We start from the raw sequence: 57327 nt of genomic DNA, 5'->3' as shown, positions 1-57327 counted from the left end.
GCCGTCGATCACACCGGTCTTCGGTGAGTCACCGATGGCGCAGCCACCGAGGAAGTGCGCAGTCATCGGGATGTTGACGATCTCGGCGATCGACCCGCCCGGGTCGCCACCGATCTTGTCGGCGAGCAACCTGATGGCCGTGTGTCCCTGCGGAATCCACTGCGGCGGTGGGTCGCCCGCGCCGGGCCTGCTGGTGAGCCGACGACCGAACGGGCCCTTCTTGGAACCGAGTTCGAGAGAGTTGTCGTCGGTCTGCATCACCAACGCGATCACGGTGCGCTCCGACCATCGGTGAACCGACAGGCTCCGCACCGCAGCGCCGGGATGACGCAGCGCGACCCCGAGAGTCTTGAGCAAGCGGGGCATCTTGCCGCCGCCGTCGCTCAACACGGTCTGCAACAGCCCGATCGCGTTGCTGCCCTTGCCGTATCGCACCGGTTCGATGTGCGTGTGGTCATCGGGATGGAACGACGACGTGATGGCCACACCCTCGTGGTAATCGACCTCACGACCACGGGCGGTCGCGGCGAGGACGGCCTCGGAATTGGTGCGCACCAGGGAGCCGATCCTGTCCGACAACCGCGGCAGGGATCCCTTCTCCTTTGCTGCGAGCATCAACTTCTGCGTGCCGTACGTGCCGGCCGAGAAGATGACCTGATCGGCCGTGATCGTCTTTTCCTTGCGACGCAGCTTGCCCCCGGTCCGACGCGTCACCACGTCGTAGCCTGCGCCGTTCGGCCGCACGTCCACCACGGTGGTCAACGGAAGGACGTGCGCGCCTGCATGTTCGGCCAAGTACAGGTAATTCTTGACGAGCGTGTTCTTCGCGCCGACGCGGCAGCCCGTCATGCACGAACCACACTCGGTGCATCCGGTTCGCTCCGGACCGGCACCACCGAAGAAGGGGTCGGGTGCGGTCTTGCCACGGTCACCGAAGTAGACGCCGACCGGAGTCGAGGTGAACGTATCGCCCACACCCATGTCCTCGGCAACTTCCTTCATGACCTTGTCCGACGGAGTGATCGTCGGGTTGGTCTCGACACCGAGCATCCGACGCGCCTGGTCGTAGTACGGGTTCAACTCGCGCTGCCAGTCGGTGATCGAGCCCCACTGCGGGTCTTCGAAGAACTTCGCCGGCGGCTGGTACAGCGTGTTCGCGTAGTTCAGAGAACCGCCGCCCACGCCGGCTCCCGCCATCACCAGCACGTCGGGTAGTAGGTGGATGCGCTGCACGCCATAGCATCCCAACGCCGGGGCCCACAGGTACTTGCGCAACCGCCAGCTGGTCTTGGGTAGTTCGTGGTCCTCGAACCGCCGGCCGGATTCCAGTACGGCCACCCGATAGCCCTTCTCCACGGCCCGCAGCGCCGCGACGCTGCCGCCGAAACCGGAGCCGATGATCAGTACGTCGTAGTCGCTCATGCGGATACCGCCTTCTTGTCTGATTCGTTGGTGCCGGATACGAGTCGGTAGTTCGCGGCGTCGAACTCACGCGTCTTGTTGCGGAAGCGGAACGTGTACGTGGGCCACATCGTGGAGTTGCGCCCGTTGGCGTCGAGGTACCAGCTCGAGCAGCCACCCGCGTTCCACACGGTTCCATCGAGGGATGAGTCGACCCATGAATTGTGCTGCCGCTGAGCCGATTCGGTGACCTCGACGGCCGAGATGCTGCGATGCTTCATGTCGTTCAGCGCGGACACCACGTAGTTGGCCTGCGACTCGAGCATGTACACGATGGAGCTGTGCCCGAGATTGGTGTTGGGACCGTACATCAGGAAGAGATTCGGGAATCCGGCGACGGTCGTCCCGAGATGAGCCTGCGGACTCCCACCCCAACGCTCTGCCAGGGTCCGACCGTCGTTGCCGCGCAACAGATGCGACACCGGTGGTTCGGTGGGTGTGAACCCCGTCGCGAAGATGATGGTATCCACCTCGTGATTACGGCCGGAGGCGTCGACCACACCGTTCTCGGTCACCGACTCGAGTCCCGAGGTCACCAGATCCACATCGGATCGATCCAGCGTTCGCAGCCAATCATTGGACAGCAGAAGGCGTTTGCAGCCGGGAGCGTAGTCGGGAGTCAACGCCGCCCGGGTTGTGGGGTTCTTGACCTGACGCTTCAGGTTGGCCTTGGCGAAGGCCTTCACCGCGGGGAGCATCCACGGGTTGTCGGCCAACACGGTCACGTAGGCCTCGCGGTACCCGTAGATGACGCCGCGCACTGCCCGGTGGGCTGCAGGCACCTTCTCGTACAGCGTTCTCTCCAACCGGCCGATGGTGCGGTCCAGCCGAGGGATCACCCAGGCGGGGGTGCGCTGAAACACTGTGAGCCGCTGGGCTTTGTCGACGATCTCGGGCACGAACTGCACCGCCGACGCACCGGTACCGATCACGGCGACGCGCTCCCCGGTGAGATCGTGCTCGTGGTTCCACGTCGCGGAATGGAACACCGTTCCTCGGAACGTGTCTATGCCCGGCACGTTCGGGATCTTGGGCGTAGACAACGCACCGGTCGCGGCCACGAGGACTCTGACGCTGGTCGCACCCTGCGACGTCTGCACCGACCAGCGCTGATCCGTCTCGCTCCAGTCTGCAGACAGCAGTTCACAATCGGTGACGATGCGATTGCGGAGGTTCAAACGATCGACCACGGACCGGAGGTAGTCGAACAGCTCCGGTTGGCGCGCGAAGGTGTGGCTCCACTTCGGGCTCGGCGCGAACGAGAACGAGTACAGCGACGTCGGTACGTCGCACGCGCACCCGGGGTAGGTGTTGTCCCGCCACGTGCCGCCCACCTCCGATGCCCGCTCGATGACGGTCACGTCGGCACTGGGATCGTCGGCAAGGATCTTCGCCACCGCGGCGAGGCCGGCGAACCCGGCTCCGACTACCAGCACGTCGAGTTGTTGAGGCAGTGCAGAATTCACGAGTCCATCACCTTTTCGGACCAAACGGGAAGGAGCCGTCCGCGCAGCTGCGCGTCGGCTTCGGGGGTACGGAACAGCGCCGAAACAGCGAGCCCACGAGCGAGTTCGACGCTGAGCTCGATCGACTCGGCGGACATTCGACTACCCATGACGATCTGAGCGCCGCTCTGTATTGCCTCGGCGACGCGTCGCTCGAGAGGGATCATTGCCTCGTGCAGCGACGGATCGGTGCGGGCCGCGACCCACAGTTCGAGGGCGGCGTAGAAAAGCGGGCCCGAGAACGCATCGACCAGAATTTCGGGGCCGCGCTCCGGGTCGGGCTCGGCCTCGAGAATCTCCGAGAGCCGTCGGTCGACGAGATGCTCGACAGCCGCGATCACCAACGACTCCTTGGTCGGGAAGTGGTGCAGCTGCGCTCCACGAGACACTCCGGCGCGCCGCGCGATCTCCTGCGTGCTGGTCTTGGCGAAACCCAGCTCGACGAGGCACTCCACCGCAGCATCGAGCAATTTCGCGCGGGTCCCCGCGGTGCGTTCGGCCTGCGTGCGGCGCTGGGTCGGCGCGCCTTCGCTGAGCTCTGTGTCGGTAGTCACACTTCGCACAGTAGCGTCAAAACAACAAACAGTCCAGCCTGACTTTAAGTTCGATCGCTGCGTCGATCCGCTTGCAGAACAGCAGACAGACCCGCGCGAAGATCTCGGACGAAGAACTCGGCCTGCTCGAGGGAGGGAAAGTGCCCGCCGACGTCGGGTTCCCGCCACCGGACGATGTGCCGATATCTCTGCTCTGCCCACGGCCGCGGACACTTCGCGATGTCGCGCGGATACGTGGTGATCGCTGCCGGGACATCGACGCGGAGCTCTGGGTCGAGCGAGTGATGGCTTTCGAAGTAGATGCGGGCCGACGACGCCCCGCTACGTGTCAGCCAGTACAGGGTGACGTTGTCGAACAATGCGGTGCGGGAGATCGTCTCGAACGGACTGCCCTCGGTGTCGGTCCACTCCGCGAACTTGTCGAGGATCCAGGCCAGCAATCCGACAGGGGAATCGACGAGCGAATACCCGATCGTCTGCGGCTGCGTCGCCTGCAGTGTCGCGTAGGCGATGCGATCGCGGTCGAACTCTAGGGTTGTCACGCAGCGTTCTTCGACATCAGCCAGAGCCGAAGCCGAAAGTGGTGCGACATGAACACGTGCGGCAACCGGCAGAACAAGGCACGTATGGCGGCCAACCGTGGCACCACATCAGCGCGCTGACATCGGCCACACTGGCGTGCGCACGCTACTTCGACGAAAGGACGACACAATGACAAGCCACTCGGTACGCCCCGAAGACATACTTCCCGACGGAGCCGAACGAGCCACGTTCGACGGCCGCCCGATACGGAAGGGCACCGTGGCGGCGTTCGTCGCGAATGCGCAGGCACTCCGCGACGTGGAACCCGGAACCGAGGCCCACGACGAAGTGGTCGCGACTCTGAAAGACCTGGCACCACAGCTCGCAGCGATCGGGATATTCGAGGTGTTCGAGCCCCGAGACCCGCAGATCGCGCACCTGGTCCGTGCCGTCGTGCAGGAGAACTGACGCCAGTTTGCCCAGTCTCGCCGCGGGCAATACCCCGGCCATGCCCCTCCCCTCACACGGCCGCTTCGAGTACTCCCCCATCGTGGATCGACCGCAGTTCGAGTGGCCGGGCGGCGCGCGTCTCGCGGTGTATGTCGCGGTCAACTGCGAGCACTTCCCGTACGACGACGGGCAGCCCGGCCTCGGTTACACGCCGGCGATGGACCAACCCAACACGTACAACTGGGGCTGGCGCGAGTACGGCAACCGTGTCGGCGGCTTCCGTATCGCAGAGACATTGCAGCAGTGCGGGATTCGGCCGACGTTATTGATCAACACCGAAGTGTACGAGCACGCCCCGCAACTGGCCGCCACGTTCCGCGGTGTGGGTGCGGAAGTGGTCGCGCACGGCCGAACGAACGCGGTGCAACCGAACGATCAAGACGAGGACGCCGAACGCCGCTCGATCGACGAGGTGGCGACGGCTATCGAGCGCCACGAGGGCGCTCCGCCCCGAGGCTGGATGAGCCCCGGTGCCAACCCGAGCCGCGTCACCGAGGACCTCCTCGCGGAGCGCGGTTACCAGTACACGTTGGACTGGCCGGTCGACGACCAACCTGTGTGGCTCGGGACCCGCGGCGGTCCTCTGCTCAGCGTCCCGTATCCCCACGAGATCAACGACCTGCCGATGTTCGTCCATCATCATCAGACCGCAGAAGCGTTCGAGCGCAACATCATCGGCAGCTTCGACGAGCTGAAGGAGAATTCGGCGAGACAACCGGTGGTGCTCGCTATCTCCGTGCATACCTTCCTGACAGGACAGCCCTACCGATTGCGCCGGTTCCGAGCCGCACTGAGTCACATGACCGACAACAGCGACGGCGTCTGGTTCACCACCCCGGGCGACATCGCGGCCCACTACCGCACGGTTGTAGCTCCCAGCCGATAGGTCGGCAGCACCACAATTGCCGTGCAGTCAGGCAGCTCGCTGTTTTCGTCGGTGGTAGCTGGGGATGAGTTGTCTTGTGGGGTCGACGGTTTCGGGTGGGATGGCGTAGGGGTGGCCGTCGTCGCCCATGATCATCTGCCAGTCACCGTGGTGGACGAGTCGGTGGCATTCTCCGCAGACGAGCGCGAGGTTGTTCAGATCGGTGTGGCCGCCGTCTTCCCAGAACTTCACGTGGTGGGCCTGGCACCACTGTGCGGGGCGACCGCACATGACGCAGCAGGTGTCGCGGATGCTCAGGGCGATGCGTTGGTCGGCGCTGGCCAGTCTGGTGGTGCGTCCGAGGGCGAGTGGGACGCCGTTGTGGTCGACGATGACGGGGGTCAGGTCTGCGTCGCAGGTGAGTAGCTCGGCGAGGGAGCGACTGATCGGGCCGGTCCAGTCGAGGTGGAACGGCCAGTCGGGATCGCCCGGCTCAGGCGCAGACTTCTGCCCCCTACGGCCCATACCACCGGCGACTGCTTCTCCGCGAGCATCGGCGGCCAGCCGCTCGGAGGCAGACATCTGCACGGCATCACTACAACCGGCACCACCTTTACCGCCGCCGGCGGTTGCTTCGCCGTGAGCCGCGGTGGCCCCAGGCTCGGGCGCTGACTCCTGTCCGGCTTCGGTTGCAGCTTCGCGGCGAGCGTCAGCGGCGACCCGCTCGGCGGCAGACGTCTGCCCCGCACCCCTATCGCCGGCATCACTACTGCCGCCGCCCGGATCAGCGTCGCCCGACCCGGGCCCGGACTTATGCCCGGCACCGGTTGCTGTGCCGCCAGTATCGGCACCGCCTCGGGCGGCACCGTCAGGACGCGGACCGGTACTGACGGTGCCGCCACCGCCGTTCGCGGAGTTCCCGGTAGGCACACCCTTTCCGGTCGAATCCGTTGTCGCGCTGCCGGTTTCCTCCTTGCCGTGGGCGAGCAGGTCCCGCAATGGAACGATCAGGTGCACCGACGCCCGCGACCCACCCCCTGACCCACTGCTACCGCCGCGCAGGTGCCGGTCGAGGATCTGATCGAGGGCATCGGCCCGCCGCTTCGACGGGGTACGCGGATCACGTTCACCACCGGGACCGGGCCGCGGCGCAGTCAACCCCGACAAGGCCGTGAGCAACTTCTCCGCCAGCAACCGGTCGACGTCGCCGCCGACCTGATAGCGACCGTTGGCCAGCGGATGCAGATCGAATCGGTTCAGGTCCGGATTCTCCGACATCGGTCGCGGCGCCGGCCTCGGCGGAACAGGCTCGGGCGCAGGCGGTTCCGGATCAGGCAGCCGACCGCTAGAGGTCACTGCATCATCACTACGCCGTTCTTGTTCCTGCCGTTCGTGGTCGCGGCGTGCCTTCTCCGCCTTCTCGTGACGAGCACGAGCGTCTTCGGATGCGGAATAGGCCAAGGCCTGCGCGCGAGAGGTGACCTGGCCGGCGGTGCTGCGCAACGCAGTGTCGAGCAGTTCGGCTACCACCCCTGCGCGTCGATCCTCACCCAACGTCGGGTCCGCTACCAGGACGACGTCGTATCCCTCGGCGATCGCCACCGCATGCGCGGCGTGGATCTCACCGCAGGCGAGGGCGTCGAGCACAGTGTGGTGATCACCCAGCCAGTACCCCAGTGCGTTCTGGCGGACCGCTGATCCGTCGGCGATCCGAACCGATCGGGCGTACCAGCGAGCGACGGACGAATGCCCCAGCTTCATCGCCAACCCGCGTCGGTCGATCTCGGCGAGCAACGTCAACCTCGTTGCCGCCAAAGCGCTCTCATGCGAGGTCACGTCGACCAGCTCGGTGACCAATTCCTGGTCCCCGAGCCCGAACACATCCCCCCATGTCTTCACCCCACGAAAGCTATACCCACCCACCGACAAACTTTGTCGACGACTCCCTACAGGGCGCGCATGCTGTTGTTCCGGGCGTTATGGGTGAGTTCGGCCAGGCCGAGCCGTTCGAGTAGCGGCGGCAAGTACATCCCGAACCGGCCGCGGTAACCGTTCCTGAGCCCGTACCATCCGCCGACCGGGTTGTCGGGCGAGCGCCCCCACGCCTCGACCGTGTCCGGCGCAGCCGGCTTCTTCTCGTCCGCGGCACCGAGCAGCACCCAGTCGGCACGCGTCGTCAGCCAACCGTGGAGATCCTCGATTGCCTCAATGCGGTACCTCAGGGTCGTCGACCCCACCTGACACACCAGGGCAGGCGGCTCGTGGCCGAGATCTCGGTACATGGTGTACTCCGACGTGCCGGGGGCGGTCGCGAGTGCCCAGGGGTCGGATGTGGTTCCGCTGCCGGTCATTGGCCAAGTCCGTTCCGGGGTCGAGTGCGCCGCACTACAGGGTCGGCCGGCGATTACATCCAGCTCACGGAGCGACAGTGCGGTACCGCAGCATCATTTCGTGGTCCTCGTGGTCGAGCATGTGGCAGTGCCACATGTATCCCTGCAACTCGGTCGGCCCAGCAGCAGGCATGTCGTGACCACCCATGTCGTGACCACTCATGTCGTGACCGCCGTGGTGCGCGGCAGGTCCCGCGAAGGTGGCGTCGGGATCGAAGCCGAGTTCGTCGGCCGTCGGGAATCGGACGAGGATCTGGGTGACGGTGCCCGGGTACGTGTTGACGGTGTCCTTCCATCCGGCTTCCCAGGTCGCCGGCGGCACCGAGGGCCCGGTGAGGAACTTCTCCACCGGCGGTGCCCATTTGGCGCCGAACGTCGGCCGCGGGAAGTCGCGCTGGTAGGCGGCGAGGTCGATGGGGATGCGTCCCAGCGTCCGAAAGTGCGCCAGGTGCAGGTGAATCGGGTGCGGCTCCACCGTCGTGTTGACGATGTTCCACATCTCCACCGTGCCCTGCTTGGGCATTTCGATGTCCGGGTCGGAGTACCGCAGGTTGTTCAGGTTCATCAGCGTCATGTCCAGGTTCAACCCGCCGGACGGCTGATTGACGGTGACTGTGCGCGTGAAAGTGGGGGTGGGCAACGCGGGCAACAGATCCGGCTGGCCTTTTCCGCCGCGCAGCAACGACGGCATCCCGCCGCGGAACCCCGCCGCCGACGCCACGCGGAACTGGCAGAACATCGGCATCGGGACGGCCCCGAGGGACGCGGCCTGCGCCGGTGGCGGCTCGTCGTTGAGCAGTTCGACGAGGGCACCCGCTTCGACGGCTCCGAAGTCGACGAGGATGTCCGCGCGCTCGGCGGGCGCGAGTCGGATGCTGGTGGTTTCCACCGGCGCGTCGAGCAATCCGCCGTCGGTTCCGATGACCCAGAAGCGAAGTTTGTTGGTGAAGAACAGGTTCCACACACTGTACGAGCCGGCGTTGACCAGCCGCAGCCGGTACATGCCTCGGGCCACTTCCATCGTCGGCCAGATCTTGCCGTTGACGACGCCCACGTCTCCGGTGCCGCCGCCTTCCCACTTACCTTGCGGCACAGTGATATTGGAGCGGATGCTCATGCTGCCGTCGGGATTCATGATCTTTTCCTGCAGCACCAACGGCAACTCGAATTCACCCGAGGGCAGACCGAGGGCGTTGTCCGATGTGCCGGTGTCCCAACGGTCTCGGACGAGGTTCATACCGAGCAGGCCCGCGTAGACGTTGATGCGCGTCATCGACATGGCGTGGTCGTGGTACCACAACCCGGCAGCATCGTTGAGCCCGGAGAAGTTGTGCGTCATCGCCTCACCGGGGCGCACCAGCATCTCGGAGTGCCCGTCGCTGGCCGGCTCGGTGATACTGCCATGGAAATGCAGCGCTGTCGGCGTCATCGTGCGGTCCATCTCGCTCATGCCGTGCAGCGAGGTGTCGACGTCGGCGGCGAGAGGATTGCCGGCGGTCGTGTTGGAGTACTTCAACGTCCAGGGCTGACCGGTCTGCGATTCGATGGTCGGCCCGAGGTAGTCGCACTGCCCGTAGCCGAACGTCGGTGCGGGCCGGAGATCGGCGTGGAACGCGTGGGTGGCGCTGTGCGCGTCGAGCGAGATCTCGGTACCGCTGATGAGCGGCAACCGAGGCAGCTCGTCACGGAACGGCGTCAGCGGCGGCGAATGAAACAGCAGTGGGCTCTGACCACGGAGAAAGTCGTCGGCCAGTGCTCGACGCGTCGTCGACGCCACCGGGATTGCCGCCGCACCTACCGCCACTGCGGCGGCCGCCAGCCCACGTAGGGCGGTTCGTCTGGATACAGCGCCGCTCACCCGGCCACCTTCCTTCCTGGTTGTGATTGGGCCCATACTATGTGCTGGTCGGCACCAGCCGTCACCCCACACTCGGATCGTCCGGCACGTTCCTGCCGGTGGAGGGATCTATTTCGTCATGGCAACAATCTCGTTCGAGCGCACGACCAGGCTTTTTCCCGGCTCCGACACCCCCGCGGTGAATCAGCTCGACCTGCAGATCGAGGACGGTGAGTTCCTCGTTCTGGTCGGCCCCTCGGGCTGTGGCAAGTCGACGTCGCTCCGGATGCTCGCGGGCCTCGAGGAGGTCAACTCGGGACGCATCCTCATCGGCGGCAAGGACGTCACCAATTCCGAACCGAAGGATCGCGATATCGCGATGGTGTTCCAGAACTACGCGCTGTACCCACACATGACTGTCGCCGAGAACATGGGGTTCGCCCTCAAGTTGGCGAAGGCGAACAAGGAAGACATTCGCACCCGTGTCGAGGAGGCAGCCAAGCTGCTCGATCTCGAGCCGTACCTCGATCGCAAGCCGAAGGCCCTCTCCGGTGGGCAGCGCCAGCGAGTTGCCATGGGCCGCGCCATCGTTCGGCAGCCGCAGGTGTTCCTGATGGACGAGCCGTTGTCCAACCTGGACGCGAAACTCCGCGTCCAGACGAGGACGCAGATTGCGCAGTTGCAGCGCCGGCTCGGCACGACGACCGTCTACGTCACCCACGATCAGGTGGAGGCCATGACGATGGGTGACCGTGTCGCGGTGCTCAAAGGTGGTGTGCTGCAACAGTGCGCCACACCACGTGAGCTCTACCGCACCCCGGTCAACTCGTTTGTCGCCGGGTTCATGGGCTCACCGTCGATGAACCTGTTCCGTGCTCCGGTCACCGACGGCGGCGTCCAACTGGCCGATCAGGTCATTCCGGTTCCGCGTCAGACCCTCGGTTCGGCCACCGAGGTGATGTTCGGCATTCGGCCCGAGCACATCGAGATCGCAAGCAGCGGAATCGCACTGGAGATCGACGTCGTGGAAGAACTCGGTTCCGAGGCCTTCGTGTTCGGACGCGCGGACATCAACGGCAAGACCGAAACAATTGTCGCTCGGGCCGATTGGCGTAGCCCGCCCGAGAAGGGCGACCGCGTTCACGTCCGAATCGACGACGCGCACGCCCACATCTTCGACGCGTCCGCCGAGGGTCATCGGCTGAACTGACCCAACGTGCGCGTTGTGCACAGCACAACGCGCACGCAGGTCAGACCAGCAGCTCGGCTATTTGAATAGTGTTGAGTGCGGCACCCTTACGCAGGTTGTCGCCGGAGACGAACAGCGCCAATCCGCGGCCCTCGGGGACGCCCGGATCCTGGCGGATGCGTCCGACGAGGGACTCGTCCTTGCCTGCAGCGTCGAGCGGTGTCGGGACGTCGACCAACGAAACGCCCGGTGCCGAGGCCAGCAACTCGCGGGCTCGCTCGACCGACAACGGCGAAGCGAACTCGGCGTTGATCGACAACGAGTGACCGGTGAACACCGGCACGCGCACGCAGGTGCCGCTGACCAGCAGGTCCGGCAGTCCGAGGATCTTGCGCGATTCGTTGCGCAGCTTCTGGTCCTCGTCCGTCTCGCCGGATCCGTCGTCCACCAACGCGCCGGCCAGCGGCAGGACGTTGAAGGCGATGGGCGCGACGTACTTGTTCGGGGCCGGGAAATCCACCGACGAACCGTCGTGCACCAGTTTTTCGACGTCGTCGATGACGGCGCGGGCCTGGGTAGCGAGCTCGTCGACGCCGGCGAGACCGCTACCGGAGACGGCCTGGTAGCTCGAGACGATCAGCCGCTGCAGGCCTGCTTCGTCGTGCAGTACCTTGAGTACCGGCATCGCGGCCATGGTGGTGCAGTTGGGGTTGGCGATGATGCCGCGCGGCGGGTTCTTCGCCGCCTCGGGGTTCACTTCGCTGACGACCAGCGGCACGTCGGAGTCCTTGCGGAACGCCGACGAGTTGTCGATGACGACCGCGCCGGCTGCGGCGAATCGCGGTGCCTGCTCGCGGGAGAGCGTGGCCCCGGCCGAGAAGAGTGCGATGTCGATACCGGCGAGGTCCGCGGTGGAGGCGTCCTCGACGATGATCTCCTCGCCGCGGAACGGCAGCTTCTTGCCCGCCGAGCGCGCGGAGGCGAAAAAGCGAACGGTGTCGGCGGGGAAGTTGCGCTCCTCCAACAGGGTTCGCATGACGGCGCCGACCTGGCCGGTGGCTCCTACGACTGCAACTGTGGTCATGGCTATCGTCCTGTTCCTGCGTGTACAACTGCTTCTTCGTCGCCGCCGAGGTCGAAGGCTGCGTGCAGCGCGCGTACCGCGTCGTCGAGCTCGGTGTCGCTGCACAGCACGGAGATACGGATCTCCGAGGTGCTGATGAGGTCGATGTTGATTCCTGCGTCCGCGAGGGCCTCACAGAACGTCGCGGTGACGCCGGGGTGGCTCTTCATACCGGCACCGACGAGCGAGACCTTGCCGATGTGATCGTCGTAGAGCACCTGTGCGAAGCCGATCTCACCCTGCAACTTGGTGAGCTTCTCCACTGCCGTCGGGCCGTCGGCCTTGGGGCAGGTGAAGGTGATGTCGGTCTTGCCGGTGTCGATCTTGGAGACGTTCTGCAATACCATGTCGATGTTGATTTCCGAATCCGCCACTGCGCGAAAGACCTTGGCGGCGTAGCCGGGTGTGTCGGGCAGACCGACGACGGTGACCTTCGCCTCGCTGCGATCGTGTGCGACGCCGGTGAGAATTGCTTCTTCCACTGGAATGTCCTCCATAGATCCGGAGACGATCGTTCCGGGTTTGGTGGTGTACGACGAGCGCACGTGAACGGGAACGTTGTAGCGACGGGCATATTCGACGCAGCGCAGCATGAGCACCTTCGCGCCGCAGGCCGCCATTTCGAGCATCTCCTCGAACGAGACGGTGTCGAGCTTCTGGGCGTTGGGGACGATGCGCGGATCGGCGGTGAAGATGCCGTCGACGTCGGTGTAGATCTCGCAGACGTCGGCGTTCAATGCCGCGGCGAGCGCGACGGCAGTGGTGTCGGATCCACCGCGGCCGAGGGTGGTGACATCCTTGCTGTCCTGGCTGACGCCCTGGAAGCCGGCGACGAGGACGATCGAGCCTTCGTCGAGCGCGCTACGGACGCGGCCAGGCGTGACATCGATGATCTTGGCGTTGCCGTGCACGCTCGTGGTCACGACGCCTGCCTGCGAACCGGTGAACGAGCGCGCCTCGGCACCGAGCGAGTGGATCGCCATTGCGACGAGGGCGTTGGAGATACGTTCGCCGGAGGTGAGCAACATGTCCATCTCGCGAGCAGGCGGAGCCGGGCACACCTGCTGGGCCAGGTCGAGCAGTTCGTCGGTGGTGTCGCCCATCGCCGATACGACGACGACGACGTCGTTGCCCGCCTTCTTGGTCTCGACGATTCGTTCAGCGACGCGTCGGATACGTTCGGCGGTCCCCACCGACGATCCACCGTACTTCTGGACGATGAGAGCCACGCGTATTACCTCCGCTGGATAGCCGACAACCGTTCGATTGTCCGCGGTCACCTTACCGAGAGAGCGGCCCGAACAGTGGTCCGGGTAGCTCCGAGCTGGGACTTCAGGGTGGTCTGCCTGCGGCTTCGCCTGTCCTAACATGTTCGAGTGACCGTTCCCGAACATCGCCCACCACCGCCGGCCCGAGGTCTGCGGGTGCTCTTCGGGCTCCCCGCCGTCGGCCGTCGCTGGCCCGGTGGTCTGCGTTCGGCCCTGGCGTTCGGTGTTCCGGCGATCCTGGCGTGGCTGCTCGGGTTCCATACCGAGGCATTGCTGGTGGTCTCGGGCAGTTTCGCCGTCATCTACGGCGAAGGCCGTCCCTACCGTTCGCGCTGGTGGGTGGTCCTGACCGCAGGAGCCGCCCTGGTGGCGTCGGTGTGGCTCGGCGCGACGGCCGGTCGGCTCTCTCTCGACTTCGGCGAGACCGGCTGGGCGCGGATGATCCCGGTCTTGGTGCTGTCGGTTCTCGCCCTCATCGCGGTGTATGTCGTGGCTGCGCTGCGACTCGGCCCGCCGGGAGCCTTCTTCTTCGTCCTGGTGTGCGCGGTGGCGTCGTACCTCCCGGTTGCCGATATCAGCGCGACTCGCGGTGCCCTGTGCGCGGCGATCGGGGTGGCGTCTGCCCTGGTGATCGCGATGTCGGGGGTAGTTCGAGACTCGAGGGGGCCCGAACGGACTGCCGTCGGCGCGGCGGTGGCCGCCATCGAGAAATACACCACATCGCCGACGCCTTCCGTGGCCGATCGACATGCTGCGGCCTCGCGTCTGCACGCTGCCTGGGCCGCGCTGCACGAGGCCGGATCGGCTCGGTTGGCCTCGCGCCCGGCGCTCGTACAAACCCTGTTCGACGCGCATCGCGCGTTTGCGACGAGCACATCGGCGCGCGCCGGCACGCTGCCCGACCCGGACGCCGCTGTGGAAACGCCACAGGACCAGCTGCCGTTGGCGCGTCCCGGCGTCGGGTATCGGTTGGTTCGGTCGTTGCATCGCGACGCCCACGCTGCGTCGACGGCGATCCGCGTGTTCTGCGCCGCCGCCGCGGCAGGCGGAATCAGTGTGGCGCTGGATCTGAGCAGGCCGGATTGGGCGATCCTCGGCGCAGTACTCGTGCTGCAACAGGGCCCGGATCGCGTCCACGGGACGTACCGCGGCATGCAACGTCTCGGCGGAACTCTCGCCGGAGTGGTCCTGTTCGCCGCGATCTCCCTCTCGCCGCTGACCGGTCTTGCCGTGATCGTGGTGTTGATGGTGCTGCAGTTCGCGATCGAGATGAGTATTGCTCGCAATTACGGTCTCGCCGTCACCTTCATCACCCCGCTCGCGTTGTTGATGGGCACCATCTCGCATCCGGGAGCTCCGCTCGGCGGCATCGTCGTGGATCGGGTGGTCGAAACGGCGGTGGGTGTCGCCCTGGCGTTGGCGGCGCTGTGGCTGTTGATGCCCGGTGCCTTTCGGCGCGCGCTGCTGTGGTCCGATCGGCGGGTTCTGCACTTGACGGACCGCTTGCTGACGACCCTGCGGACCGAGAAGGCAACGGCAGCACTGAGTTTGGAACTTCGACGGGACGTGCAGTTCGAGCTGGTCGGTGCCGCGCTCGCGGGAGCCGAAGCGGCGCACAACGATCGCCGCTGGGCGCATCGAGTGTGGGATCGGCATGCGGAGGTCGATCACCTCGGATACGAACTCCTCGCGCGGTGTTGGACCGCCGCCGATGTCGGACGACTGAACGACATCGATCAGTGGCAGCGCAGGCACGACGCTGTGGCCGAAAAATTCGAGTCCCGAACCCTGGGGTGAGTGGTCGGTCTGCGGTAGTACACTCAGCCCATGCTGCGAGCTCTCCTTCTTAACAGCCGCGACGGGGTCTGAGACCAGACTGGCTTCCCGTCGCGGGGTTCGTTGCGCCGGTCGAACACATTGTTTTGATCTGTACGGAGAGACGAAGACCATGTCACCAGCCGACGCATTCACCTCGGGATCTCGCACCATCACCCCGCCCTCACGGCCCGCGCCCAGCGACCAGCCCGTGTGGAACACCCAGAAGAACTCCTCGATGCCCACGTTCCGTTATCGGCCGTTCGCCGAGGAAGTGGAGCCCGTCACCCTCCCGGACCGCACCTGGCCGGACAAGATCATCGACCGGACGCCGCAGTGGTGTGCCGTCGATCTGCGCGACGGCAATCAGGCGCTGATCGATCCGATGAGCCCCGCGCGCAAGCGCCGCATGTTCGATCTGCTTGTTCGGATGGGCTACAAGCAGATCGAGGTCGGCTTCCCGTCTGCCAGCCAGACCGACTTCGACTTCGTCCGCGAGATCATCGAGGACGGCGCGATTCCCGACGACGTCACCATCCAGGTTCTGACGCAGTGCCGTCCCGAACTGATCGAGCGCACGTTCGTCGCGTGCGAGGGCGCTCGCAGCGTCATCGTGCACTTCTACAACTCGACGTCGATCCTGCAGCGCAAGGTGGTGTTCCGGGCCGATCGTGAGGTCATCAAGAAGATCGCGACCGACGGTGCCCGTAAGGTTCTCGCAGAAGCAGCCAAGTTCCCCGATACCGACTGGCGTTACGAGTACTCCCCCGAGTCCTATACCGGTACCGAGCTCAGCTACGCCAAAGAGGTGTGCGACGCCGTCACCGCCGTCATCGATCCGACGCCCGAGAAGCCGCTGATCCTGAACCTGCCCGCCACCGTCGAGATGGCGACGCCGAACGTCTACGCCGACTCGATCGAGTGGATGAGCCGCAATCTCGACCGCCGCGACAGCATCGTGCTCTCACTGCACCCGCACAACGATCGCGGAACCGGCGTTGCCGCAGCAGAACTCGGCTACCAGGCCGGTGCCGACCGCATCGAGGGATGCCTGTTCGGCAACGGTGAGCGCACCGGCAACGTCTGCCTGGTCACGCTCGGCCTGAACATGTTCACTCGCGGTGTGGATCCGCAGATCGACTTCTCCAACATCGACGAGATCCGCCGAACGGTGGAGTACTGCAACCAACTTCCCGTCGCCGAGCGTCACCCCTACGGCGGCGATCTGGTGTACACCGCGTTCTCCGGCAGCCATCAGGACGCGATCAACAAGGGCCTCGACGCCATGAAAGTCACTGCGGACGAACAGGGTTCGGACATCGGCGACATCACGTGGCAGGTACCGTACCTGCCCATCGACCCCAAGGACGTCGGCCGCACCTACGAGGCCGTCATCCGCGTCAACTCGCAGTCCGGCAAGGGCGGCGTCGCGTACATCATGAAGTCCGATCACGGACTGAACCTGCCGCGTCGCCTGCAGATCGAATTCTCCCAGGCCGTCCAGCGCATCACCGACGGTGAGGGCGGCGAGGTCTCGCCCAAGGAAATGTGGGACGTCTTCGCCGAGGAGTACCTGACCCCGATCCGTCCGCTCGAGCGCATCAAGCAGTCGGTGGTCGCGGCCGAGCACGACGGCGGTACCGACACTATCACCGCGACGGTCAAGGTCGACGGCGTCGAGCAGGAAATCTCCGGCTCCGGCAACGGGCCGCTCGCCTCGTTCGTCGACGCGCTGTCCACCATCGGTTACGACGTGAGTGTCCTCGACTACTCCGAGCACGCACTGTCGGCAGGCGACGACGCTCAGGCCGCGGCCTACGTCGAGGCATCGGTCACCTCGCCGTCCGGCGTCGCCACCACCGTCTGGGGCGTGGGAATCGCGACCTCGATCACCACAGCGTCACTGCGTGCGGTGGTATCGGCTGTGAACCGCGCGATGAAGTAACTTTCCCTGCTCGACGAAAAAGCCGCCCATTCGATGCGAATGGGCGGCTTTTTCGATGCCGGACCGGGACAACCAGCTAGCGCATACAGGCTGCGCCCTGATACGCGACCAATTGCTTCTGCGTTTCGGTCGGCACCGGGATCCGCGCGTACACCGGCTTTTCGTCGCCGAAGGCAAGGTAGATCGGAAAGACGAATGGCTTCTTCGAGTCCGCGATCGCGTGCGCTTCACACGACGCTGTGGTGATGGTGAGCGGAACGGCCAGGGAATCACTGTCGGACTGCAGCGTTCGGGGGAGCACACCGGTCACGTCGTAGAGGACGCTGCCCCGCAGTTCGTCGACCCGAATCGGTCCGTCGAAAGACTCGCGAGACACCAGCAGACTGGCGGACCAAGGATCGGTCGAGACAGGCGGGGGCGACGAAAGCGACAGCGTCATCGACACTTTCGACAAAACTTGCTCGGCCGTGCACTCTTCCGAATGGATGCGGTCGATGATGTCGTACGGTTGCGCGAGCGGAACCTCGACGTCCTGCTCCCGTTCGCCTTCGCGGGTCACGGACAGGCGCGCGGCCAAGGGTCCTACAGTCGAGTCACATCGAGCCGCGCCGTATGGAGTCGGAATATCGATCCGGCCGCCCTTCTGCAGCTCGATCTCGCGCACCGTAGGAGCGACGGGTGCAAATCCAGGAGAGGCGAGTGCGATGGTGTGCACCGCAATCGGTCGGTTACCAGTGTTGGCGATTGTGATCTGGAACTGGCCACCGATCGCGTCGTCGACGCGCGACCGGTAGGCCGAGGCGGTCATGCCGGAAGGGGCGTCCTGCTCAGGGGGATTCGAGCACCCCGCCAGCGCCAGAACTATCAATGCCACGACACCGCAGGCACGGGAAGCGGCGACCGCAGATCCGAGCGACCGGAATCGAGCGTCCGAATCCGCCGCACGTGCTGGGGCCGCAGCGTCCGCGCTCCCGTATGACGGGTCGCCACGGAAACCACATCGCGGAAGGCAGCGGTCCCGTACGCCGGCAGCGATCCTGCCTCGGCTCAGGAACCGAAGGACCGACTCTGAACTCGCTGAGAGATGTCCCATTGCAGAACCTCCGGTTGTGCGGCCTGTGGTGCGAGCCAGATGTATGGATTCTGGCACCACATCGGGTTGCGATTGGATCTATGCGCCGCTACCAATTCAGACACCCGCGAACTCGGCGATCCCAACACCAGGGGCGTCGGAACCGGGCAATGAAGTAAGTTCCCCTGCTCGACGAAAAAGCCGCCCACTCGATGCGAATGGGCGGCTTTTCGTTTCAGGACCGCTGTCGGGCAGAGCTGCCGGTCGGGGCACGTCGTTCGTAGAGCCATGTCAGCAGCGTGAACAGCGCTCCCGCCACCAATGCCCCCAGCAGGGACTTCCATACAGCGCTGTCGTCGAAAAACACGAACGCGGCGAACATCAGAACGGTGTACACGCCGCCGGCCACGAGCAACTTCATCACGCCTCCCCTGGTTCGTCGATCAGGATCGTTACCGATGCTAACGCATCTGGCGGCGGTGCGGTCCCGCTAATTTCTGGTCGTTGCTTTCGCCTCCGCCTCGAAGGCGTCCGTCACCGCAGCAATTGCGGGCAGTCGACGCGCATCGGGCCGCGTTGCCAGTTCGTAGATGCGACCCGCCCTGACGCCGGAGAGCTCCCGGCGCACCAGATCGGGATGCACGACGGCATATCTGGGCATGAGCGCGACTCCGTGTCCGGCGGCGACGAGGGTCTCGGTCACTCGAAAGTCGTTGATACGTTGCATCACTCGCGGCTGTACGCCCGTCGCGGCGGCCACCGACAACAGCACGTCGTCGACGGGAAACCCACCACGAACGCTGATCCAGCGCTCGTCGACGAGGTCCCTCAGGTCAACCGAGCCGTGCTGCGCCAAGGGGTGATCGGGAGGCAGTACCAAGTCGATGGGTTCTCGCATCAACGCCGTCACCTCGATGCGGGGGCCTGCGGTCGACGGCGCCCGCTCGTCGCGATGAGTGAGCACCACGTCGTAATCGGCAAGTAGTTCGGGCACCGAGGAGGCGGGCAGATCTTCGTCGCGGGCGTCGATATCGACGTCCGAGTCTGCGAGCCGCGTCAGCACTCCAGGCAGCAGCAGTGCCGCGCCCGACGGGAACAGGGCCACACGCACGCGTCCCTGCGGGGAGGCTCGGTATCGGTTCATTTCCGCTCCGGCGCGGGCCAGAGCCGCGAGGACATCGTCGGTTCGCAGCACCAAGGCGCGTCCCGCGTCGGTGAGACGGAGGCGACGACCATCGGGCTCGAGAAGCGTCACGCCGGCTTCTCTGGCCAACAGCTTGAGTTGCTGGGATACGGCCGACGGAGTCATGGACATCGCGTCCGCGACGGCGGCGACGGTCCCGCGATCGGCCAGTTCTCGAAGAATCCGGAGACGCTCCACGTTCATGTAGAAAACCTTAACTGTTGCTGCGGATTTATTCGATTGTGCTCATCATTGGCACGGGTCACGATTGACGGCATGACCACCCGCGACCGCATCCTCGGTTTGACCGTCGCCGTGCTGTGGGGGTTGAACTTCCTCGCCATTCGCGTCGGGCTGGATCACCTCCCACCCTTTTTCTTCGCCGCGATCCGGTTCCTGGTCATCGCCATTCCCGTCATCGTGTTCGTGCCGCGACCGAAAGTGCCACTGAAGTGGTTGCTGCTGTACGGCTTCGGATTCGGCTTCCTTCAGTTCGCCTTCCTGTTCGCGGCGATGGCGACCGGCATGCCCACCGGGTTGGCGTCGCTCGTGCTGCAGTCGTCCGCGCCGTTCACCGTCGTTCTCGGCGCGATTCTGCTGCGCGAACACGTCACCCGCAGGCAGACCATCGGCATTGCGGTCGCCGTGTTCGGCATGGTGCTGATCGGATGGGACCGTGCTCAGAACGCCACCCTCCTGCCGGTCATCCTCACCCTGCTGGGAGGACTCGGCTGGGCCTTCGGCAATCTAGGAAACCGACTCGCCAAGTCCGATTCCCCGATGACGCTGATGCTGTGGATGACCGTCGTGCCCCCTGTGCCGATGCTGGCACTGTCGGCCGCCGTCGAGGGCCCGACCACGGGCTGGCACGCGCTGGCAGGTTCGTTCGGCCCGCAAGGTTGGCCTGCTCTGGTCGCGTTGGCGTACACCGTGATTCTCGCCACGATCCTGGGCAGCGGGCTGTGGACCATTCTGATGAGCCGCAACCCGGCGGGGCTCGTCGCGCCCTTCTCTCTCCTGGTTCCCGTCGTGGGCATTGCCGGTGCCTGGGCCTTTCTCGACGAAACTCCGTCACTGTTCGCCCTCGTCGGCGGAGTGATCGTCATCGGCGGCTGCCTGGGCGGTATGGCAGCGCGCAGACCTGTCGAAGTGTTGGAGAAAGCACCGGTGTGACCGGCCACTACCGACGTGAAACTGCGCGCTCTTCTGTGCCAGACTCGGCGGATGGTTGATGTGGGTGAGCGCAGGAAGATCGGCGCGCGGGGCCGCGTGGCATTGCGCGCGGCGGAGCTGGCGACCTGGGCGTCTCGCAAGGCAGGCCGGGGCAAGGGCTCGATGATCGGTGGACTCGTCGCGCTGAAGATCGACCCGAATATCCTCGGCGGGCTCGGACGTGGTCGACGCACCGTCATCGTCACCGGCACCAATGGCAAGTCCACCACCACACGGATGACGGCGGCGGCCCTGTCCACTCTCGGCGACGTCGCCACCCAGGCGGACGGCGCGAACATGGACGCCGGCATCGTCGCGGCATTGCACGCACATTTCGACGCGGAGTTGGCCGCTCTCGAGGTCGACGAACTGCACGTTCCTCATGTGTCCGACGCGGTGGACCCGGCAGCCATCGTGCTGCTCAACCTCAGCCGCGATCAGCTCGACCGTGTGGGCGAAATCAACATGATCGAACGCAAGCTTCGTGCAGGATTGGCCCGGCACCCCGAGACCGTCGTCATCGCCAACTGCGATGACGTACTGGTCACTTCAGCTGCATTCGATGCCCCCAACGTGGTCTGGGTCGCCGCCGGTGGCGGGTGGGCGGGCGACTCGGTCAGCTGCCCCCGCACGGGCGAGCCCATCCTGTGGGAGGGCGAGCACTGGTACAGCACCGGCAGTGATTTCAAGCGGCCGACGCCCGACTGGTGGCTCGACGACGAGAATCTCTACGGCCCCGACGGACTCGTTCTGCCGATGAAACTCGCGCTCCCCGGAAAAGCCAACCGCGGCAACGCAGCTCAGGCCGTCGCCGCTGCGGTGACCCTCGGTGCCAGTGCAGAAGATGCCGTCGCAGCCGCGTCGGGCGTCGACGAGGTGGCTGGACGCTACTCCACCGTCCAGTACGGATCCCATTCCGTCCGAATGCTTCTCGCCAAGAATCCCGCCGGCTGGCAAGAAGCGCTGTCGATGATCGACCCCACCTGCGACGGGCTCGTCATCGCCGTCAACGGTCAGGTGCCCGACGGCGAAGACCTGTCGTGGCTGTGGGACGTTCGCTTCGAGCACTTCGAGAACGTCGCCGTGGTCGCTGCCGGCGAGCGGGCAACCGACCTCGGGGTACGCCTGCTCTACGCGGGCTCGAAGCACACAACCGTCGCAGATCCGTTGCAGGCCATTGCTTCCTGCCCGCCTGGACGCGTCGAGGTACTCGCCAACTACACCGCGTTCCGCGATCTCGGTCGCGCGCTGGCACGTGAGGTGAAAGATGTCTGAGTCCACCGTTCGCATCGGCCTCGTTCTGCCCGACGTCATGGGCACATACGGCGACAACGGCAACGCACTGATTCTCCGACAGCGGCTGCGCATGCGCGATATCGACGCCGAGGTCGTGCAGATCACGCTCAGCGATCCGGTTCCCGATTCACTCGATGTGTACACCCTTGGTGGAGCCGAGGATTCAGCGCAACGCCTGGCGACGCGTCACCTCACCCGGTACCCCGGATTGCAGAACGCCGCGGCTCGTGGCGCTCCCGTGCTGGCCATCTGTGCCGCGATCCAGGTACTCGGTCACTGGTACGAGACCTCCGCCGGCGAACGCGTCGATGGCATCTCACTGTTCGATGTCACCACCGCGCCGCAGGCCACACGTTCGATCGGCGAGGTCGTCACCGAGCCCGCGCTGGACGGCCTCACGCAGAAACTCACCGGCTTCGAGAACCACCGCGGCGGAACGACACTCGGGCCCGACGCGTCCCCACTCGCGAAGGTCACACACGGTGTGGGCAACGGCGTCGGCGACGGACGCGAAGGCGTCGTACAAGGTTCGGTACTGGGCACGTACATGCACGGGCCCGTACTCGCCCGAAACCCGGAGTTGGCGGACTACTTGCTCGAGCGTGCGTTGGGCACCACTCTCGCTCCCCTCGAACTGCCCGAGGTGGCGCAACTTCGCAAGGAGCGGCTCCGCTAGCACCTGCGGCAGGCACTCACATACGTCGCCGTCCGGTAAGAGCCCTGCCGAGAGTGAGTTCGTCGGCGAACTCGAGGTCTCCGCCCATCGGCAGACCGGAGGCGAGACGGGTGATGGCCAGACCGGGGAAATCGCGCATCATGCGGACCAGGTAGGTGGCAGTTGCTTCACCCTCGGTGTTGGGGTCGGTGGCGATGATGACCTCGGTGACGTCGACGCCGTCGTCCTGAGTTCCCACACGGGTCAACAACTCCCGGATCCGCAGCTGATCGGGACCCACTCCATTGAGGGGATCGAGCGCGCCCCCGAGTACGTGGTAGCGACCTTTGAATTCGCGCGTACGTTCCACGGCCTGAACATCTTTGGGCTCTTCGACGACGCAGATCATGGACCTGTCGCGTCGTGAGTCGGCGCAGATCCGGCACAGTTCCTTGTCCGAGACGGTCCCGCAGACTATGCAGAACTGCACGCCGTCGCGGATGCGCTGCAGCGCGCGCATGAGCCGATCCACCTCGGGTGGCTCGACGCCCAAGAGATGAAAGGCAATGCGCTGAGCGCTTTTCGGACCGACTCCGGGGAACTTTCCCAGTTCGTCGATCAGATCCTGTACCGGACCTTCGTACACTCTTCTCGCCTAGAAGCCGGGTAGTCCGAGTGAGCCGCCGCCGAGACCGCCGGCGAGGGGGCCGAGCTTCTCGCTCGCAACGTTCTGCGCTGCCTTCGACGCATCGGCGATAGCACCGATCACCAAGTCCTGGAGGGTCTCGATGTCCTCGGGGTCGACGACCTTGGGGTCGATGGTAAGTCCGACCACCTCACCGGTCCCTTTGACGGTGGCGACGACGAGTCCACCGCCGGCCTGGCCGGTCACTTCGGTCTCCGCGATCTCTGCCTGCGCCGCCATCAACTGCTGCTGCATCTGCTGAGCCTGCTGCAGAATCGATGCCATGTCTGGCTGCTCACCGGGTTGCACTGTGCCGTCCTCTCGCGTGGGTCGAAAGCGCCCTCCAGCGTAGTCGTACCTTCGATGGCTGCGATTCACCGTGCGTCGAATCGCCACTACCGAGCTCACCGTCCACAATTTGACCGCACACACGGGATCACGTCCGCAGCCACGAATAGTGGACACTCAGCACAGTCGAACCCAACAGCCCAGCTCACTGTCCACAATTTGACCGCACACACGGGATCGCGCCTGCAGCCACGAATAGTGGACACTCAGCACAGCCGAACCGAACGAGGATCAGCGTTGCTCCGCGTGATGGTCGTAACCGGCGGGCAGGAGTTCGCCGGCGAGGACGCTGACGAGGCCGTCGGGGGTATCGATGATGACGCGCATCGAGGGGTAGAGGTCGGCGAAGATCTGACGGTCCTTGCCGCACGGGCTCTTCACCCCGCGCCCGTGGTTGCCGACCGCCACGATGAGCGTCGGCTCAGTAGCACCGGCTGCCCGCGCCGCCGCCAGCGCGACGGTCTCTGCGCATGGGCCACCGGTGAAGTGATAGAGGTTGACCCCGGCGAAGGTGCGGCCGTCCGACACTCGCACCGCGGCACCCATCGTATGGATTCCGTCCTCACCAGGGCCCGCATCCGTCGTCGCATCGATTGTTTGTCTGGCTGTTTCGACCAGGGTCCGATCCCCGTCGGTCACGGGTCGCGCGGAAGCGAAGAACACGACGCGATTCTAGTAAGGCCCGGCGACTGAGCTTCCGTCATTACTGAGGGGCCGTAGTCTGACGGCATGGATCAGCCGGCGAGCCACACTCCTCGCAAGCGCCGGGTGACTCCCGAGACCATGGCCCAGGCAGGCATCGCGATCACTCTGCAGAAGGTGACGGTGAAGTCGGTGGCCCAGAGCCTGGGTGTGTCGATCGTCGCGATTTACAACAACATCGACGATGTGAACGCTCTGAAGGCCCTGGTGGCAGAGGAAATTCTGCGCCGTTGGTCGCCGCCGCTTCCCGCCGACGACGAGTCGATGCACGATGCGTTGCTGCGGTTCAGCGTTGCGATGCGCGATCAGGTACACCAGAACCCCGGCATCGCGGAGTATCTGCTCGGTTTGACGCCCAGTGCAGTGGACACGATTCGAATGATCGATGCGGTGCACACTCGCTATCGGGTTCGCTACGGTCTCACGGCCAAGCAGGCCACCTGGGCCGTCACCAATGTCGCCGAACATGCGCTCGCGCTGGGGGCCATGGTTCACCACGCCGGCGGGCGGCCACCCGAACTCGATGCCGAGATCGCTGAGGGTTCCGATCTCGACACATTGCCCGAGGCGCACGACAACAACGATCGCGGCCCCGACGGCATGTTCCTGTGGTCGATGCGCACCGTGGTGGTCGGAACCCTGGCGCTCATCCAGGATCCCGACTTCGAGCAGTACTAGATCAACTCGCGGCGCAGGTTGTCCAGTGTCGCGGCCTGAATTTTCTTCAGCCCGAGCGGTGCGAACGTCTTCTCGAAGAATCCACCGATTCCGCCCGCGCCCGTCCATTCCGTCGTCGTGGTGACCGAAGTACCGGATCCGTCCGGGGCTACCGACCAGGTGGTGACCATGGACGAGTTGGCATCCCGCTCGGTGATCGTCGATCCGGATACGGTGACGGTCGCGGCAACGTTGCGCACCCGCTTCTCGGTGGCCTGCAGGGTCCACTTCGCCACTGTTCCGTCGCCCTGACCGCCCTTAACCACCTCGTAGTCGCGGTACTGCTGGGGCAGGATGCGAGGTCGGACAGTCTCGTAGTCGGCGAGAGCGGCGAGCACCCGATCCGGCGTGGTGGCGATGGTGACGGAACTGGATGCACTGACCTGAGCCACGGAACGTACTCCTTCGATTGCGAACAAGATGTGCGTCCATCCTGCCTCGTCGCGCGGTCGGGTTCGGCATCGTGCCGGACGGCATGTGTCGTGCCTCACAAAAAAAGTTCGCACGCTGAAAACACATGCATGATGCAACCATTTTGTCCGAATTGGTCCGATTCCGTGCCCGGTTTCGGCAACAGTTGCGTGAAGTTTCACCGGTGGGACGCCCACGCCGGTGGATACCGAGGGATACGAGATATAGCGTTTGCACGTGGCTTCAGTGAATGCTCTTCTCGGACGACGGCCAGAACCGAGGGAGAGCGGTTACGCAGCGCACCGGTCGGGTGTCGAGCAGTTGCTTCGCAGCTATCGAGCGATCCCCTCCGCTGCGACGGTGCGTCTGGCGAAGAAGACGTCCAACCTGTTTCGGGCCAGGACGACATCGAATACTCCCGGCCTCGACGTGTCCGGCTTGAGCAAGGTCATCACCGTGGACCCGGCGGCAGGTACCGCCGATGTCGCCGGTATGTGTACCTACGAGGACCTCGTCGACGCGACGCTTCCGTACGGCCTGGCCCCCCTCGTCGTCCCGCAGCTCAAGACGATCACCCTCGGCGGCGCAGTCACCGGGCTCGGCATCGAGTCGACGTCGTTTCGCAGTGGACTACCGCACGAGTCGGTCCTCGAGATGGACGTTCTCACCGGTAGCGGCGAGATCGTCACCGCAACACCCGAAGGCGAACATGCCGATCTGTACTGGGGCTTCCCCAATTCCTACGGCACCCTCGGCTATTCGACCCGGCTGAGAATTCAGCTCGAGCCCGTCCTGCCCTATGTCGCGTTGCGTCACTTGAGATTCCACGACCTCGAGACGCTCCAATCCACGATGGACGCGATTGTCACCCGACGCGAGTACGACGGTATAGCCGTCCAGTACCTCGACGGGGTGGTCTTCAGCGCCGATGAAAGCTATCTGACGCTGGGAGTTCAGACCGACGAACCCGGACCCGTCAGCGACTACACCGGCGCAGACATCTTCTACCGCTCGATACAGCACGATTCGGACACACCGAAAACCGATCGGCTGACCATTCACGACTATCTGTGGCGTTGGGACACCGACTGGTTCTGGTGTTCCCGCGCATTCGGAACCCAGAACCCGAAGATTCGACGCTTCTGGCCGCGTAAGTACCGACGCAGCAGTTTCTACTGGAAGCTGATCGGGCTCGATCGCAAGTACGACATCGCCGACCGGCTCGAGAAGCGCAAGGGGAATCCGCCGCGTGAACGCGTCGTGCAGGACGTCGAGGTTCCGATCGAACACACCGCAGGCTTCGTCTCGTGGTTCCTGGGCAACGTTCCTATCGAGCCGTTGTGGTTGTGCCCGTTGCGACTTCGCGAGCCCGCGGCCGCCGGAGCCAATCCGGCGCGCCCGTGGCCGCTGTATCCGCTCGAACCGAAACGGACCTACGTCAACATCGGCTTCTGGTCGTCCGTCCCCATCGTCGCCGGCGAACCCGAGGGTGCCGCGAACCGCGCGATCGAGAAGAAGGTCACCGACTTCGCCGGGCATAAATCGCTGTACTCGGACGCTTACTACACCGAGGACGAATTCGCCGTGCTGTACGGCGGCGACAGATATATCGAACTGAAAAACAAATATGATCCCGACACCAGATTGTTGGATTTGTACTCGAAGGCGGTGCAACGCAAATGACGACGTTCAAGGACTCAGGTAATCGCACGGCGAACGGCAGCCAGAAGCTCAAGATCTCGGAGATTCTGGAACTGATCTCCGACGGCAACATTCCGCTGCGTTTCACCGCGTACGACGGCAGTGCCGCTGGACCCGAGGATGCGAAGATCGGTCTCAACCTCAAGAGTCCACGCGGAACCACTTATCTCGCAACAGCTCCCGGCGATCTCGGTATGGCCCGCGCCTACGTCTCCGGCGATCTCGAGGCTACCGGCGTCCATCCCGGCGATCCTTACGAACTGCTCGCCCTGATGGGCGACGAGCTCCACTTTCGCCGCCCGTCGGCCATGACCCTGACCTCGATCGCCCGGTCACTCGGCTGGGATGTACTGCGGCCCATCGCTCCTCCACCCCAGGAGGCGATTCCGCGGTGGCGTCGCATTGCCGAAGGTCTGCGGCATTCCAAGACCCGTGATGCCGAAGCGATCCATCACCACTACGACGTGTCCAATGCCTTCTACGAGATGGTGCTGGGCCCGTCGATGACGTACACGTGCGCGGCGTTCGAGGCAGCGGACCAGTCGCTCGAAGGTGCGCAGGAGAACAAGTATCGCCTGGTGTTCGACAAGCTCGGTCTGAAGCCCGGCGATCGCCTCCTCGACATCGGCTGCGGCTGGGGTTCGATGGTGCGTTATGCCGCGCGCCGCGGCGTCCACGTGATCGGCGTGACCCTTTCTCAGGAGCAGGCCTCGTGGGCGCAGAAGGCCATCGCCGACGAGGGACTCTCCGACCTGGCCGAGGTGCGCTTCTCCGATTACCGCGACGTGGCCGAGACCAACTTCGACGCCATCTCGTCGATCGGATTGACCGAGCACATCGGTGTGCACAACTACCCGTCGTACTTCTCGTTCATCCAGTCCAAATTGCGTGACGGCGGTCGACTGCTCAATCACTCGATCACCCGGCCGGACAATCGCGCTCATGCCAAGGCGGGCAGCTTCATCGACCGCTACGTCTTCCCCGACGGGGAGCTCACCGGATCCGGACGCATCATCACCGAGATCCAGGATGTCGGTCTCGAAGTCCGGCACGAGGAGAATCTGCGCGAGCACTATGCGCTCACTCTCGCCGGATGGTGCCGCAACCTCGTGGACAACTGGGACGCGTGCGTCGCCGAAGCAGGCGAGGGAACGGCCCGGGTCTGGGGCTTGTACATGGCCGGATCCCGCTTGGGATTCGAGCGCAATGTGGTTCAGCTGCATCAGGTTCTGGCCGTCAAGCTCGGACCGAAGGGGCAGGCCGACGTACCGCTGCGTCCGTGGTGGAACGGCTGATCGATGTGAGCGGAACTTCGTAGTGGACTACGAAGTTCCGTGCACATGGGAGCGTCAGCGACCTGTCGCCCGCAGGATCACTCGAGCCGTCTCGACGGGCTGATCCCAGTGCGGGAAGTGTCCACACTTGTCGAACCAGTGCACGGTGGCGTCGGGGAATCGTTCCGACGCCACGTCGGCCTGGCTGGGAGTCGTCACCTTGTCCTGACGACCCCAGCCGATGAGCAGTGACCCGTTCAGCGATCCCTTCGCGGCACCGAGCTGCCTGGGTCCGTGGATCAATGCCTTACGAGCGGCGTCCAGTGACGGTGAGGTCCGGGCCGAGAAGCCCTTCAGCTCCCGCTCCACCAATCCACTCGGCAATTTCCACGGTGCAGCCGAGAACTGAGCCAGCGCAACAGTTCTCGTCACCGGATTACCGGCCAGGAACGGCACCAGCGGTTGCGCCCGCTTCATCAATGCCAGCGATGCCGTAATGGTTGCTCCGAATATCCGAACCTGGCGGTCGTTCCAGAAGCCGCCCGGGTCGAGGGCGACCATCGAACCGCGGTGACCCCGGCGCGCAAGTTCGACGACCATGCGCGCACCCATCGAACTGCCGACAAGATCGGCGTCGGACAGTCCTTCTTCGTCGAGGAAGTCGCGCACCGAATCGGTGAGCGTCGCGATCGAGACCTCGGGCAGTGGCGGTGTCTGCCCGAATCCGGGCAGATCCAGGGCGATCACCTCTCGGTGCGCGGCGAGCGCGGGAACGATCGGATCCCAGTTTCGGTGCGAGGATCCGAGCCCGTGCACGAGAACAAGCGGCTTACCGCGTCCGGTTCTGAGGTTGTACATACCCCGGCATGTACCCCTGGACCGTCGATCTACACATTCGGGCTGTAGTGCGACGGGTTCGACCGCCGATGTGCCGGTGGCAGATTGCGAGCCGGGGTGTGCACCAGCGGCGCCGTGGCTGGAATTCGCCCCTGGGCGCGATCCCATCCGGCCCGGCCACGTGGGTGCAGTCGGCGACGCCGCGGCACCAGCCCGAACGCGAGGTTCACCGCCCTACCGAACAGCGCGAAGCGTTGCTCGTCGCGGGCAGACCAGCGATAGCCGAGGAGTTCACGCACCGGCTCGTCGTAGAGCCCGACGGTGATCCAGACCATCAGCGCTGCCACCGGACGCCGCAGCACCGTCCACACTCGTGGCGGCACCCACGCTGCGTACGGCGGTGGCCCCAACTTCGACAGATCGAGCACCCCGCGGGCAGCCATGTTGTCTTCCAACACGTTTCGGCACATGTGATCCCAGTACGTCTGGAACTCGGGCCACGTCGCGGGAACCGGACGCATACTCATGCCGTAGAGCCGATACCACTGCACGTGCTCGTCGAACAGTTGTACTTTCTGCGCCTCGGTCAGCCCGCCCATGAAGCGGTCGGCGGTGAGCACCGTGCCCATGAAGAAGGTGGCGTGCGCCCAGTAGAACGTCTCGGGATCGAGTGCGTGATACGTGCGCCCCTTGGCGTCGATTCCTTTGATGTCGTGGTGGTAGCCGCGCACCGCCAGGGCTGTTTCCTCGGCGCGGTCGCCGTCGAACACCACTCCGCCGATGGGATACAGGGAGCGGTAGAGGCGTTGCCATCGCTCGTCGAAGAACGTCGAATGCTGCTCGACGCCCGCTCCGAGGCCGGGGTGCATGTTCTGCATGGATCCCGCCCAGACGCCCTGCAGCATCCCGCGCCAGTCACCGAAGTACTTCCAGGTGAGCGAGTCGGGACCGAGCGGGATTGGGCGGTCACTCTGACTACGCATGTTGTCAGACTAGGGTTGACAACATGCGTAGTCAACAGCTGGAAGAGCGCAGATCCAAGCGATACGACGCGCTTCTCGCCGCGGGGGTCGAGCTCCTCGGCTCCGCGGACGGTCCGGCCGTCAACGTGCGCGCCGTCTGTCGAACCGCCGGCCTGACCGAACGGTACTTCTACGAGAGCTTCGCCGACCGGGACACGTTCGTTCGCGCGGTGTACGCCTGGGTGGGCGCGCGGGCGCGGACCGCCCTCGAGGACGCCCTCTCGGACAGCTCGCCCGCGGAGACCATCGCCGCGCCCGTCCGAGCGTTCGTCGAACTCATCATCGACGAACCGCGAACGGGTCGGGTGCTGCTCATCGCGCCGTTGGCGGAACCGGCGCTGAGCCGACGTGGCCTCGACCTGCTTCCCGGTTTCGTCGAGCTGGTGCAGTCACAGCTGCCGGACACCGACGACCGACAGCTGATCGCCGTCGGAACCGTCGGCGCTCTGACCGCCCTGTTCATCGGCTACCTCGACGGCACTGTCACCGTCACCCGTGAAGCCCTCGTGGCACATTGCATTCGGCTGATTTCCGAGGCCTCCGTGCGAGGATGACACCACCTCTAACCGAAGGAGCTCTTCCATGTCCGATCTCGATCAGTCGTTCGCCGATGCTCAGGTAGACGTCAAGAAGCTCACGTCCAAGCCGAGCAACGACGATCTGCTGAGCCTGTACTCGCTCTACAAGCAGGGTTCGATCGGAGACGTCACGGGTAAGCGTCCCGGGCGGCTGGACATGGTGAACCGTGCGAAGTTCGATGCCTGGGCGAAGCTCGAAGGTACGAGCCAGGATTCGGCGAAGCAGCAGTACGTGGATCTGGTGACCAAGCTCCTCGCCGGCTGAGCCAACGGCTATGGTCGAGTGCGGGGGTTAACGCAACGAAGGGACCCGCATGAGACGCACCGACAGCGACGTCGACGAGGCCGATCTCGATATCGAGAAGCCGAAGACCCATGCGGCGGGCGCTACCGCCGTCGCGGTCTCGATGAAGCGCGCGCTGGGACACATGGGTCCGGTGCGCACGGCGCAGACGCTGCTCAAGCTCAACCAGGCCGAGGGCTTCGACTGCATGAGCTGTGCGTGGCCGGACCCCGATCCCGGTCATCGGCATGCCGCGGAGTTCTGCGAGAACGGTGCCAAGGCCGTCGCCGAAGAGGCGACGACCACGCGCGCAACTCCGGAGTTCTTCGCGCAGCACAGCATTGCCGAGCTCGACTCCCACACCGAGCACTGGCTCGGCCAGCAGGGCCGCATCACGCATCCGATGATCAAGCTGCCCGGTGGCAGCCATTACGAGCCCATCGAATGGGACGACGCGTTCCGTTTGATCGGTGACGAGCTGAAGAGCCTGGCCAGCCCGGACGAGGCCATCTTCTACACCTCGGGTCGCGCCTCGAACGAGTCCGCGTTCACGTACCAGTTGTTCGCCAGGGCGTACGGCACCAACAACATGCCCGACTGCTCCAACATGTGTCACGAGTCGACGTCCATCGCGTTGCAGGAGTCCATCGGAATCGGCAAGGCGAGCGTCACGCTCGACGACGTTCACACTGCAGAACTCATCATCCTGGCCGGTCAGAACCCCGGCACCAATCATCCCCGTATGCTCTCGGCCCTGGAAATGGCGAAGCAGAACGGCGCAAAGATTCTGTCCATCAACCCCCTTCGCGAAGCCGGGCTGCTCAATTTCAAGAACCCACAGACCCCGCGCGGCATGGTGGGACCGGGCACGGACCTCTCGGATCTGCACCTGCCCATCAAGCTCAACGGCGATCTCGCGCTGTTCCAGGCCCTCGGCTCCTTGCTGGTCAAGTGGGATGCACTCGATCACGAGTTCCTCGACAACTACACCGTCGGCTTCGACGCCTGGAAGGCACATGTTGCCGAGGTCGACTGGGATCTCGTCACCGAGGTCACCGGATTGTCGGTAGCGCAGATCACCGAGGCCGCCGAAATGCTGCGCGACTCCAAGGCCACCGTCTTCTGCTGGGCGATGGGCTTGACGCAGCACCGCAACGCCGTCGCCACCATCAAGGAAGTCACCAATCTCGCGTTCGCCCAGGGCAATATCGGTAAGTCGGGTGCCGGTCTGCTGCCGGTGCGCGGCCACTCGAACGTGCAGGGCGACCGAACGATGGGCATCTGGGAGCGCCCTCCGGTGGCCTTCCTCGACGCGATGGCCGCTGAGTTCGACTTCGAGCCGCCGCGCGAGAACGGCTTGGACACCGTCGATTCCATTCGTGCCATGCGCGACGGCAAGGCGCATTTCTTCCTGGGACTCGGCGGCAACTTCGTCCAGGCGACGCCGGACAGTGACGTCACGTTCCAGGCGCTGCGCAAGATGCGCATGACGGTGCAGATCTCCACCAAGATCAATCGATCCCACCTCGTCTGCGGTGAGACCGCCTTGATTCTCCCCACTCTGGGACGCACCGAGAAGGACGTGCAAGCCAGTGGTGAGCAGTGGATTTCGGTCGAGGACTCCACCTGCTCGGTGCACTCGTCGCGCGGTCCTCTCAAGCCCGCCAGCCCGTACCTGCGCTCGGAGGTCGCGATCGTCTCCGGAATCGCCGAGGCGACACTGGGCGACCGATACGGCCTCGACTGGAAGGGCTACCGCGACGACTACCGCAACATTCGTCAGCACATCTCGCGTGTCGTCGCCGGCTGCGAGGGCTACGAGGTAAATGTTCGACGCCCCGGCGGCTTCATCCTGCCCCACCCACCCCGCGACAGTCGGACATTCGAAACCAAGAGTGGCCGTGGCGAATTCGCTGTCTCGCCGATCGACGTACTGCAGGTTCCGCCGGGCCATCTGATTCTGCAGACCCTGCGTAGCCACGATCAGTTCAACACCACGATCTACGGCCTCAGCGATCGGTACCGCGGAATCGAGAACGGCCGACGCGTCATCTTCGTGCATCGCGAAGACATCTCCACGCTCGGCTTCCGCAACGGCGACATGGTCGATCTCGTCACCAGATGGGACGACGACGACGTCGAACGATGCGCTCCGTCGTTCCGCATCGTCGAATACGACACCCCACGCGGATCGGCCGCCGCGTACTACCCGGAAACCAATCCGTTGATTCCCTTGGATTCGACTGCGCTGCAGAGCAATTGCCCTACGTCGAAGTCCGTGATCATCTCGATGGTCCCGGCCGGAGCAGGGGCGACCGGTACCGCAGGCGGTCATCAGGACAACGAGGGATCCGACGAGGGGCACAAGTCGCATCCTCAGCCACACCACTTGAGCTGACCGGTCGGAAGTGGGCCGTTCTACCGAATGTCCCACTTCCGGAACTGGCGGCGCATCACAGCGGTGGCGGCCGTCGAGTCGCGTCGCTCGAAGGCGTCGATCAGCTGTTCGTGACTGCGCACTGCGTCCTCGCCCCATGCCCGGTCGGTCGCGTACAGCCGCGGGATGTACTTGATCGCGCCGAGCAGGAACCACGCCAGTTTGGTTCCCCCAGCGACCTTGTTGACGCACTTGTGGAACTCGAACTCGTAGTACTCCACCGATTCGGTGTCCGCTCGGGAGACGGCGTCGCGCAGGCCGTCGTTGAGTGCAGTCAACCGGTCCAGGTGTTCGCCCGTGATGGCCGTCGCCGCGCGCCCGGCAAGCGTGCCGGCGATGGTGCCCTGTAACCAAAAGATGTCGTCCACGTCCTGCGGCGACAACTCGTTCACGCGGTAGCCACGGTGCGGCACCTGCTCCACCAGTCCCTCACCGCGCAATGCGACGAGTGCTTCCCGAACCGGCGTGGCGCTGACACCGAGTTCCACCGCCGCTTCCTCGATCCGTACGAACGTGCCGGGTTTCAGAGTTCCCGTGACGATCTGCTGACGAATGCTCCCGGCGACGTCCTCGGACAACTGTGGCCGACGCGGAATGGCGATACTCATGACAATCCTGCTCCTGCGCGGCCGGGCGGCGGGGTTGTAGCAACCGACGGTGACGCATAGTGTGGCCTGGACAACATTGAATCACATCAAATATATGTGATGCGATCTGCTGGAGGATTGAACCCGTGACGGACCAGATCGAACGAACGACCGACGCCACCTTCGACAGCCTCGACCCCCGAACGGGTATCACCCTGGCCACCTATCCGGTCGCGGACGCAACCGAGGTGGCCGCAGCCGTCACACGCGCTCGATCGGCCGCGCGGTGGTGGGACGCCCAGGGTTTCGCCGGCCGCAAGCGGTGGCTGCTGGAATTCAAATCCGCCATTGCCCGCGACGCCCAGAGCCTGGCTACGGTCATCGCCGCCGAAACGGGTAAGCCCGACGAGGACTCGCTGCTCGAAGTGATGTTGGGCGTCGAACATCTCGATTGGGCCGCGCGCAATGCCGAGAAGACTCTGCGGCAGCGCAAGGTCGGATCGGGCCTGCTGGCCGTCAACCAGAAGGCCTACGTGGGTTACCGCCCGTTCGGCGTCGTCGGGGTCATCGGACCGTGGAACTACCCGCTCTACACCCCGATGGGTTCGATCGCGTACGCACTTGCCGCCGGCAACACCGTGGTGTTCAAGCCCAGCGAACTCACCCCGGGCGTCGGAGTCTGGCTGGCCGAGAAGTGGGCCTCGCTGGCCGTTCCGCATCCCGTCTTCCAGACCGTGACCGGCGACGGGTCCACCGGCACGGCCCTGGTCCAATCCGGCGTCGACAAGATCGCGTTCACCGGCTCCACCGCCACCGCCAAGAAAGTGATGGCCACGTGCGCGACGTCGTTGACGCCGTTGGTCGCCGAGTGCGGCGGCAAGGATGCCATGCTCGTCGACTCGGACGCCGACATCACTGCGGCAGTGGAGTTCGCAACGTTCGGTGCGATGGGCAATGCCGGTCAGACGTGCGCGGGTGTCGAACGCATTTACGTCGCAGCTCCCGTGTACGACCGATTCGTCGGCGAATTCACCGCCGCGGTCAAGGCGTTGAAGCCCGGCGGAACGAAGACATCGTCCTACGGACCGATGACTCTGGGCAAGCAGAGCGAGATCGTGCGCGGCCAGATCGAGGACGCGTTGGCCAAGGGCGGCAAAGCCGTTGTCGGCGGGCTCGATTCGCTGCACGGGCCGTACATCGACCCGGTGGTGCTGACCGACGTTCCCGAGGATTCCACGGCCATCACCGACGAGACCTTCGGTCCGACGGTCGTCGTCAACAAGGTGCGAGATCTGGACGAGGCCATCGAGCGAGCCAATGCCTCCAAGTACGGACTCGGCGCGTCGGTCTTCACCAAGGACGGCACAGTGGGTCGACGGGCTGCAGAGAAGCTCGACTGCGGTGTGGTGACGGTCAATTCGGTGCTCGGCTTCGCCGGGGTGCCGGCGTTGCCGTTCGGTGGCACCGGCGATTCGGGTTTCGGCCGGATTCACGGTGCCGACGGTCTTCGTGAGTTCAGCACCGTCAAGTCGATGACGGTGCAGAGCTTCGCAGCTCCGGTGAATCTGTTGACGATGAAACGCAAGGCCCGAAACATGAAGCTCTCCGTTCTGGCACTGAGGCTTCGGCACGGACGGGGCTGACCATGGACCTCACGCCGAAGAAGGGGCGCTTCGGCTGGCTGGCCCGAATCGAGGAACTCGATCCGGTGCGGGATTGCCATGCGATTCACCGCATCACCGCCGGGTACGAGTTCCCGTGGGATTACCAGCGTGCCCTCGAATTCGCACTGTTCCGCACCTACTGCGTGCCGACGATCTCCGGGTTGCTCGCCGCGACCGGCGAGTTCGAGAAACGCCCCCAGAAACGCTACGACGACACCGCATTGCTGATGGCCGAGATCGTCGAGCACGGCTACGAGTCTGAGCGGGGCCGCGAATCGCTTCGTACGGTCAATCGGATGCACGCGCAGTACGACATCTCGAACGACGACATGCTCTACGTGCTGACGACGTTCATCTACGAGCCCATCGAGTGGATCGACACCTACGGGTGGCGTCGGCTGCATCCCAAGGAGCGCCTCGCCGCGTTCCACTTCTACAACGAAGTGGGAAAGCGAATGGGCATCAAACACATCCCCGAGTCGTACACCGAGTTCGCGCAGTTCAAGCTCGACTACGAGGAGCGCACGTTCCGCTTCGACGAAGACAATCGACGCATCGGCACGTACACCCTCGATCTCTACTGTTCCTGGTTCCCCGCTGCGCTGACCCCCGCCGTGAAGCAGGGTGTATTCGCATTGCTCGACGACCGGATGGCCCATGCATTCGGCTTCCCGGCGGGTTCGACGACGATCGAACGGATCGCCGTCGGAGCCCTACGAGCCAGGGCTCGCGTCGAGCGGTTCTTCCCCAAGCGGACACGGTCGCGGACCACCTCCGACGCGGCCAACAAGACCTACCCCGGTTACCCCGTCGGCTATGCGCCGAGCGAACTGGGCACCCTCGCAGCACCGCGCGTTCGCGGTTGTCCGGTGACGACCACGTAGCTGCGCACTCGGCAGATCAGAGTCCGTCTACCCACCGGCCGAACGCATCGCGGAACTCCCACGACAGCGGCAACGGTGCCAGCGCGGTGTTCGGATCAGCAGGTAGAGGGCCGAGCTCGCCCAACATGTGTGAGCTGTTGGCGAAGTGTGCGTAGTCGAGGTCCGTGTGCCCCAGGGCCGTTCGCACGTTCTCGACCTGCCCGCAGGAGACGTTGAGGTCCTTGTCCGAGCAGGTCACGAACGAGGAGTACGAGTCCGGGAGTGCGGCAGCCAGATTCGACGGGTCCGTGGCATCGGCTTCGCGCAGGAACGTGGCGTTCTGCCGCAGTCCCAGACCGTCGACGATCGGGTCGGGCTCGGCGGACAAGGGCCGTCCCGCGCGAATGTCGGCGACGGCCTGGGCGAAGCGATCCCGCGACGTCGCGGCCTGCTCCTCGGTGAACTGACCGACCGCCACAGCCTGGTCGATGTTGCGATCGACCTGTGCGGTCAGCAGGTCGAGGTAGCGAATCGACAACGGCTCGAGCAGACCGACATGGGTGAACGCCGCACTGTCTGCATCGGCCAGGCGCAGCGCCGTCAGTGCGCCCTCACTGTGCCCGATCACCGTCGTGCGATCCGCCCCGACACCCGTCTGCTGCTGCAGGAATGCGAGCGCGTCGGCGGCATTGCGGACCTGCGCGTCGAAGCCGGGCGGGTTGTTCGGATCCACTCCGGCAGTCCCGGTGCGGCCGCTACCGACCTTGTCGAATCGCAGGCTTGCAATACCGCGCCTGGACAGCTCGTCGGCAACGTACGCAGTCGTGTTCAGGTGCAGATCGCCCGAGTTGCCGTTGCGATCGGTCGGCCCACTGCCCGGCAGCACCAAAGCGACGCCGCGTGTTTCGCCGGCCGGCATGCGAAGGCTGCCGTAGAAGGTGATGCCCCCGGACTCGAAGGTCACGTCGGAGTCGAGCGCGTCGTCCGGCGACCACGGCACATTGATCGGAGCAGCGGGCGCGGTACCCGCGCCGACGAGAAGCAGTATCGACGCGGCCAGTCCGGCCAGCAGTCCCCTGGTACGCAGCATGCCGCCAGGGTAACAATCCGACCGCCCCGATAGTGCGTTCGACGACTCCGATCCGTAGTGTCGAGCGGTCGCGGTGGACGGGTCCGGATCGGCCGAAGTGCTGGTCGGGGCACACCGCGAATCGGCCAGGACGTAGCCTGGCTTGGAAGGTTCGGTGGTTCGACCGTGAATGACATCCGTGTTGTTCGGTTAGATTGGAAGAGCCACCAGGCACGATGCAAGAGGGTCGAGACCTGTCAACGAGCGACGGGTCACCACAATCGAGGAGAACAGGCCATGGCTTTACCAGTATTGACACCGGAACAGCGCACCGCGGCGCTGGCCAAGGCGGCCGAGGCACGCACTGCGCGGTCCAAGCTGCTCGCATCCGTCAAGTCCGGCGAACTCAGCGTCGCTGACGTTCTCGCCAAGGCGGAGAACGACGAGATCGTCAAGAAGACCAAGGTGTCCGCCCTGATCAAGGCCCTGCCGGGCGTTGGATCCGTGCGCGCCGCTCAGCTGCTCGAGCAGCTGTCCATCGCAGACACCCGCCGCATCGGCGGCCTCGGCGCGAACCAGCGCGAAGCGCTGCTCGCTGCCGTCGCATCCTGATCCTGCGATAACGCGCTACCTGCAGGGCTAGCATTTCGACCATGAACGTCGAAGTGACCCTGCTGCCCGGGATCGGGGTGCGGAAGGACTTCGCCCTCGCTTCCGGGCGACGCATAGGCGTCATCACCCGCAAGGACGGCGCGAACGAGTTGATCGTCTCGCGCAAGGACGACCCCGATGCGATGCAGGCATCGATCACGCTGAGCAATGAGGAAGCGGCGGCTCTGGGCAATCTGCTCGGGTCGCCGCAACTCATCGCTCAGCTCGGGGAAGAGCATCGCGACCTCCCCGGCATCAACACTCGTCAACTCCCCATTCGCGCCAATTCACGGTTTGTCAGCCGAACACTCGGCGACACCACCATGCGCACCAAGACCGGAGTATCCGTCGTCGCTGTCATGCGCGCCGGCCAGGTACAACCGTCACCCACTCCCGATTTCACGCTGGCCGCTGGAGACCTGCTGGTCGCCGTCGGCACCGCGGACGGACTCGACGCAGCAGCCAAGTTGCTCGGCAATGCCTGAGATCAGTCGGGGCTGAGCAGTGGCCGAGAGCGCACTGGCCCTCACCGAGCTGGGCGCGGTGTTCTTCGTTCTCGGATTACTCGCTCGTCTCGCCGGACGCATCGGCGTCTCCCCCATCCCGTTCTATCTGCTCGGTGGACTCGCCTTCGGGAACGGCGGCATCGTCAACCTCGGCGGCATCGACGAGTTCAGCGAGATCGCCAGCGAAATCGGCGTCATCCTGCTCCTGCTCCTGCTCGGCCTCGAATACACCGCCACCGAGCTGGTCACCGGCCTGCGTCGATCGTGGATGGCCGGTCTGGTCGACATCGTCCTCAACTTCGCGCCCGGAGCCGTCGTCGCGCTGCTGCTCGGCTGGGGCGGAGTCGGTGCCCTCGTGATGGGCGGCGTCACCTACATCTCGTCGTCCGGCATCATCGCCAAAGTCCTCACCGATCTGGGCCGCCTGGGCAACCGCGAGACCCCGGTCGTGTTGTCGATCCTGGTCTTCGAGGACCTCGCGATGGCCATCTATCTGCCGATCCTCACCGCCGTCCTGAGCGGAGTCAGCTTCCTCGGCGGACTCGAGGCCCTCGGCATCTCCCTGTTCGTCATCACGTTCGTCTTGGTCGTCGCGCTGCGCTACGGCCGGTTCGTCTCGGCGATCGTCGACAGCCCCGACCGCGAGATCGTCCTGCTCAAAGTCCTCGGATCGGCTCTGCTGGTCGCCGGCATCGCGTCGGAACTGCAGGTGTCGGCGGCAGTCGGCGCGTTCCTGCTCGGCATTGCGATCTCCGGGTCGACGGCCGACAACGCGACCCGTGTTCTCGAACCACTCCGTGACCTGTTCGCCGCGATGTTCTTCGTCGTGTTCGGCCTGGGCACCGACCCGTCGAGCATCCCGCCCGTGCTCGGCTGGGCCGTCGTGCTCGCCGTCACCACCGCGGCCACCAAGATCGCGACCGGCTGGTGGGCGGCAGGACGGCAGGGAATCGGCCGGCCGGGACGATTACGCGCGGGTGCTGCGCTGGTGGCGCGCGGAGAATTCTCGATCGTCATCGCCGGGCTCGCCGTGGCCGCAGGCGCGGTGGAAGGCGAGCTGGCGGCTCTGGCGACGGCGTACGTACTGCTGATGGCGATCCTGGGACCGATAGCCGCCCGCGTCGTCGAACCCGTCGCCAAGGTCGTGCTGCGTACCAAGCCCGCGGTGTGATTGGCTTTTCGACATGGCGGAGAAACGGACGGCTCTGAGGCGACGGCCCCAGCTGTCCGAGGAGGTCGCCAGCCACGTCCGGCACCGAGTGATGTCCGGCGAAGTGAGACCGGGAGACTTCATCCGGCTGGACGAGACCGCCGCCGAACTCGGGGTGAGCGTCACCCCCGTGCGCGAGGCACTGCTGACGCTGCGCGGCGAGGGCATGGTCGAGCTCGTCCCGCACCGCGGCTATGTGGTCTCTCCGCTGACGCCGAACGACATCGTCGACATCTTCTGGTTGCAGGGCCGGATTGCAGTGGAACTGGTGCGCCGCGCAGCCCCGAAGATCACCGAGGTCGAACTCGACCGACTCACCGAGCTCACCGCTGCTCTGTCGGTCGCTGTCGAGAACGCCCGAGCCGACGACGTCGAGACGTACGAATTCGAGTTCCACCGAGTGCTGAACCGCCTCGCCGAATCCGCGAAACTGGCATGGTTTCTCAACAATGCCACCCGCTACACCCCCACCCGGCTCTACGCGAGCGATCGCGAGTGGGGACGAGCAGCAGTGCGCAATCACGAGGACCTCATCGAAGCGCTGACTCGAAACGACATCGACGCCGCCTGCGAATTGATGAAGCAACAATTCACAGACGGCGCCGAGAGGTTGATCGCGCACCGCGGTTGAGCGCTACGCGCATGTGAGTGGAAACTCGTAGCCTGCTACGCGTTTCCACTCACATGGGGTCAGCGCAGCGAGGCCGGAACCTGGAAACGCTCGCCGTACTTCTTGGCCAATTCGTCTGCACGAGCGACGAATCCGGCCTGACCACCCGGGTAGCCGACGACGTACTGGTGCACGCCGCCCGTCCACGCCGGGAAGCCGATGCCGAAGATCGAGCCGATGTTGGCGTCGGCGGTGGTGTTCAGGACACCCTCGTCGAAGCACTTCTGTGTCTCGATGGCCTCGATGAACAGCATGCGCTCCTTGAGGTCCTCGAACGGGATGTCCGCCGAACCCGACTTGAACGCGTCAAGCAGTCCGGGCCACAGCCCGGTGCGCTTGCCGTCCTCGTACTCGTAGAAGCCCGCACCCTTGGCCTTCGACGGACGCTCGAACTCGTCGACCATCTTGTCGATGACCTCGCCGGCCGGATCCTCGGGCGGAGTTCCGCCGGCAGCCTTGATGGCGTCGTAGGTCTCCTTGCGGATCTTCTGCATCAGGTTGAGCGTGAGCTCGTCCGAAAGCTGCAGTGGCGCAGCGGGGTAGCCGGCCTGCAGACCGGCCTGCTCGATGGTCGACGGCTCGACGCCCTCGCCCAACATCGCGATGGCCTCGTTGATGAACGTGCCGATCACACGAGAGGTGAAGAAGCCGCGACTGTCGTTGACGACGATCGGGGTTTTCTTGATGATCTGCACCAGGTCGAATGCCTTGGCCAAGGCCGCATCCGACGTCTTCTCGCCGCGAATGATCTCCACCAGCGGCATCTTGTCGACGGGCGAGAAGAAGTGGATGCCGATGAAGTCTTCCTGACGCTTGATGCCCTGAGCGAGGCTCGTGATGGGCAGCGTCGAGGTGTTGGAACCGAGCAGCGCCGCCGGATCGACGAGATCCTCGATCTCCTGGAAGACCTTCTGCTTCAACTCTTCCGACTCGAAGACGGCCTCGATGACGAGGTCGGCACCTTCGACGTCCTTGGCATCGGCCGTCGGGTGGATGCGTGCGAGCAGAGCGTCGGACTTCTCCTGGGTGGTCTTGCCACGCGAGAGTGCCTTGGCCTCGATGGCCTCGGAGTACGCCTTGCCCTTCTGCGCCGACTCGAGGGCAACGTCCTTGAGCACCACATCGATTCCGGCCTTGGCACACACGTACGCGATGCCCGCGCCCATCATGCCTGCGCCGAGCACTGCGACCTTGGTGAAGGTGGTCTTCTCGATGCCGTCGGGACGGGACTTACCGGCGTTGATCGCCTGCAGGTCGAAGAAGAACGCCTGAATCATGTTCTTGGACACCGGCCCGGTGACCAGCTCGGTGAAGTACCGCGACTCGATGGTGGACGCATTGTCGAAATCGACCTGCGCACCCTCGACCGCCGCGGCCAGAATTGCGCGCGGGGCCGGCATCGGAGCGCCCTTGATCTGCTTGCGCAGGTTGGACGGGAAGGCAGGCAGGATCTGCGCGAGCTTCGGATTCGACGGCGTGCCGCCGGGAATCTTGTAGCCCTTGACGTCCCACGGTGCGACGCCACCCTCGGGGTTGGCCTTGATCCACGCCTTCGCGGTGGGCACCAATTCGTCGATGCTGCCGACCAACTCGTGCACCAGACCGATTTCCAGAGCCTTCTCCGGACGGAACCTAGTGCCCTGCGCGAGGACGGTCATGAAGCCGGTCTGGATGCCGAGCAGCCGCGTGATGCGGGTGACTCCGCCGCCGCCGGGCAGCAGGCCGAGCGATACCTCGGGCAGACCGATCTGCACGCCCGAGACGTTCGCCGCGATGCGGTGATGCGTCGCGAGCGCGATCTCGAGGCCACCGCCGAGAGCGGCACCGTTGATGGCGGACACGACCGGCTTGCCGAGCTTCTCGAGGCGACGCAGCTGAGCCTTGACTTCCTGCACCTCGTCGAACACACGCTGGGCGTCCTCGGGCTGCGCGGAGATCAGGCTGTTGAGGTCACCGCCGGCGAAGAAGGTCTTCTTCGCAGACGTGATGACGACACCGGTGATGCTGTCCTTCTCGGCCTCGAGGCGGTCGACCGTCGCGCCCATCGAGTCCTTGTACAGCTGGTTCATCGTGTTGGCACCCTGGTTGGGGTCGTCCATCGTCAGGACGACGATGCCGTCGGCGTCCTGGTCCCACTGAATCATGTTGTCAGACATCGTTCTACCTCAGACTCGCTCGATGATGGTGGCGACGCCCATGCCGCCGCCGATGCACAGGGTGATCAGGGCGTACCGGCCGCCGCGGCGCTCGAGCTCGTCGAGCACGGTTCCGGTGATCATGGCTCCGGTGGCACCGAGCGGGTGGCCCATGGCGATGGCGCCGCCGTTGACGTTGAGCTTCTCGTTCGGGATCTTCAGATCCTTCTGGAAGCGCAGCACGACGGAGGCGAACGCCTCGTTGAGCTCGAACAGATCGATGTCGTCGACGGTCAGGCCGGCTGTGGCGAGAACCTTCTTCGACGCCGGAGTCGGTCCGGTGAGCATGATGGTCGTGTCGGCACCGCTGGTGGCCGTCGCGACGATGCGGGCGCGAGGGACCATGTTCAGGTCCTTACCGGCCTGCTCGCTGCCGACGAGGACGAGGGCTGCGCCGTCGACGATGCCGGAGCTGTTGCCGCCGGTGTGGACGTGCTCGATCTTCTCGATCCAGTGGTACTTCTGCAGCGCGACGTCGTCGAACCCGCCCATGGCCGCGATGCCGGTGAACGCCGGGTTCAGCTTGCCGAGCGATTCGACGGTGCTACCCGGACGCATGTGCTCGTCGTGATCGAGGATCAGCAGACCGTTCTGGTCCGTCACCGGAACAACGGACTTGGTGAAGTAGCCACCGGACCACGCTGCCGCGGCACGTTCCTGGGACTGGACGGCGTAGGCGTCGACGTCCTCGCGGGTGAATCCCTCGATCGTCGCGATGAGATCGGCACCGATGCCCTGCGGGGCGAAGTAGGTGTCGTAGTTGGTGACGGGGTCCATCGCCCACGCGCCGCCGTCGCTGCCCATCGGCACGCGCGACATCGACTCGACGCCGCCGGCAACGACCAGTTCGTCCCAGCCCGAGCGCACCTTCTGCGCTGCCAGGTTGACCGCTTCGAGGCCGGACGCGCAGAAGCGGTTCAGCTGAAAGCCGCCGACGGTGTCGGGCATTTTCGCAGCCAGCACGGCCGTACGAGCGATGTCGGCACCCTGATCTCCGACGGGTGAGACGACTCCGAGAATGAGGTCGGAGATCCGGTTCTCGTCCATGTCCGGGAAACGTCGACGAAGCTCGTCGATCAGGCCGGTCACCAGGGAAATCGGCTTCACCGAGTGCAGGGAGCCGTTCTTGCCCTTGCCTCGGGGAGTCCTGATGGCCTCGTAAATGAATGCCTCTGTAGTCACAGCGCGCAGTTCCTTCCAGATACTCGATCTTCTCGCGGTCGCCGTCGCGGCCGACCGCATCGGTGCGAGGCCATGGCAGACCTCAGCTCATGCCACAGTAGGTCGGCACGCAGACCCGACGTAAGGACCGAAACGAGCGTTTCGCATGACTCGTCCGAAGGTTCGGGTTTGAACTACCCCGTCACGGGAAATTACGGCTTGTCAGATCTACCGAGGGCGAAAGAAGACCCACTATGAAAACCGACAACGACTTGACTGTGGGCGCTCGCGTCGAGGTGCGCACTCGCAGCGACGAGAACTCGGGCACGAACGCGGTCCATACCGGCGCGATCGTCGAGGACTTCGGCGTGCAGCCACCCGAGACCACGTCGAGGGAATGGGCCGTCGCCAAGCGCTGGGCAGTTGCCCTGGACAGCGGACGACTGGTATTCGCCGACACCGACGACCTCACCGTTCTCTGACGCGCTCTCAGTTCTCCCCGAGCGGAACCGCTCTCAGTTCTCCTTGAGCGGTACCGCTCCCAGTTCGCTGACCAACAGCTCCATCGCCACCGTTTCCGGATCGCGGCGAACCGTCGGATCCGCCGGCTCGGCTGCAGCCTTGAGCAGCTCTTCTTCGTCTTCCGGCGTCTCCGGCGGCGGTGGTCCTACCGGCTCCGGCTCGTCGGGATAGTCCGGTGCCTCGGGCATCGGTATATCGGTGTCGCCGGCCGATCCGTCGCCCGCTGATCCGAAGCCGTCCGACGTGGGACGGGGAGCCCCTGCCTGGCTCGGCCTCGAGAACTTCGGCAGCGACGCGGGTTTCGCTGCCGGTTCATCTTTTTTTGCTGATGACTGTTCCGGGGGTGCCGCCGCACCGACCAGACAGACCACCGACCATTCGACGCCGAACACATCACGCAGGGCGTCGCGAATGACATCGGCGTTGCGCGGCTCTTCCAGTCGCTTGGCCAATGGGGCCGAGTCGTGGCCGAGGGTGATGGTGCCGTTCTCCACGGTGCGCACCGACGCTCCGGACAGCATCACCTCGACGGTCCTGCTCCGGTCTCGCACCTTGGTGCGAACCTCGGACCACACCGCGCGCACCGCCGCTGCGTCGGGCTCGTTCGACGCGGCAGCGGGAGTTGCCACCGGTTCCGGTTCCGACGCGAAGACGGGCTCCGGTTCGGGGCCGTAGTCGTCCTCGGGCTCCGGCGGAAAATCCTCGTGCGACGTCGGGCTCGAATCCGGCTGCACTGCAACATGATCCGACGCGACCGCAATCGGCTCGGGTGCGGGTTCCGTCGTCGGTGTCTGTGTCGTCGCTGCCGGCTCGGGGGTGGGAGGCGGCTCGGGGGCTAGCGGCTCGGGCGTCGGAGTCGGTTCGGACGGCGTAGGCGGCGCAGCCGGTGCAGACACCGTGGGCTGCGGCGGCGGAGTGGGTTCGGGGGCTGCCACTGGCTCGGGCGTCACAGCAGGTTCACGCGATACGGGAGCCGCAGGTGCGGGTGCCGCGCTCAATGGCGCAGGTGTAGGTGCCGGTACGGATTCAGCGGCGGGTGGCCGCTGCGAGGGACGTTGGAATTTGTTCACCGGGGCCGGACCGGAGGGCGCAGGCTCGTCGTGGGCCTGCAGCTGCGGTCGCGTCGGATCTGCGGCGGCTTGCGCGACGGCTGCCTGCTCTCCCGCCGGGAGGGTGACGTCGAGTCGGCGCTCCACCCGCTCGAGTCGTTGCAGTACAGCAGATTCCGCGTCCGACGCCGAGGGCAGCAGCATCCGGGCGCACATCACCTCGAGCAGCAGGCGCGGCGCGGTTGCCCCACGCATCTCACCCAGGCCCGAGTGCACGATTTCGGCATAGCGGGTCAGCGTTGCCGAACCGAGCAGATCCGCCTCGTCGCGCAGCCGCTCGAGTACGTCGCCTGGCACGTCGACCAGACCGCGCTCTCCGGCGTCGGGCACGGCCTTCATCAGGATCAGATCCCGCAGCCGATCGAGGAGGTCGACGGCGAAGCGGCGTGGGTCGTGGCCGGCGTCCATCACCTTGTCGACGGTGCCGAACAGTGCGCCGCCATCGCCCGCGGCCAATGCGTCCACGGCCTCGTCGATGAGTGCGACGTCGGTGACGCCGAGCAGCGACAGCGCCCGCGGGTACGTGACGCCCTCGGGCCCGGCCCCGGCCAGCAGCTGATCCATGACGCTGAGCGAGTCACGGGGCGAACCGCCGCCCGCGCGGATGACCAGCGGGTAGACCGCATCTTCGACCGGGACCTGCTCCTGGCCGCAGATCTTTTCCAGCAGTACGCGCATCGTCGACGGCGCGAGCAGCCGGAAGGGGTAGTGGTGGGTACGCGAGCGGATGGTGGGGAGCACCTTCTCGGGCTCGGTGGTCGCGAAGATGAAGACCAGATGCTCCGGTGGCTCCTCGACGACCTTGAGCAGCGCGTTGAAGCCCGCCGGGGTCACCATGTGCGCCTCGTCGATGATGAAGATGACGTAGCGCGATTCGGCCGGGGCGTAGACGGCTTTGTCGCGCAGATCTCGGGCGTCGTCGACGCCGCCGTGGCTGGCCGCGTCCATCTCCACGACGTCGAAGTTGCCGGGGCCCCCGGGAGCCAGTGCCACGCAGGAGTTGCACACTCCACAGGGAGTGGAGGTCGGCCCTTCGGCGCAGTTCAGCGAGCGGGCGAGGATGCGCGCCGAGGACGTCTTTCCGCAGCCACGAGGGCCGGAGAAGAGGTAGGCGTGGTTGATCCTGTTGGAATCGAGCGCCACGCTGATCGGCTCGGTGACGTGCTCCTGGCCGACGACTTCGGCGAACGTCGCTGGACGGTACTTCCGGTAGAGGGCCACGCCCGAAAGGGTACCGGCGACCACGGACACACTTGCATCGCGCGTCACCGTGAGCCGGTGGAGACCGCTCTGATGTTCATGATCGCGAAGCTCTCCCTGGTACCGGTGGAATCCGAGAGTGCGAAGAGCCAGTTGCCGTCCTGCAGCGCATCCGAGATCGCGTGCCGCACTATGGCCCCCTTGGAGTTCTGGTAGTCGATCGAGACGGACGTGCCTCGAGCTGCGGCGTCGGTGAGGACGTCGAGCTCCCCCGGCATCAGTCGACTGTGCTGTTGCAGCGACGCTCGCACTCGCGCCCGGTCGACTCCGGCCGCGTCGCCGGTGCGCAACAGCCGGGCCAGCTCGCGTGGATCGCGTCGCTGGCGTGCGCGGTGGGCGGCCGGCGACGTTGTCCGATCGGATACCGCGCGCGCCCGGGGTGCGCTCTCGAGTTCGAGCTGCCCGGTGTCGGAGTGTCGCACCGGCGAGTACCCGTGCCTGCGGAGCACTGCGATCGTGTCGATCGGTGTCGCGGAGCTGATCAGGACCGTGGGGGCGAGCCGATGGAACTCGAGCACCGCCAACGCCTCGTCTTCTGCGATGGTCGTGAGCAGTACGAGGTCGTCGGAGACGATGGCGCAGGGAATCTTGCGTACGGCGAGCGCACCGTAAGTACGCCAACAGTCTCGAATCGTGTACGCCAGCGCCTGGGGAACGTCGCCCCCGGCCATCCCGATCAAAGCCTCGATCAGCTCGTCGCCGGTACCACCGGTGTCGAAGAAGCCACGGATCGTCGCAGGAGTGAACCGCCAGACCGACGCCACCTCCCTCGACTCGGGCTGCGCGGACGCCCCGAGTATCGATGCCACCTCGGTGCTCGGGGGTCCGGTCACCACCGCCGTCGAGTCTGGAAGCAATCGCACCGAGAACGGCACCAGGTCGGCCATATCCCGTAGCTGCTCGGTCAGCGCCGAGGCGATCCGGCTCCGATCGCCGTCTCGACCGACGGGGAAATCCGCGAGCACGCTGCACAGATCGGTCGGTACGCCGTCGGCCAACACCCCGAGTCGAGTGGCCTCGGTCCAGAGCGACCCCGCATGACCCGGCCCGGCACTCGTCGAGACGACCGGAATGTGCCAGTCGAGGTAGCGGACGAACTCGTCCGGACCGGGCAGCACCGGCCGTTCGCCCCGATCACCGTCCCGCAGTAGTGCCGTCAGCGCCGTCGCGCGGAGGTCCGCAGCCGCGGGATCGTCGAGCATCTTCTTGAGCACCGGCACGGTCTTCTGGGAGCTTCGCGGCACTCGATGGGTGGGCGTGAACGGTGAACACCACCAGGCGGCCACCAACGCCGCCGCCTGCTCGGCTCGCGTGCTTGCCGACCATGTTTCGTACGTCGAGGTCAATGCCATACCGGTCTTCCCTCGCTCGGCGAGTAACCCGGCCTCACGCGCCAGCATCAGCATCAGCGCGGTGTCGTGCTCGTCGGCAAAACCCAGCCTCGTCGTCAGCGAACGAAGCTCTTTGGCGCTGATTCCGCCGGTCTTCATCATGGTGAGGCCGTCGATGTCGACGGCCGTCAGCAACGCCTGCATGTGCTCGCAGAACTGCAGCAGGGCAATGGAACGGGTGCGCCGCACGCCGTCACGGGACAGCGCACGCGTCGGAAAGCTCGGCGGACCGAGCTCGATGGGCAAGCGCCAACCCTCCCCTCGCAGCGCGATGCTCACCTCCAACGGCATCTCCACCCGATGTCCATCGAGTCGATACAGCAATCCCCGCTCGAAAGCGGCAGTGCCCGCGGACTCCGGTACATCGAAAACGAGCGATACCGGATTGCCATCGACGAAGCGCGAGAGCATCTCTCGCATGTCGGCAGGGCCGTCGTCGAACAACTCACGAATACGTTCCGGGGTCATCGCGGCCGCGACGGCGTCCGCACGTGCCGCCCTGTCGAGGGTGGGGTCGATACCGAGACGGGCCAGTAGCGACGACCTGTCCTGCTCGACGGCGCAGCGCAGGAACAACTTTCGCTGCCGCAGCGCCAGACCGAACGGATGCGAGAACACCCCCGACAGATCGACGGGCAGGTATTCGACCGTGTCGGAGCCCGCAGCAGTGTGCGGTCGAATGAGCCCATAGGACGTCAGCTCGGCCAGCGCGGCGTCGATGTGCGGCGTGCGGTTCACGGTGCCCTCGCAGGCCCAGTGACCGACCTCGGCTCTACTGAGATCGCCCATCAGGGCGAACAATTCGAGCAGATCGAGCGCACCACGATCCAGCTTTCGAGGCAGCGCCGCCACCCGCCTCGGCGAGGCGAGCAACTGTGCGAGCAAGCCGAACAATCGCGGCGGCGGGTCGGTGACCACGTCCGGTCGACGGCGCAGCAGCCCGGTCAGCTCGTCCTCGTCGAGCGTGGCCAGCCACCCCTCGTACGTCTGGATCTCTTCCGTCATCTCATCCCCCCGGTGAATGTTCTGCCACAACGTACCGACGGGTGCCGACAGAGTTACTTCTTCTTGGCTGCCGCTTTCGCTGCCTTCTTGAACTCGCGTACCTCGAGCAGGGATTTTTCGTCCACGACGTCGGCGATGGATCGACGCGCATCCTCGTCGCCGTATGCTCCGGCGGCCTCGCGCCACCCGTCGGGCGTCACGCCCATCTGCTTACCGAGCAACGCCAGGAAGATGCGCGCCTTCTGATCGCCGTATCCGGGAAGCGCTTTGAGACGCTTCAGCACCTCGGCACCGTCGGGGTTCTCACGGGTCCAGATCTCCTGCGGCTTTCCGTCGTAGTTCTCGACCAGAAATGCCGCCAACCCCTGAATGCGCTTGGCCATCGACCCCGGGAACCGGTGCACCGCGGGAGTCTGTGAGCACAAGGCCGCGAACTCGTCCGGATCTGCATCGGCGACGGTGTCCACTTTCAGATCACCGAGACGGTCGACGAGCTTCTTCGGCCCGGCGAAGGCGGATTCCATCGGCACCTGCTGATCGAGCAGCATGCCGATCAACAGGGCGAACGGATCCTCGGCGAGCAGTGCATCGGCCTCCGGATCGCCGACGAGGTGCAGTGTGCGAGACATGACCTCGATCCTGCCATGCACCGTCCACGCCGGATAACAATTCCCCCGGGAGGCGTCGTGTTATGCGCCGAGCTCACGACCGCGCACGAAAGTCGCGGAGTCCGAGAAGCGCCGTTCTCCCTACGACGACGGCCAATGCCACCACCGCACAGGTCACGGTTGGGTACACGATCATCGTTGTTACCCAGCCAGTGTGCTCGACAACAACTGTTCCGGTATCGGAGTCGCGGCCGACGCATTCTCGACCGAGCGGCCACCACGTCTGCCGGTCCTCGACGGGGAAGGGTGCCACCTCGTAATCCGGTGGACGGTAACCGAAATGCTCGGGAAAGGCTTCGCGACAACCAGATCGCCACCGATTACTGAAAACCCACAAGGTCAGGAAGGCAACGCCGAGGGGAAGCCACACCAGCGCGACGGCGGCCTTGGACAGGCCGTCACGTGAACGAACAGCCGATATCGATACCACCACCATGAACATTAATACGGCAATGTAAATCATGCTTCAGTCGACCGAACCGGCTACAGCCAACGCGATTGCCTGCAAAAAGGCATCGTCCACAATGGTTGCAGCAGAAGCGATCTGCACGTCCACCCGGGTGCCCGACGGTTTTACCAGCGTGACGCTGTCGATCGGGTCTCCGTCGGAGGTCGTTACGGTCACGCCGGGGTTGTCGACACGAAATTGCGATCCGTCCGGCAAAGTCTGTGCATCCCAGGGGTTCTCGGAGGGCTCGTAGTCTGCGTCGATCACCCTGATCGTCAGGGTACCGTCGTCGGCCATCACAGCTCCGCACGCTCCGGCCGGTCCCGACGGGGAGGTTCGCATCGAGCCGAGCGGTCTGTCGAGTTCTGCTGGGGCCGCGGCCGCTCGCCAGAACTCGTCCAGTGCAGCGTTGAGGCGATCCACGGCCTCGGACGAGAATTGCCCTGCACCCTCGGATCTCGTATCGCACGGCATCGGAACCGGAAGTGTCCCGTCCGGAACAGGTGTGGTCGAGAGCAGCTCCGGCCGCAGCGCAATCGTGCGCAACTCCTCGATCGACAGAGGCACCGAACCGGTGGACTCGTAGTCGGCGTTCCTGTCCGATGACGCCGCTAGAACGACGGAACCGTCGCGCGCGTACACGCGCACGATGTTGGAGTGGGAGCGATCGCCGTCGAACTCGTCCCAGGTGTCCCTCGTGTCGACGACGGTTCCATCGGGGAGAGTGTCACGGGCGTCGAGCCAGCCTGCCTGACACGGCTTGGGACCGTCGTCGATGCGGGTGACGTTGACCGTCAGCGAACCTTCGACGCCATCGCGCGAGACCATCCCATCCGCGGTGGTGCCGGGGTCGTATTCGGCGTCCGCGATTCCTACCGGTTGAAAAATCAGCGGATCATGGCCGAACCGGAACGACGGATCGGCGACTACTTCGATCTGCTCGGGAAGGGCCTCGCGCAACGCGATCGACATCGCGTTCGCCTTCGTAGACGTCAACCAGGGGTAGTCGGGATTGTCGTACCCCTCACCGCTCGCGGTCAGCACTTCGTAGAACTGCTCTTCCTCCGGCGGCTCCACGGATTCACACCCAGGAATGTCGACGGGGTACTCGACGGGCTCACTGAGATATGCAGATTCCGACTGCCCCATCGGCTGGTGAGTAAGACCTGCGGTAACAACACCGACGGCTACGACAACGCCGGCGACCACCCCATCGGCCCACACGCCACCACGCCGCAGAGACAATCGCACGGCCGCAGCCTAGTGGGATTCGCTCAGGTAATCGACACCAGCTGAGTGATGTCGTCGAAGGGCAGGGGCCCGTCGACGACGGCTCCGACGACGGCGCTGTTGAGGATGATCGATCCGCCGTGGTTGTCGAGGAATGCCGTGTCTGCCGCGTCGCGCCCGGTGGCGATACGCACCAGGGTGGATCGCGGTGCGAGGCATGTCGCGTCCACCACTCGCCATTGTCCTTCGACGAATGCTTCGGCGACCGCGTGGAAGTCCATGGGATCGCAGCCCGGCGCGTACACCGCGACCAGCCGAGCCGGAACATTGACTGCGCGCAGCAGGGCGACCACGAGGTGGGTGTAATCCCGGCACACTCCGGCACCGGCGAGGAGGGTGTCGACAGCGCCGTCGATGGGGTCGCTGCTGCCGGGCACGTAGCTCAGCCGCGCACCGACCCACGAGGACACCTCGGCCAGCAACTTCTCCGACGGTGGGTAGGAGCCGAATTCCGTTGCCGCGAAGCCGAAGAACTTGTCTGCTTCGGCGTAGCGGCTGGGTCGCAGGTACAGCGACAGATCGTAATCGGACACCGGTGCCGGCTCGGTGTTGCCGTAGATCGTCGCCGAGTACGACGCCTCGAGCTTGCCGACCCCGGCGTACAGCTTGTGGATGCGGGTGCCGTGCGCGCCGCTGATCTCCTGCGCTTCGACCGGTTGACCATCGAGGGTGAACGAGAGTGCTTCCCACACTTCGGTACCCGGATGCGGCGCGATCGCGATCTGGAACTCGAGGGTGCTGGCCTCGGTCACGTCGACATCGAGGTACGCGGAGACGTCACGTTTCATCGTGCCGATCCTGCCATCTCCGAGCCGTTCCCGCAGATCATGACTCGTCGGTGAGACGTTCACCCGTCACGAGGAATATGACCCGCTTGGCGACCTCGACCGTGTGATCGGCATAGCGCTCGTAGAACCGGCCGAGCAGCGTGATGTCCACCGCTGCGGGCACCCCGTGCGGCCAGTCGGGTGCGGAGGTCAGCTGGAACAGGCTTCGATGCAGCTCGTCCATCTCCGCGTCCTGGATGCGCAGGCTCGCGGCGAGCTCTGCGTCCCGGGTCTCGAGCACGCGCTGGGTCACCGCGGCCTGGGCGACGGCCACGCGGCCCATCTCCGCGAACACGTCCTCGACCTCGGGCGGCAGAACGTGAGCTGGATGTCGTCGACGCGCCAACTCGGCGATGTGAACGGCCAGTCCACCCATGCGCTGCAGGTCGGCGACGATGTTGATTCCCGACACGACGCGACGTAGGTCGTGTGCGACCGGTGCCTGAAGCGCGAGGAAGCCGAAGGCTGCGTGCTCCCACTCGATGGCGAGCATGTCGATCTCTTCGCGGTACTCGATGGTCTGTTCGGCAAGAACGATGTCCGCTGTCAGCAAAGAGCGAGTGGCATCCGCCATGGCCTTCTCTGCAATGCGCGAAATTTCGGACAGACTCGACGCCAACGAATCCAGCGCCTCGGCGTAACTGTCCCGCATAAATTACTCAACCCCTACCGTTCGACCCCAGCGCGCCTGTGGGCCTTACCCCCGAACACATGTTTCTACACCTTCGCCGCGGCTGTGGGACTCTGAACGCCATGACTGTGTTGAAGTCGATCGCGCTGTTCGGCATCGCCGCCCTGTTCGAGATCGGCGGAGCATGGTTGGTGTGGCAGGGAGTGCGCGAGCACCGAGGATGGGTGTGGGCCGGAGCCGGCGTGATCGCCCTCGGTGCCTACGGATTCGTCGCTACCCTGCAACACGACGCGAACTTCGGCCGCATCCTCGCCGCATACGGCGGGGTGTTCGTTGCAGGATCATTGCTCTGGGCGATGGTGGTCGACGGCTTTCGGCCCGATCGCTGGGACATCACCGGCGCCTCGATTGCCTTGATCGGTGTCGCGGTGATCATGTACGGCCCGCGCTGAATTACACGGGCCGTACCGAACCGATCAGCAGTTCGACGGTGCAGGCACTCCGTAGAACCGGTCCTTGATCCAGCTCTGCGCCTCGCCGAGACCCAGGATGTCCGGAATCAGGTGTCCTGCGCCGGATCCTGGCACGATTGCCGGAACCTGCGCTGAACTCAACTGCACGGTCGCGCCGTCGCCGCACCAGTCACCGGCCAGGCCGACGGCCTGCCCGTGAGGCACGATGTCGTCGGACGTACCGGACTGGATCAGCACCGGAGCGTTCGGCGTGCGCTCACCGATCTTGTTCTTGGCCAGAATCTCCTGAGCCTTCGGCAGTCGGTCGAGTACCACCGACAGCGGCTCACCGGTCTTGGTGTACTCGTTGGTGCGGTGCAGTCCGACGTTCAGAATGGTCTCTCCGACACACTGATTCGCGACCAGATTCAGCATCGCACGACCCGCGTCGTTGATGTTCTCGTCGATGATCGGCTGTAGCTCGGGGTCGGAATTGAGCAGACCGTTGAGGGTGTAGCCGATGACGCCCGTGAGGATGGTGCCATCGACCTGCTCGAGAGTGGCCTTCAGATCCGCTGGGGGTGCGCCTGCGTAGGTGCCCACGAGGTTCATCTCGGGTGCGTACTCGCCCGCGAGTTCCGCTGCGGCAGCGGCCGCGCCGCCACCCTGGGAGTAGCCGTACGCGGCTACCGGTCCATCCGCGGAAATCTTCGTGCCCTGCAGCTGCTGGGCCGCGCGGGCCGCGTCGAGCACAGCGTGAGCTTCCGACGCTCGGTTGACATAGGTATGGGCACCGGGAGTGCCAAGACCCTCGTAGTCGGTGATGACGACGCCGTACCCCTGCGACAGCAGAGAATACGCAGCGAGAACCTCGTACTCGACCATGAACCCGAGTGGCGGGGTGTAGGTGATCACGTTGTTGAGCATCTTGGACGGCGCGCACTGATCGCCCTGTCCCTGCGTGCCCGGCGCGAGCACCACGAGCGGACGCGGTCCCGGGCCCGTCCAGTCGGCGGCCGGATCGATGTAGGTACCGGTGACGGCATTGGCTTCGTCGTTGGAGTCGTTGCTGCGGTACATGATTCGCGTAGCGGCACCCGGGAGCGGGCCACCGATACCGGGTACCGACAGAGCGAGATGCGAAGGCTCCGAACGGATCACGTCACCCGGCGAACCGGCGGGTAGCGGACTCGGCGGTAGGTAGAAATCCGATTCGACGGTGGAACCCGTCGACGGTGCTGCCGACACGGCCGGTGCAGTCACCCCCATGAACACTGCCATCACTGCTACGGCCGAACCGAAGACACGCGTCGAACGCAAAATCGAACCCCCAACTTCTGAACACCTGCTGCCAGGTGTGCGCTACCCCGCGTAGCACTTACCGTGACGCACCTTACGTGACGACGCACACAACGTACAGAGTCGAGTTGGAAGATTCACCAGTCAGCGGCGGCGACCGTGCATGGCCGCCTTGGCGGTGTCGACTTCGTCGTCGGTGAACGGACGGCCGGGAAGCTCCGACCGGGGTACCGAATCACCACGTAGGCCGTCGAGCACCATCGTGAAGTACCTACGCCAGTTCGCCGGATCGACATGACTGGAGAATTCGACGGTCGAGCCGATCATCCCCAGCACAGGATAGAAATCGGTGACGGCAACATCGGGACGCAGCTGACCGGATTCGAGGGCTCGATCGACGATCTTCGCGAAGAACGGATCGATCCGTCGACGTACCTCTGCGATGCCGCGGCAGCCTTCGTCCGATCCGAGGACCACGTCGCCCAGGCCGCGATCGGACGCCATCTCCTCGCACACATCGGACAGAAATCCCACCAACCCGTCCCACGGATCGTCGGAGTCGAGAGCGCGTTCGGCACTGTCGAGCATGCCCTCGAGACGCTGCTCGAAGACGCCGTCGATCAGTTCTTCCTTGCACGAGAAGCGGCGATACACGGTGCCGATGCCCACCTTGGCATGCGCGGCGACGTCGTCGAGGGTGATGTCGATACCGCGGGATGCGAACAGCTCGCGCGCTGCATCCACGATGCGACGGCGGTTGCGCTCGGCGTCCGCCCGGAGGGGCTTCGCGGCCGTTGTGTCGGCTCTCACACTCATTCGATGTCCGTTTCACCCGATAAGCGGAGGACATTCCTCCACTTAGCTGCTACCTTGGCCCTACAACCGGAGGATACACCTCCGCATAGTCGAACCGAGGACACCATGACCACCCTTTCATCGGAGAACGTGGGCGACGCGACGTCGACCACGACGCCGGCGGACGAGCGAGCGCACCGGAATCGCTGGTTGATTCTCGCCACTCTCGGACTGGCCCAGCTCATGGTCGTGCTCGACGCGACCATCGTGAACATCGCACTGCCCGCCGCCCAGCTCGACCTGGGCTTCGACAACGCCGACCGCTCCTGGGTGGTCACCGCCTACGCACTCGCGTTCGGCAGCCTGCTGCTTCTCGGCGGACGACTGAGCGACCTCTTCGGCCGCCGCAACACCTTCCTCATCGGCCTCGTCGGCTTCGCGCTGATGTCCGCAGTGGGCGGCGCGGCCGTCAACTTCGGCATGCTCGTCGCAGCACGAGCCGGCCAGGGCCTGTTCGGTGCGTTGCTCGCGCCTGCTGCACTGTCACTGTTGGCGACCACCTTCACCGACACCAAAGAGCGCGCCAAGGCATTCGGCATCTTCGGTGCCATCGCAGGCGGCGGCGGCGCACTCGGCCTGCTGCTCGGCGGCATGCTCACCGAGTGGGCCAACTGGCGCTGGAGCCTGTACGTCAACCTGATCTTCGCTGCGCTCGCCTTCGTCGGCGGCTTCCTGTTCCTGGCCAAGCACAAGGTCGACGTCCGGCCCAAGCTCGACATCCCCGGCACCATCGTCGTCTCCGCTGCCCTGTTCTCGATCGTCTACGGCTTCGCCCACGCAGAGTCCGACGGCTGGAGCAATCCCGTCACCCTGGGCTTCCTGGTTGCAGGTGTCGTACTGCTCGCGGTGTTCGTGACCATCCAGAACCGCGTCGAACACCCGTTGCTGCCGCTGCGCATCGTCATGAACCGCACTCGGGCCGGATCTTTCCTGGCTGTATTCGTCACCGGTGCCGGCATGTTCGCAGTGTTCCTGTTCCTCACGTACTACCTGCAGAGCACCTTGAAGTACACCCCGATCACCACCGGGTTCGCGTTCATGCCGATGATCGCGTCGCTGATCCTCACCGCGACGCTCTCGACGGCACTGATCCTCCCCCGATTCGGACCGCGCATCCTGATGACGACCGGCCTGATCGTGGCGTCCATCGGAATGGGGCTGCTGACGCAGATCGATCTGGACAGCAGCTATGTCACGCACATCCTGCCCGGTCTGATCATCATGGGTCTCGGCCTCGGTGCCACGATGGCACCGGCCATGCAGGGCGCGATCTCGGGTGTGAACCCGGACGACTCCGGCGTCGCGTCGGCAACGGTGAACACGATGCAGCAGGTGGGTGGCTCGATCGGTACCGCGCTGCTGAGCACCGTGGCAGCCAACGCCGCCACCAGCTATGTCAGCTCCAACATGGCAACGGCAACCGATGCAGCACTGCTGCAGGCCAACGCCGAAATCGCCAGTTATACGACCACCTTCTGGTGGGCGTCGGGCATCTTCCTACTGGGCGCGGTGCTCTCGGCCACGCTCTTGAAGAAGGGGCCGTTGCCCACCGCTCCCGAAGGTGCGGTTGTCGTCGGGCACTAGTGCGCTACGCGCA

The 57327-nt window shown here is 65.1% G+C and carries 53 protein-coding genes and 2 pseudogenes (1 of these 55 only partly in view); 24 read left to right on the top strand and 31 right to left on the bottom strand.

Annotated elements, in window-relative coordinates; translation table 11 throughout:
• The 4 genes and pseudogenes from ACFI9K_RS06780 to ACFI9K_RS06765 all read right to left on the bottom strand — a co-directional run.
• Positions 1–1422: the 5' portion of a GMC oxidoreductase gene (locus tag ACFI9K_RS06780; RefSeq protein WP_462662803.1), read on the bottom strand. The gene continues 270 nt to the left of window position 1, outside the view; the window shows 1422 of its 1692 coding nt (coding positions 1–1422); its start codon is at positions 1420–1422; its stop codon lies off the left edge, out of view.
• Positions 1419–2927: a flavin-containing monooxygenase gene (locus ACFI9K_RS06775; RefSeq protein WP_462662802.1), complete on the bottom strand. Its 1509-nt coding sequence runs from the start codon at positions 2925–2927 to the stop codon at positions 1419–1421. The genes ACFI9K_RS06780 and ACFI9K_RS06775 overlap by 4 nt, the downstream gene beginning before the upstream one ends.
• Positions 2924–3529, bottom strand: a complete 606-nt coding sequence (locus ACFI9K_RS06770) for a TetR/AcrR family transcriptional regulator (RefSeq protein ID WP_462662801.1) — start codon at positions 3527–3529, stop codon at positions 2924–2926. Before ACFI9K_RS06770 ends, ACFI9K_RS06775 begins: the two co-directional genes overlap by 4 nt.
• Before the next feature lie 35 nt (positions 3530–3564).
• Positions 3565–4050 (bottom strand): annotated as a pseudogene (locus tag ACFI9K_RS06765) (epoxide hydrolase); the annotation flags it as partial.
• Positions 4051–4056: 6 nt separating this feature from the next.
• Here ACFI9K_RS06765 and ACFI9K_RS06760 point away from each other — a divergent pair.
• The 3 genes and pseudogenes from ACFI9K_RS06760 to ACFI9K_RS06750 all read left to right on the top strand — a co-directional run.
• Positions 4057–4182: pseudogene (locus ACFI9K_RS06760) on the top strand (CGNR zinc finger domain-containing protein); the annotation flags it as partial.
• A 49-nt stretch (positions 4183–4231) separates the two neighbouring features.
• Entirely contained in the window at positions 4232–4510 is a 279-nt protein-coding gene (locus tag ACFI9K_RS06755; RefSeq protein WP_462662800.1) for a hypothetical protein, read from the top strand.
• 7 nt (positions 4511–4517) lie between these two features.
• Complete coding sequence (locus ACFI9K_RS06750; RefSeq protein ID WP_462662799.1) at positions 4518–5438, top strand: polysaccharide deacetylase family protein; 921 nt, start codon at positions 4518–4520, stop codon at positions 5436–5438.
• Positions 5439–5465: 27 nt separating this feature from the next.
• Here the strand turns inward: ACFI9K_RS06750 and ACFI9K_RS06745 are convergent, their stop codons facing one another.
• From ACFI9K_RS06745 to ACFI9K_RS06735, 3 genes are all read right to left on the bottom strand, one after another.
• Positions 5466–7316: an HNH endonuclease signature motif containing protein gene (locus ACFI9K_RS06745; protein ID WP_462662798.1), complete on the bottom strand. Its 1851-nt coding sequence runs from the start codon at positions 7314–7316 to the stop codon at positions 5466–5468.
• Positions 7317–7363: 47 nt separating this feature from the next.
• Complete coding sequence (locus ACFI9K_RS06740) at positions 7364–7768, bottom strand: DUF6855 family protein (protein WP_462662797.1); 405 nt, start codon at positions 7766–7768, stop codon at positions 7364–7366.
• A gap of 64 nt (positions 7769–7832) precedes the next feature.
• Positions 7833–9701: a multicopper oxidase family protein gene (locus tag ACFI9K_RS06735; protein WP_462662796.1), complete on the bottom strand. Its 1869-nt coding sequence runs from the start codon at positions 9699–9701 to the stop codon at positions 7833–7835.
• An 82-nt stretch (positions 9702–9783) separates the two neighbouring features.
• Here ACFI9K_RS06735 and ACFI9K_RS06730 point away from each other — a divergent pair, with 82 nt between their 5' ends.
• Positions 9784–10854 carry an ABC transporter ATP-binding protein gene (locus ACFI9K_RS06730; RefSeq protein WP_462662794.1) on the top strand — a complete coding sequence of 357 codons (1071 nt, stop codon included), beginning with the start codon at positions 9784–9786 and terminating at the stop codon, positions 10852–10854.
• Between the two features lie 40 nt (positions 10855–10894).
• Here the strand turns inward: ACFI9K_RS06730 and ACFI9K_RS06725 are convergent, their stop codons facing one another.
• Positions 10895–11917, bottom strand: coding sequence for an aspartate-semialdehyde dehydrogenase (locus tag ACFI9K_RS06725; RefSeq protein ID WP_462662793.1), 1023 nt, complete (start codon positions 11915–11917; stop codon positions 10895–10897).
• Positions 11918–11919: 2 nt separating this feature from the next.
• Positions 11920–13185 carry an aspartate kinase gene (locus ACFI9K_RS06720; protein WP_222095047.1) on the bottom strand — a complete coding sequence of 422 codons (1266 nt, stop codon included), beginning with the start codon at positions 13183–13185 and terminating at the stop codon, positions 11920–11922.
• A 147-nt stretch (positions 13186–13332) separates the two neighbouring features.
• Between ACFI9K_RS06720 and ACFI9K_RS06715 the strand changes: the two genes are divergently transcribed.
• Both ACFI9K_RS06715 and leuA read left to right on the top strand, forming a co-directional pair.
• Positions 13333–15021 carry an FUSC family protein gene (locus ACFI9K_RS06715; protein ID WP_462662792.1) on the top strand — a complete coding sequence of 563 codons (1689 nt, stop codon included), beginning with the start codon at positions 13333–13335 and terminating at the stop codon, positions 15019–15021.
• Between the two features lie 151 nt (positions 15022–15172).
• Complete coding sequence (leuA, locus tag ACFI9K_RS06710; RefSeq protein WP_462662791.1) at positions 15173–16984, top strand: 2-isopropylmalate synthase; 1812 nt, start codon at positions 15173–15175, stop codon at positions 16982–16984.
• Positions 16985–17060: 76 nt separating this feature from the next.
• Here leuA and ACFI9K_RS06705 read toward each other — a convergent pair whose 3' ends face one another.
• The 3 genes from ACFI9K_RS06705 to ACFI9K_RS06695 form a co-directional block, all read right to left on the bottom strand.
• Positions 17061–17858, bottom strand: coding sequence for a hypothetical protein (locus ACFI9K_RS06705; protein WP_462662790.1), 798 nt, complete (start codon positions 17856–17858; stop codon positions 17061–17063).
• Positions 17859–18291: 433 nt separating this feature from the next.
• Positions 18292–18477, bottom strand: coding sequence for a hypothetical protein (locus ACFI9K_RS06700; RefSeq protein ID WP_462662789.1), 186 nt, complete (start codon positions 18475–18477; stop codon positions 18292–18294).
• 69 nt (positions 18478–18546) lie between these two features.
• Positions 18547–19443, bottom strand: a complete 897-nt coding sequence (locus tag ACFI9K_RS06695) for a LysR family transcriptional regulator (RefSeq protein WP_462662788.1) — start codon at positions 19441–19443, stop codon at positions 18547–18549.
• Between the two features lie 72 nt (positions 19444–19515).
• Here ACFI9K_RS06695 and ACFI9K_RS06690 point away from each other — a divergent pair, with 72 nt between their 5' ends.
• From ACFI9K_RS06690 to ACFI9K_RS06680, 3 genes are read left to right on the top strand one after another with little or no spacing between them, the layout of a single operon-like run.
• Positions 19516–20412, top strand: a complete 897-nt coding sequence (locus ACFI9K_RS06690) for an EamA family transporter (protein ID WP_462662787.1) — start codon at positions 19516–19518, stop codon at positions 20410–20412.
• A gap of 51 nt (positions 20413–20463) precedes the next feature.
• Positions 20464–21726, top strand: coding sequence for a MurT ligase domain-containing protein (locus tag ACFI9K_RS06685; RefSeq protein WP_462662786.1), 1263 nt, complete (start codon positions 20464–20466; stop codon positions 21724–21726).
• Positions 21719–22423 (top strand): type 1 glutamine amidotransferase, encoded by a 705-nt coding sequence (locus ACFI9K_RS06680; RefSeq protein ID WP_462662785.1) that lies wholly within the window; start codon positions 21719–21721, stop codon positions 22421–22423. Before ACFI9K_RS06685 ends, ACFI9K_RS06680 begins: the two co-directional genes overlap by 8 nt.
• Before the next feature lie 16 nt (positions 22424–22439).
• Here the strand turns inward: ACFI9K_RS06680 and recR are convergent, their stop codons facing one another.
• From recR to ACFI9K_RS06665, 3 genes are all read right to left on the bottom strand, one after another.
• Positions 22440–23048, bottom strand: coding sequence for a recombination mediator RecR (gene recR, locus ACFI9K_RS06675; protein WP_032379989.1), 609 nt, complete (start codon positions 23046–23048; stop codon positions 22440–22442).
• 9 nt (positions 23049–23057) lie between these two features.
• Complete coding sequence (locus ACFI9K_RS06670; RefSeq protein WP_317564856.1) at positions 23058–23396, bottom strand: YbaB/EbfC family nucleoid-associated protein; 339 nt, start codon at positions 23394–23396, stop codon at positions 23058–23060.
• 270 nt (positions 23397–23666) lie between these two features.
• Entirely contained in the window at positions 23667–24098 is a 432-nt protein-coding gene (locus tag ACFI9K_RS06665; protein WP_462662784.1) for a cytidine/deoxycytidylate deaminase family protein, read from the bottom strand.
• Positions 24099–24164: 66 nt separating this feature from the next.
• Here ACFI9K_RS06665 and ACFI9K_RS06660 point away from each other — a divergent pair, with 66 nt between their 5' ends.
• Complete coding sequence (locus tag ACFI9K_RS06660; protein ID WP_462662783.1) at positions 24165–24815, top strand: TetR/AcrR family transcriptional regulator; 651 nt, start codon at positions 24165–24167, stop codon at positions 24813–24815.
• Here ACFI9K_RS06660 and ACFI9K_RS06655 read toward each other — a convergent pair.
• Positions 24812–25246 (bottom strand): SRPBCC family protein, encoded by a 435-nt coding sequence (locus ACFI9K_RS06655; RefSeq protein WP_462662782.1) that lies wholly within the window; start codon positions 25244–25246, stop codon positions 24812–24814. The genes ACFI9K_RS06660 and ACFI9K_RS06655 overlap by 4 nt on opposite strands.
• 256 nt (positions 25247–25502) lie before the next feature.
• Here ACFI9K_RS06655 and ACFI9K_RS06650 point away from each other — a divergent pair, with 256 nt between their 5' ends.
• Together ACFI9K_RS06650 and ACFI9K_RS06645 are read left to right on the top strand one after the other, a co-directional pair.
• Entirely contained in the window at positions 25503–26948 is a 1446-nt protein-coding gene (locus ACFI9K_RS06650; RefSeq protein WP_462662781.1) for an FAD-binding oxidoreductase, read from the top strand.
• On the top strand, positions 26945–28261 hold the full coding sequence (locus ACFI9K_RS06645; protein WP_462662780.1) for a class I SAM-dependent methyltransferase: 1317 nt from the start codon (positions 26945–26947) through the stop codon (positions 28259–28261). Before ACFI9K_RS06650 ends, ACFI9K_RS06645 begins: the two co-directional genes overlap by 4 nt.
• 54 nt (positions 28262–28315) lie before the next feature.
• Here the strand turns inward: ACFI9K_RS06645 and ACFI9K_RS06640 are convergent, their stop codons facing one another.
• Together ACFI9K_RS06640 and ACFI9K_RS06635 are read right to left on the bottom strand one after the other, a co-directional pair.
• Positions 28316–29098, bottom strand: coding sequence for an alpha/beta fold hydrolase (locus tag ACFI9K_RS06640; protein WP_462662779.1), 783 nt, complete (start codon positions 29096–29098; stop codon positions 28316–28318).
• A 29-nt stretch (positions 29099–29127) separates the two neighbouring features.
• Positions 29128–30060 (bottom strand): oxygenase MpaB family protein, encoded by a 933-nt coding sequence (locus ACFI9K_RS06635; protein WP_462662778.1) that lies wholly within the window; start codon positions 30058–30060, stop codon positions 29128–29130.
• 23 nt (positions 30061–30083) lie between these two features.
• Between ACFI9K_RS06635 and ACFI9K_RS06630 the strand changes: the two genes are divergently transcribed.
• The 3 genes from ACFI9K_RS06630 to ACFI9K_RS06620 are packed head-to-tail and all read left to right on the top strand — an operon-like array spanning position 30084 to position 33358.
• The gene (locus ACFI9K_RS06630) at positions 30084–30653 is read left to right on the top strand and encodes a TetR/AcrR family transcriptional regulator (protein ID WP_462662777.1); all 570 of its coding nucleotides are present in this window, start codon (positions 30084–30086) and stop codon (positions 30651–30653) included.
• A 28-nt stretch (positions 30654–30681) separates the two neighbouring features.
• Complete coding sequence (locus tag ACFI9K_RS06625; RefSeq protein WP_222095017.1) at positions 30682–30942, top strand: acyl-CoA-binding protein; 261 nt, start codon at positions 30682–30684, stop codon at positions 30940–30942.
• 49 nt (positions 30943–30991) lie between these two features.
• On the top strand, positions 30992–33358 hold the full coding sequence (locus ACFI9K_RS06620; protein ID WP_462662776.1) for an FdhF/YdeP family oxidoreductase: 2367 nt from the start codon (positions 30992–30994) through the stop codon (positions 33356–33358).
• 20 nt (positions 33359–33378) lie between these two features.
• Here ACFI9K_RS06620 and ACFI9K_RS06615 read toward each other — a convergent pair whose 3' ends face one another.
• Positions 33379–34005 (bottom strand): GntR family transcriptional regulator, encoded by a 627-nt coding sequence (locus ACFI9K_RS06615; protein ID WP_462662775.1) that lies wholly within the window; start codon positions 34003–34005, stop codon positions 33379–33381.
• Positions 34006–34109: 104 nt separating this feature from the next.
• Between ACFI9K_RS06615 and ACFI9K_RS06610 the strand changes: the two genes are divergently transcribed.
• Both ACFI9K_RS06610 and ACFI9K_RS06605 read left to right on the top strand, forming a co-directional pair.
• Entirely contained in the window at positions 34110–35627 is a 1518-nt protein-coding gene (locus tag ACFI9K_RS06610) for an aldehyde dehydrogenase family protein (RefSeq protein WP_462663022.1), read from the top strand.
• A gap of 2 nt (positions 35628–35629) precedes the next feature.
• Positions 35630–36532, top strand: coding sequence for an oxygenase MpaB family protein (locus ACFI9K_RS06605; protein ID WP_462662774.1), 903 nt, complete (start codon positions 35630–35632; stop codon positions 36530–36532).
• Between the two features lie 16 nt (positions 36533–36548).
• Here ACFI9K_RS06605 and ACFI9K_RS06600 read toward each other — a convergent pair whose 3' ends face one another.
• Positions 36549–37601: an alpha/beta hydrolase gene (locus ACFI9K_RS06600; protein WP_462662773.1), complete on the bottom strand. Its 1053-nt coding sequence runs from the start codon at positions 37599–37601 to the stop codon at positions 36549–36551.
• A gap of 276 nt (positions 37602–37877) precedes the next feature.
• Here ACFI9K_RS06600 and mihF point away from each other — a divergent pair, with 276 nt between their 5' ends.
• From mihF to ACFI9K_RS06580, 4 genes are read left to right on the top strand one after another with little or no spacing between them, the layout of a single operon-like run.
• Positions 37878–38192 carry an integration host factor, actinobacterial type gene (gene mihF, locus ACFI9K_RS06595; RefSeq protein ID WP_008712632.1) on the top strand — a complete coding sequence of 105 codons (315 nt, stop codon included), beginning with the start codon at positions 37878–37880 and terminating at the stop codon, positions 38190–38192.
• A gap of 41 nt (positions 38193–38233) precedes the next feature.
• Positions 38234–38716 carry a cation:proton antiporter regulatory subunit gene (locus ACFI9K_RS06590; protein WP_462662772.1) on the top strand — a complete coding sequence of 161 codons (483 nt, stop codon included), beginning with the start codon at positions 38234–38236 and terminating at the stop codon, positions 38714–38716.
• 19 nt (positions 38717–38735) lie between these two features.
• Positions 38736–39908 carry a cation:proton antiporter gene (locus ACFI9K_RS06585; protein ID WP_462662771.1) on the top strand — a complete coding sequence of 391 codons (1173 nt, stop codon included), beginning with the start codon at positions 38736–38738 and terminating at the stop codon, positions 39906–39908.
• 13 nt (positions 39909–39921) lie between these two features.
• Positions 39922–40578, top strand: coding sequence for a GntR family transcriptional regulator (locus ACFI9K_RS06580; RefSeq protein ID WP_462662770.1), 657 nt, complete (start codon positions 39922–39924; stop codon positions 40576–40578).
• 59 nt (positions 40579–40637) lie between these two features.
• On the opposite strand, the gene ACFI9K_RS06575 is transcribed toward ACFI9K_RS06580, so the two are convergent.
• Entirely contained in the window at positions 40638–42773 is a 2136-nt protein-coding gene (locus tag ACFI9K_RS06575) for a 3-hydroxyacyl-CoA dehydrogenase NAD-binding domain-containing protein (RefSeq protein ID WP_462662769.1), read from the bottom strand.
• Between the two features lie 9 nt (positions 42774–42782).
• Complete coding sequence (locus tag ACFI9K_RS06570; RefSeq protein ID WP_462662768.1) at positions 42783–43994, bottom strand: acetyl-CoA C-acetyltransferase; 1212 nt, start codon at positions 43992–43994, stop codon at positions 42783–42785.
• A 233-nt stretch (positions 43995–44227) separates the two neighbouring features.
• On the opposite strand from ACFI9K_RS06570, the gene ACFI9K_RS06565 reads away from it, so the two are divergent.
• Complete coding sequence (locus ACFI9K_RS06565) at positions 44228–44455, top strand: hypothetical protein (protein ID WP_462662767.1); 228 nt, start codon at positions 44228–44230, stop codon at positions 44453–44455.
• Between the two features lie 33 nt (positions 44456–44488).
• On the opposite strand, the gene ACFI9K_RS06560 is transcribed toward ACFI9K_RS06565, so the two are convergent.
• From ACFI9K_RS06560 to phoU, 7 genes are all read right to left on the bottom strand, one after another.
• Positions 44489–46825: a DNA polymerase III subunit gamma and tau gene (locus ACFI9K_RS06560; protein WP_462662766.1), complete on the bottom strand. Its 2337-nt coding sequence runs from the start codon at positions 46823–46825 to the stop codon at positions 44489–44491.
• 44 nt (positions 46826–46869) lie between these two features.
• The gene (locus ACFI9K_RS06555; RefSeq protein WP_462662765.1) at positions 46870–49260 is read right to left on the bottom strand and encodes a helicase-associated domain-containing protein; all 2391 of its coding nucleotides are present in this window, start codon (positions 49258–49260) and stop codon (positions 46870–46872) included.
• A gap of 53 nt (positions 49261–49313) precedes the next feature.
• On the bottom strand, positions 49314–49889 hold the full coding sequence (locus tag ACFI9K_RS06550) for an HhH-GPD-type base excision DNA repair protein (RefSeq protein WP_462662764.1): 576 nt from the start codon (positions 49887–49889) through the stop codon (positions 49314–49316).
• 73 nt (positions 49890–49962) lie between these two features.
• On the bottom strand, positions 49963–50391 hold the full coding sequence (locus ACFI9K_RS06545) for a hypothetical protein (RefSeq protein ID WP_462662763.1): 429 nt from the start codon (positions 50389–50391) through the stop codon (positions 49963–49965).
• 3 nt (positions 50392–50394) lie between these two features.
• Positions 50395–51627: a hypothetical protein gene (locus ACFI9K_RS06540; RefSeq protein ID WP_462662762.1), complete on the bottom strand. Its 1233-nt coding sequence runs from the start codon at positions 51625–51627 to the stop codon at positions 50395–50397.
• A 23-nt stretch (positions 51628–51650) separates the two neighbouring features.
• Positions 51651–52454, bottom strand: a complete 804-nt coding sequence (locus ACFI9K_RS06535) for a transglutaminase-like domain-containing protein (RefSeq protein ID WP_057477193.1) — start codon at positions 52452–52454, stop codon at positions 51651–51653.
• A gap of 37 nt (positions 52455–52491) precedes the next feature.
• Positions 52492–53145 carry a phosphate signaling complex protein PhoU gene (gene phoU, locus ACFI9K_RS06530; RefSeq protein ID WP_462662761.1) on the bottom strand — a complete coding sequence of 218 codons (654 nt, stop codon included), beginning with the start codon at positions 53143–53145 and terminating at the stop codon, positions 52492–52494.
• Between the two features lie 101 nt (positions 53146–53246).
• Between phoU and ACFI9K_RS06525 the strand changes: the two genes are divergently transcribed.
• A complete protein-coding gene (locus ACFI9K_RS06525; protein WP_462662760.1) occupies positions 53247–53576 on the top strand; it encodes a YnfA family protein in 330 nt (109 codons plus the stop codon).
• Positions 53577–53600: 24 nt separating this feature from the next.
• Here the strand turns inward: ACFI9K_RS06525 and ACFI9K_RS06520 are convergent, their stop codons facing one another.
• Positions 53601–54845 carry a lipase family protein gene (locus ACFI9K_RS06520; protein WP_462663021.1) on the bottom strand — a complete coding sequence of 415 codons (1245 nt, stop codon included), beginning with the start codon at positions 54843–54845 and terminating at the stop codon, positions 53601–53603.
• A 174-nt stretch (positions 54846–55019) separates the two neighbouring features.
• Positions 55020–55691 carry a TetR/AcrR family transcriptional regulator gene (locus ACFI9K_RS06515; RefSeq protein ID WP_462662759.1) on the bottom strand — a complete coding sequence of 224 codons (672 nt, stop codon included), beginning with the start codon at positions 55689–55691 and terminating at the stop codon, positions 55020–55022.
• Between the two features lie 105 nt (positions 55692–55796).
• Here ACFI9K_RS06515 and ACFI9K_RS06510 point away from each other — a divergent pair, with 105 nt between their 5' ends.
• Positions 55797–57314: an MFS transporter gene (locus ACFI9K_RS06510; RefSeq protein ID WP_462662758.1), complete on the top strand. Its 1518-nt coding sequence runs from the start codon at positions 55797–55799 to the stop codon at positions 57312–57314.
• The last annotated feature ends 13 nt before the right edge of the window (positions 57315–57327 follow it).

The sequence above is a fragment of the Rhodococcus sp. PSi06 genome (assembly GCF_054960675.1).
This window is presented reverse-complemented; position numbering and strand designations above follow the sequence as displayed.

Coding starts and splice junctions, on each gene's coding strand:
- ACFI9K_RS06755 (WP_462662800.1), top strand. CDS start 4,232: ATGACAAGCCACTCGGTACGCCCCGAAGACATACTTCCCGACGGAGCC.
- ACFI9K_RS06740 (WP_462662797.1), bottom strand. CDS start 7,768: ATGACCGGCAGCGGAACCACATCCGACCCCTGGGCACTCGCGACCGCC.
- ACFI9K_RS06735 (WP_462662796.1), bottom strand. CDS start 9,701: ATGGGCCCAATCACAACCAGGAAGGAAGGTGGCCGGGTGAGCGGCGCT.
- ACFI9K_RS06730 (WP_462662794.1), top strand. CDS start 9,784: ATGGCAACAATCTCGTTCGAGCGCACGACCAGGCTTTTTCCCGGCTCC.
- ACFI9K_RS06725 (WP_462662793.1), bottom strand. CDS start 11,917: ATGACCACAGTTGCAGTCGTAGGAGCCACCGGCCAGGTCGGCGCCGTC.
- leuA (WP_462662791.1), top strand. CDS start 15,173: ATGTCACCAGCCGACGCATTCACCTCGGGATCTCGCACCATCACCCCG.
- ACFI9K_RS06700 (WP_462662789.1), bottom strand. CDS start 18,477: ATGAAGTTGCTCGTGGCCGGCGGCGTGTACACCGTTCTGATGTTCGCC.
- ACFI9K_RS06695 (WP_462662788.1), bottom strand. CDS start 19,443: ATGAACGTGGAGCGTCTCCGGATTCTTCGAGAACTGGCCGATCGCGGG.
- ACFI9K_RS06690 (WP_462662787.1), top strand. CDS start 19,516: ATGACCACCCGCGACCGCATCCTCGGTTTGACCGTCGCCGTGCTGTGG.
- ACFI9K_RS06685 (WP_462662786.1), top strand. CDS start 20,464: ATGGTTGATGTGGGTGAGCGCAGGAAGATCGGCGCGCGGGGCCGCGTG.
- ACFI9K_RS06680 (WP_462662785.1), top strand. CDS start 21,719: ATGTCTGAGTCCACCGTTCGCATCGGCCTCGTTCTGCCCGACGTCATG.
- ACFI9K_RS06660 (WP_462662783.1), top strand. CDS start 24,165: ATGGATCAGCCGGCGAGCCACACTCCTCGCAAGCGCCGGGTGACTCCC.
- ACFI9K_RS06645 (WP_462662780.1), top strand. CDS start 26,945: ATGACGACGTTCAAGGACTCAGGTAATCGCACGGCGAACGGCAGCCAG.
- ACFI9K_RS06640 (WP_462662779.1), bottom strand. CDS start 29,098: ATGTACAACCTCAGAACCGGACGCGGTAAGCCGCTTGTTCTCGTGCAC.
- ACFI9K_RS06635 (WP_462662778.1), bottom strand. CDS start 30,060: ATGCGTAGTCAGAGTGACCGCCCAATCCCGCTCGGTCCCGACTCGCTC.
- ACFI9K_RS06630 (WP_462662777.1), top strand. CDS start 30,084: ATGCGTAGTCAACAGCTGGAAGAGCGCAGATCCAAGCGATACGACGCG.
- ACFI9K_RS06625 (WP_222095017.1), top strand. CDS start 30,682: ATGTCCGATCTCGATCAGTCGTTCGCCGATGCTCAGGTAGACGTCAAG.
- ACFI9K_RS06620 (WP_462662776.1), top strand. CDS start 30,992: ATGAGACGCACCGACAGCGACGTCGACGAGGCCGATCTCGATATCGAG.
- ACFI9K_RS06615 (WP_462662775.1), bottom strand. CDS start 34,005: ATGAGTATCGCCATTCCGCGTCGGCCACAGTTGTCCGAGGACGTCGCC.
- ACFI9K_RS06605 (WP_462662774.1), top strand. CDS start 35,630: ATGGACCTCACGCCGAAGAAGGGGCGCTTCGGCTGGCTGGCCCGAATC.
- ACFI9K_RS06600 (WP_462662773.1), bottom strand. CDS start 37,601: ATGCTGCGTACCAGGGGACTGCTGGCCGGACTGGCCGCGTCGATACTG.
- mihF (WP_008712632.1), top strand. CDS start 37,878: ATGGCTTTACCAGTATTGACACCGGAACAGCGCACCGCGGCGCTGGCC.
- ACFI9K_RS06590 (WP_462662772.1), top strand. CDS start 38,234: ATGAACGTCGAAGTGACCCTGCTGCCCGGGATCGGGGTGCGGAAGGAC.
- ACFI9K_RS06580 (WP_462662770.1), top strand. CDS start 39,922: ATGGCGGAGAAACGGACGGCTCTGAGGCGACGGCCCCAGCTGTCCGAG.
- ACFI9K_RS06575 (WP_462662769.1), bottom strand. CDS start 42,773: ATGTCTGACAACATGATTCAGTGGGACCAGGACGCCGACGGCATCGTC.
- ACFI9K_RS06565 (WP_462662767.1), top strand. CDS start 44,228: ATGAAAACCGACAACGACTTGACTGTGGGCGCTCGCGTCGAGGTGCGC.
- ACFI9K_RS06555 (WP_462662765.1), bottom strand. CDS start 49,260: ATGACGGAAGAGATCCAGACGTACGAGGGGTGGCTGGCCACGCTCGAC.
- ACFI9K_RS06550 (WP_462662764.1), bottom strand. CDS start 49,889: ATGTCTCGCACACTGCACCTCGTCGGCGATCCGGAGGCCGATGCACTG.
- ACFI9K_RS06545 (WP_462662763.1), bottom strand. CDS start 50,391: ATGATTTACATTGCCGTATTAATGTTCATGGTGGTGGTATCGATATCG.
- ACFI9K_RS06535 (WP_057477193.1), bottom strand. CDS start 52,454: ATGAAACGTGACGTCTCCGCGTACCTCGATGTCGACGTGACCGAGGCC.
- phoU (WP_462662761.1), bottom strand. CDS start 53,145: ATGCGGGACAGTTACGCCGAGGCGCTGGATTCGTTGGCGTCGAGTCTG.
- ACFI9K_RS06525 (WP_462662760.1), top strand. CDS start 53,247: ATGACTGTGTTGAAGTCGATCGCGCTGTTCGGCATCGCCGCCCTGTTC.
- ACFI9K_RS06520 (WP_462663021.1), bottom strand. CDS start 54,845: ATGGGGGTGACTGCACCGGCCGTGTCGGCAGCACCGTCGACGGGTTCC.
- ACFI9K_RS06515 (WP_462662759.1), bottom strand. CDS start 55,691: ATGAGTGTGAGAGCCGACACAACGGCCGCGAAGCCCCTCCGGGCGGAC.
- ACFI9K_RS06510 (WP_462662758.1), top strand. CDS start 55,797: ATGACCACCCTTTCATCGGAGAACGTGGGCGACGCGACGTCGACCACG.